Genomic DNA, 57,671 nt, shown 5'->3' on the forward strand with positions numbered 1-57,671 from the left:
GTTCGTGGAGCCCAACGACACCAAGGTGGAGATGGCCCCGATCGTCGGCTTCCTGGTGATGTCGGGCTGGGTCGCCGCGCTGCTGGCGATCGCCGCCGTCGTGTTCACCCGGAGGGACGCGTGATCAGGGCCGAGCTGTCGAAGCTGCTGACGCTCCCGGCGACCTGGGTCACCCTCGGGTGGACGCTGGTGCTGAACACGCTGCTCACCCTCGTGATCGCCGTCGGCGACGCGCCGATCGCCTACTCGCAGGCGGGGTTCGTGGTGTTCGGGGCGCTGGCGGCCTGCTCCGAATACACCGGAGGCCAGATCAGGACGACCCTGACGGCGATGCCGCGCCGGGTGCCCCAGCTGGCGGCCAAGCACGCCGCGCTGGCGGTCGTCACGATCCCGGCGGCCCTGGTCGTGGTCCTGTCAGGGCGGGTGATCACGATGGCGGCGCTCGGATCGTGGGCCGTGCCGTGGGAGGCGGCGGAGGCGACGGCGTATGTGACGCTGGTGACCGCGCTGAGCGCGGCGGTGGGCGTGCTGGTCCGCCACACCCTGGCGGCGGTGGCGCTGCTGCTCGGCTACCTGCTCGTGGTGGCGCCGCTGATCCGGGCCGCCGACCTGGCCACCCTGGCGATCGGGACGCCGGTGGTCCTCGCCGCGGCCCTGCTGGCGCATCGCCGCCGGGACGCGTGATCAGGCCCGCTTGAGCAGGGCCACGACCGCGCGTTCGGCCGCGCCGTGGGTGGCCGGGCCGTCGCCGTCGCCCAGGTCGGTGAGGGCGCGTTCGATGGTTCGGCCCTTCTCGTAGGCGCTGATCACCCGGGGGTCCACGTAGGAGGCGCGGGCGACGGCCGGGGTGTTGCCCAGGTAGTCGGCGACCTCGCGCATCACCCGGGTGACGGCCTTGCGGCGGGCGGTGCGGGTGCGGACGCGCTTGGAGACGGCCAGGCCGACGGCGGCGTAGACGGTGGCGTGCCAGGTGCGGAAGTCCTTGGCGCTGACGTCGGTCTCGAAGCGCTCGCGCAGGTAGGCGTTGATGTCGTCGCTCTTGACGTCGACCCACGTGCCGTCGTTCTCGTAGCGCAGGAGTTCGCCGTCGTCGCCGGTCTTGCGGAGCTCGGTGACGACCTTGCAGACGTCGGGGTCGGTGATCTCGATCTCGCGCGGCTTGCCGCCCTTGGCCGGGTAGGAGCAGCTCACCCGGCCCTTGGCGCAGGTGACGTGCTCCATGCGGAGAGTCGCCAGGCCGAAGGACTCGTAGGCCTCGCCACCGACGCGGAACAGGCCGACGTCGAGCATGCGGGCGGCGGCGGCCAGCACCCGGTCGCGGGTCAGGCCCCTCTCGTCGAGGTCGGCCTGGACCTTCTTGCGGAACTCGGGGAGGCGCTCGGCCAGCTTGCCGACGCGCTGGAACTTGGCCCGATCTTGCTCCGCGCGCCAGGCGTCGTGGTAGCGGTACTGCCGCCGGCCGGCCGCGTCGGTGCCGGTGGCCTGGATGTGGCCGTCGGGGTCGCGGCATATCCACACGTCGCGCCAGGCGGGCGGGAGGACCAGCTTCTTGATCCGGTCGAGGGTGCGCCGGTCTTTCACGGGACGGCCGCCGGCGTATTCGTACGAGAAGGACCGCCCGCGCCGCCGCCGGGTGATGCCGGGTTCGGCGGGGTCACTGGGACGCAACTCTGGCATCTCCAGCACGTGCCCATGAGATTGATCACCTAACGTCATGGGGGATATCGCTCTGTGTGACGAAATGGCTGATCGTGGTCCTCGCCGCGGGGTGCGCCTCGTCGGCGGAGCCCGCCGTCGTCGACACCGCGGCCAGGTTCTACGCGGCCGTGTCCGCAGGTCAGGGCGGGGAGGCGTGCGCGCTGCTGACCGACGCGGCGGCGCGGAGCCTGCCCGAGCCGTGCGCGACCGCGATCCTCGGCCTGGGGCTGCGCGGAGGCCCGGTCGGCTCGTCGGAGGTCTGGGGGCAGGAGGCGCAGGTACGCCTCTCCGGCGACACCGTCTTCCTGCACCGGTCGCCCGAGGGGTGGCGGATCAGGGGCGCCGGGTGCCGGCCGCAGGGGGAGCGCCCCTACGACTGCGAGGTGTCGGGCTGATGAAGGCGATGTTCGGGGTGACGGTGGCGATCATCGTCGTCGGGCTGGCCTACTTCCTCCTGATCGGGTTCCTGCGCCGATGATCCGCCGCAACGGGCTCAGCCTGTTCTTCCTGGTCGTCTTCCTGCTGGCGCTGATCGGGCAGTCGATCGCGGGCGTCGGCTCCTACAACGACGAGCAGATCGGCTCGGGCGGCACGACCGTGTCGTGGCTGACCTACGTGACCTCGGCCGACTTCGCGGTCGACGTCGCGGAGAACTGGCAGTCGGAGTACCTCCAGTTCCTCCTCTACATCGTGATCACCGTCTGGCTCGTCCAGCGCGGCTCGCCCGAGTCGAAGGAGAAGGAGACCGGCGACGAGATCCAGGCCGGCAGCCCCGAATGGGCCAAGGCCCAAGGACTGCGCAATCTGCTGTTCGCGAACTCGCTCGGCATCGTGATGGGCACGGTCTTCGTCCTGTCCTGGTACGCCCAGTCGGTCGCCGGCACCGCCGCCTACAACCGGCAGCAGCTCTCGCAGTTGCAGGACCCGGTGAGCTGGGGCGGCTACGTCACCTCACCCGATTTCTGGGACCGGACCCTCCAGAACTGGCAGTCGGAGTTCCTGGCGGTGCTGTCGATGGTCGCCCTGGCCATCTACCTGCGGCAACGCGGCTCTCCCGAGTCGAAGCCGGTCGGCGCGCCCCACGAGGAGACGGGCACGGACTCGTGAAAACCAGATGACATCCGGCGTCGGGGGCCGGAATTCTGAGTGGGCGCGACGAGTTTTGTCGGTGGTGCGAGCCATCCTGGTCTTGGCCGCAATTCAGTTCCACTCCCCTGATTTTCGAGGTGCCGTGCCCAGCCCCCAGCTCGACGAGCTCGAACCGTCCGCCAAGTCCGCGACCGACGCGCCACGTCGCACTCCGCCTGTGATCCGGCTGCTGGTGCTGGCCACCTTCGTGGTCATCCTCAACGAGACCATCATGATCAACGCCATCCCGGCGTTGATGACGGCGCTCCACATCACCGAATCGACCGCCCAGTGGCTGTCGACCGCCTTCATGCTGACCATGGCGGCGGTCATCCCGATCACGGGATGGTTCCTCCAGCGCGTGACCACGCGAACGGCCTACACCGCCGCAATGGGGCTCTTCCTGTTCGGCACGGCCCTCGCGGCGGCGGCGCCGACGTTCGAGGTCCTGCTCGGCGCCCGCATCATCCAGGCGTCCGGCACGGCGATCATGATGCCGCTGCTGATGACCACCCTGATGCAGGTCGTGCCGGAGAACGACCGGGGCCGGGTGATGGGCAACGTCTCCCTCGCCATCTCGGTCGCGCCCGCCATGGGCCCGACCGTCTCCGGCGTGATCCTCCAGTTCGGCTCGTGGCGGCTGCTGTTCGTGGTGGTCTTCCCGATCGCCGCGCTGATCAGCTGGTTCGGCCTGAAGCATCTGAAGAACGTCGGCGAGACCAAGGTCGGCTCCATCGACTGGTTCAGCGTCGTCACCGCCGCCATCGGCTTCGGCGGCCTGGTGTTCGGCCTCAGCCGGTTCGAGGGCGGTGACGCCCGCGTCGCCGGCGGCATCCTGGCCGGTGGCCTGCTGCTCATCGCGGTGTTCGTGTTCCGCCAGCTGCGGCTGCAGAAGCGCGGCATCCCGCTGCTCGACCTGCGCACGCTGACCCACCGCACCTACACCGTCTCGCTGATCCTGCTCGCGGTCGCCTTCCTCGCCATGCTCGGCGCGATGGTGCTGCTGCCTCTCTACCTGCAGAACCTCCGCGGCCTCAGCACCCTCCAGACCGGCCTGCTGGTGATGCCGGGCGGCCTCGCGATGGGCCTGCTCGGCCCCGTCGTCGGGCGCCTGTTCGACCGCTTCGGCGGCCGGGTGCTCGTCATCCCCGGCGCGGTCGCCATCGCGCTCTCCCTGGTCGGGTTCAGCCAGATCACGATGACCATGCCCTACTGGCAGATCCTCGGCTTCCACGCCGTCCTGTGCGTCGGCCTGGCCCTGACCTTCACCCCCGTGTTCACCCTCGGCCTGGGCGCCGTCCCGTCGCCGCTCTACTCCCACGCCAGCTCGATCCTGAGCACTCTTCAGCAGGTCGCCGGCGCGATCGGCACCGCGCTCGTGATCACCGTCATGAGCTCCCGGGCGGAGACCCTCCGGGCCGAGGGCGCGACCGCGTCCGTCGCCCTCCTTGAGGGCATGCGCCTGTCCTTCATGGTCGGCGCGGGCCTGGCGGTGGCGGTCATCATCACCGCCCTGCTCCTCCCGTCGAGGGCCGCCGAACACGGCGACGGCCCCCGGGCCGCCCACCACTGAGTTCACATATGGGTCCTCGAGGCGCTACGGCGCTTCGAGGAACGGTAGACCGCTTGGAGCCGCCGTCACGGTGATGCCAGGCGTTTGTCTCTCATACTCGAATGCCGGGCCTCGAACCAGTCGGCGGCCATGTCGGTATCGGTGATCCGGCCGATGAGAGTCAGCGTTGAGCTGAGCATTTCGTCGGTTTCCACCCATGTCTGCGCATCATCCTCGACATTGATCTCGAAGCGCAGCCCGGCCATCAGATGGTCGAGGGCACGAGGATCCTCGCCATGGGCGTCGGACGGAAATGCGGGATCGAAGGCGGTGATCAAGCGGCTGTCTTCTGCGTACTTGAAGTACTCCCGATTACTCACGTCCATGCCCAGGCTGACGGCCTTCCGGCCTCCGGTGGTCACGGCTCTCATGAACTCGTCTCCCTCATAGGGCGCGGGTACGACGCAGATCCAGCCGCCCACCTGCGCCACCCAGCGAGAACCGTCGTCGAGGTGGCGATCGAGGATCTGGCTCAGGTAGCAGGGCTCGCGGGTGGTCGGGTCGAGCTCGAATTCCGATGACAGGGTGGCGATGTCGGTGCCGTGGACCCAAACGGCGTCGAAACCCAGCATCCCCAGGTCCACGTCGTCGGTGCCCTCGACGAAGATCGTGGACACTAGCAGGTCGTAGAGATATGTCGGTGACCGCCGATTCATGGGGAGATGTTGTCAGGCCGTACCGATGAATCGGAAGTATGACGATCTCTCTGCGGCTAGGGCCGTGACATGTTTCGATGGCTTGGCCGCCCCTTTGGTGGCGCAAAGCTGAGTGGGCAGTGTCGGCGGGACGACTTCTATGGGGTGGCGCGGGTGGATAGTTCACGGCAGAACCGAGGTCCTGCGGCTTGGCTCGTTCGCGCGGGAGAGAACGGCGAAGCGGAAACGCGTGCGTGTACCGAGAAGCTGGCGCTCATCGGCTGGCACGAACTCGGTGACCTCGGAACATACAAGAGCAAAGAAGACCTTCGTGCGGCGGTTGCAAGCATTTATCCCGATTCGCCCGCAGGAAATGCGACAAGCCAGCTGTGGGGTTTCGTGCACGAGATGGAACCGGAAGACCTAGTGGTCATGCCTTTACGTAGCCAGGCGGGCATGATCGCGATCGGCCGGGTCGTGGGTCCGTACGAATACCAACCGGAGGGACTGCAGGACTTCCCGAACACAAGAGCTGTCGAGTGGTTCGGTGACCTACGCCCACGGGACATCGTTAAGACGGATCTTCGAGCAAGCATGGGTTCGCTTCTCACAGTGTCCCGGTTGCGACGGCATGAGGCACCGCGGCGAATCCTCCATCTCGCAGAACAGGGCACCGACCCAGGTGTCGACGGCGAACCCGAGGTCACGGACGTCAGTGGCCTGCTGGAAGACGCTGTGGAGCGCGCCGCGTCCAACCCTCGGAAGCTGACTGTTCGGCATCTTTTGGCCCACTGGGGAGTCTGGCGGCGGACTGCTGCTGTGATCGAGACGATCACTACGGATCTTGCGGAAGTCGGCCTGACGACACGTCCGCCCTTTACGCAGGGCTCTGTGGACAACGAAGTGGTTTTGGTGCCCAGCGCGGCAGAGCCGGCTCAGGCCGATGTCGTGTCTGAGGAGGGCGCGCAGATCAGCAGAGAGACCAAATCGGGCAAGCTGCGGTTAGGGAGTCTGCCGTCTCCTTTGGTGTTCGTCGCACCAGATGCCTCCCTTGACACGGTCCGAACCAAAATGTTGCAGAAAGGCTTCTCTCAACTTGCCGTCATCTCGGCTGACGGGACACTTCAGGGTGGGGTGACGTGGGAATCGATTGGCAAGGCATACGTCTCCTCTAGCACTCCGACGCTCAGAGACGCATTGGTCCTGTCTGTTGTCGTTGTCGACCATGACGCGCTCCTACTCGATCAGATCGAGGACATCAGCCGTCGCGGATTCATTTTCGTCAGAAGCAGCGATCGTAAGAGCGTGACGGGTATCGTCACGGCTGCGGATCTCTCAGCCCAGTTTGGGCTACACGCAAAGCCGTTCCTGCTGATCGAGGACGCGGAGAACCGCCTTCGCCGGGCCGCCAAAGTGTTCACCACTGAGGAACTTCGAGCCGCGGTTCCAAAATCCCGGCGGGCCAAGGTGCACGCGCCGGAGGATCTCACGTTCGGAAACTACAAGTATCTTCTTGACGATCCGGATCGTTGGAAGACTCTCGGTTGGAAGATCGATCACTCGATGCTGCTCGAGTTGCTGGTTGAGGTCAGAGACGTGCGCAACGAGATCATGCACTTTGCCCTGGACGCGTTGTCGGATCGGCAGCATGAGGCCATCGAAGAGCTGCTGATTCTCCTGGACGCTGCAGCACCCGAGAGATAGTGCTTCTCCTGAACAGGGCGATGAGGGCCATTCGAAGGTGGCCTAGCCACGGTGGAAGGTGGTCGATCAGGCCAGTCTGGCCGGGAAGCCGCCGGTGGCCACGGGGCCCCAGCGGGTCGGGGTGATCCGCAGCAGGGACTTGCCCTGGCGGATCATGGCGGCGCGGTATTCGTCCCAGTCGGGGTGCTCGCCCGAGATGCAGCGGAAGTACTCCACCAGGGGTTCGAGCGCCTCCGGCAGGTCGAGGACCTCCGCGTCGCCGTCGACCTGCACCCACGGGCCGTTCCAGTCGTCTGACAGGACGACCACGCTGACCTGCGCGTTGCGGCGGGCGTTGGCGGTCTTGGCCCGTTCGGGATAGGTGGAGATCACGATGCGGCCCTCGGCGTCGACGCCGCAGGCGACCGGGGAGGCCTGCGGGCGGCCGTCGCGGCGGGCCGTCACGACGATCGCGCGGTGGCGCGGCCGGAGGAATTCGAGCAGCTCTTCGCGGCTGACGGCGTCGTTCGTCGCGATCTTCATGGAATCACTCTAGGCGCAGGGGTCGCTAGTCCATATCATTCGAAACCCGGCAAGTCCCCTCGTGTCTTGGAGCGTTCCACATGCGTGTGCTCGTCGCCCCGCTCGCCGTGCTGTTAGGCGTCGCGGCCCTGTCCGCACCGGCCCAGGCGCAGGCTCCGGCCGTACGGATCACCAAGATCTTCTATGACTCGCCCGGCTCGCCCGACAACGGCGCGAACAGCAGCGTGAACGGGGAGTACATCCAGATCAAGAACGTCTCCAGGAAGGCGGTCAGCCTCAACGGCTGGACCGTCCAGGACGAGACCAAGCGGTCCGACCACGTCTACACGTTCACCGCTTTCACCCTCAAGCCCGGCAAGACGGTCACGCTCCGGAGCGGCAAGGGCAAGAACACCGCGACGACCCGTTACTGGCAGCGCAGCGGCCAGGGGACCTTCACCTACATCTGGAACCAGACCTCCGACACCGGCTACCTGCGCAACGCCGCCGGGAAGCTGGTCGACTCCTGCTCCTACAACTCCTCGCGGGATGACTACGTCGTCTGCTGAACTCGGGTCATGAAGAACCTGGGGGCCCTGCTGCGGCACATCCACCTCAACGGTCCGACGTCGCGCGCCGCGCTGACCGAGGAGTTCGGGCTGAACCGCAGCACGACCATGGCACTGACCGCCGAGCTCGCCGCCCTCGGGCTCGTCCGGGAGGAGCTGCCCGACGACGTGCAGAAGGCCGGGCGGCCGTCCCTGGTGGTGAGCCCGGAGACCGAGAAGGTGTTCGTGCTGGCCTTCGACGTGGCGGTCGACTGGCTGGTGGCCGCGCGGGTCGGGCTCGGCGGGGTCATCCTCGACCGGCGGGCGGCCGTGCGGCGGCGTCGCCACCCCGACCTCGACGACGTGGTCGGGACGCTGGCCGAGTTCGCCCGCCAGTTGCTTCGTGACGTCCCCGACGACGCCGTGTGCGTGGGGGTCGGGGCCTCTTACTGCGGCATGATCCGGCCCGGTGACGGGACGGTCCGCTACGGCCCCAAAACGGGCTGGGTCGACCAGGCCTTCGGCCCCGAGCTGGAACGCCGGCTGCCGCTGAACCTGCCCGTACGGGTCGGCAACGAGGCCCACCTCGGCGCGGTCGCGGAGAACCAGCGGGGGGCCGGGATCGGCTTCAGCAACCTCATCTACCTGCACGGCGACGTCGGGGTCGGCGGCGGGGTGATCATCGACGGCAAGCGTCTCGACGGGAACGACGGCTACGCCGCCGAGGCCGGTCACATGGTCGTCAACCCCTACGACGGGCGGCCGTGCCTGTGCGGGTCGCGCGGCTGCCTGGAGGCGGAGGTCGGCGAGAGCGCCCTGCTCGACCTGGCCGGATGGCCTCACGGCAGCGTCGGCCGCGACGCGGTCGCCTCGGTCGTCCACGCCGCCGAACGCGGTGACCGGACCGCCCGCGAGGCGCTCAACCGGGTCGGCGACTGGCTCGGGGTGGGCGTGGCCAACCTGATCAACCTGTTCAACCCCGGCGTGGTGGTCTTCGGCGGGATGCTCCGCGACGTCTACCGGGGCTCGGCCGGCCAGGTGCGGGCCCGTATCGAGGCCAACGTCCTGCCAGTGTCGCGCGAGCGCGTGGAGTTGCGCATCGCCGCCCTCGGCGACGACACCACGCTGGTCGGCGGGGCGGAACTCGGCTTCGCCGGGCTGTTCGCCGACCCGGCCGCCGCCGTCACGAACGCTGCCAGCCCTCCAGCTTGTCGGGGTTGAGCACGATCCAGACCGCCGTCACCTGATCGGCGGCGACGCTGACGCTGACCACCGCCACCGCCCGCGCGGCCTGGCGGAGCACCAGGCCGGTCCGCCCGTTCACCGGCGCGACGTGGACGTCGATCCCGCCGAGCAGCCGGGCCAGGAAGAGGGCCGCCGCGTCCGCGCCGTGGGTCGGGCGCAGTGGCGCGCGGACCTTGCCGCCGCCGTCACTGACCACCACGACGTCTGGTGACAGCACCGCGAGAAGCCCGGCCGGGTCGGCCGTGGCGCAGGCGGCGGCGAAACGGTGGGTGGTGTGGTCGTGGCGGGCCGGGGCCGGGTGGCCGAGCCGGGGAGGCGGGGGCCGCCGGGGCGCGGGCGCGGGCAGGGGACGCGGGGCGGGGCCGGCCAGGAGTTCCCGGATCAGCCAGGCCCGGGGCGCTGTGATCGAGGCGCGGTCGGCTTCGGGGAGGGCGTACCAGCGGCGGTAGGTCTCCTGGACGATCCGGTCGGCCGCCGTCTCGGAGCCGGACAGCCGGGTCGCGACGTCGAGCAGGTGCCGCCGCTCGTCGAGCAGCTCGGCGAGGGAGTCGGTCATGCGGGTCTTCTGGAGCGTTCGTACCCGGCGAGTTTGTCCGGGCTCATCACCCACAGCAGGCGGTGGATGCCTTCAGGGGAGGCGTCGAGGAGGAGCAGCGCCACATCGGCCCGGCGCTTCCTGACGAGGGCGGCGGGGCGGCCGTTCGCCTCGACGTAGGTGATCGTGACGCCGGGCCAGAACCGGGGGGCGAACGCCGCGACGAACTTGATCACCCTCGGCACGCCTTCCAGGACGATCCTCGCCGCGCCCACGACGCCGTTGCCGTCGGTGACGCTCACGACGTCCTGCGCCAGCAGGTCCTCCAGCGCGTGGACGTCGCCCGACTGGGCCGCGTTCAGGAAGGTCTCCAGCAGCCGCCGGTGGGCGGTCCTGTCGACGGGCTCGTGGCGCTCGGTCGACAGCCGCTTGCGGGCCCGGCTCACGAGCTGGCGCGCGTTGGCCGCGCCGACCTGGAGGATCTCCGCGATCTGCTCGTACGGATAGACGAACGCCTCCCGCAGCACATAGGCCGCCCGCTCGGTCGGCGACAGGCGTTCGAGCAGCAGCAGGAAGGCGATCTCCAGCGCCTCCCCGCGCTCGGCCCCCAGCGTGGGATCCGCGCTGGTGTCGACCGGCTCGGGCAGCCACGGCCCGATGTAGGACTCCCGCCGCGCCCGCGCCGACCCCGCCACGTTGATCGACAACCGGGTGGCGACCGTGGCCAGGAAGGCCGGCGGGCTCTGCACGGCGTCCCGGTCGGTCCCCTGCCAGCGCAGCCAGACCTCCTGGACGACGTCCTCGGCCTCGGCCGCGCTGCCCAGCATCCGGTAGGCGATGCCGAACAGGCGCGGCCGAAGCTCGGTGAAGACCGACGCGGCGTGCTCCAGTGAGTCCACGTGGGCTACTTCATCTCACGTGCTCGACGGCGTCGAGGATGGTCCGGGTCACCGTGTCGGGCCAGGAGACGGCGAGGGCGTGCGAGGCGCCGGGGATCTCCCTGGACCCCTTCGCCCTGGCCCTTTCGGCCATGTGACGCATCGCCTCGACCGGGATGACGCGGTCGTCCTCGCCGTGGACGAACCACGACGGCGTGTCCCGCCAGGCCGCCTCGGTGGCCATGTCGCCCAGCGCCCGCTCGGTGACCGGCCGCTGCAGCACCGCCATCACGGCGGCCGACTCGGGGTCGACGTCGTGGCAGTACTGCTCGTGGAACCGGGCCGGGTCGATCCGGAACTCGTTGCCGCCGGTGGCGACCGGATAGGCGATCAGGGTGTCGGCCAGGGTGTCGGCCAGGGTGGCGCCCTCGAACTTCTGCGCCAGCGCCTGGGCGCTCTCCCCGACTTCGGGGGCGAACGCGGACACGTACACCAGAGCCCTGACCGACGGATGGACGGCCTGGGTGATCACCATCCCCCCCGTACGAGTGGCCCACCAGCACGACCGGACCGCCGATCCCGTCGACCACGTCACGCACGTACGCCGCGTCGCCCTCCACCTCGCGCAGCGGGTTGGCCGCCGCGACGACGGGGAGCCCCTGGGCGTGCAGCCGGCGGATGACGCGCTTCCAGCTGCCCGACCCGGTGAACGCGCCGTGGACCAGGACGACGGTGGGGTTCACGGGCCCGCCTCGCCGACGTACTCGAAGGTCGGCAGGGCGCCCTTCTCGATCAGCGCCATGGCCTGGGCCTTCACCGCGAACATGGCCCCGACGGCCGACCCGAGCAGGCCCGGGCTTCCGTCGAACGCCTCTTCCAGGGAGCGCAGCAGGTCGCGGTACGTCCGGTTGAACTCCTCGGACGAGGCGGTTCCCGTGATCGGATGAACGCCTTCGGGGTCGACCCGGATGGGGTCGCCCGTCGGGCCCGATCCCGGGGTGTCGCCCCGCTGGTAGCGGCGGCCCGTCTTGAGCTCCATGAACCGGTAGTAGTGGGCGACCTCGTCGCGCTCCGGGTGGAAGACGTCCTTGTCGCCGTCCCAGACCTCGTCGCGGGCCATGCCCTCGCCCTGCTCCACGATCTCCGCCATCGCGGCCATCGCCGACTTGAGGTCGGTGACGGTGACGAGCTGCCCGGCGGTGTGGCGGAAGTGGCTCTCGCCGATCTGCCGGGACGGGTCGCCGGTGAAGACCGCCTCCTCGCCCAGCCGGTCGCAGAGCGTCCGCAGGCCGTTCTCGATCGCGGCGTAGAACTGGCCGATCGTGTCGTAGCCCTCGGTCCGCGCCTTCTCGCCGGGCGGCGTGGGCGCTTCCAGGCGCAGGAAGTTCTCCAGCGCCCGCGGGCCGAACGGCTCCAGCGACAACTCCAGGTTGCCGTGGGGCAGGGTCCGCGGGAACGGCTTCATGTTGCCGGGCGTGTCGAGCCGGGGCCGCCCGCCCACCGCGTTGAGCAGGTTGGCGGCCAGCGTCAGGTGCAGCATCTCCTCCGCGAACACGCTCCCCACCACTTGGACCGCCTCCGGGTTGCGCTCCGGGTCGAGCGTGTAGAGCGCGCACAGGTAGGGCGGGAGGGTGGCGTGTTCGAGCTCGACCGCCCACTGCAGGTGTTCTCGCAGGTCGTCGAGTGTCTCAGGCATCTTCTACGAGCACCTCGCTCATCGGGACCACCCCAGGCGGTCGAGTTCGTCCTGTTCGACGAAGGTGAGCATCGGCGTGCCCGGCGCGCAGAGCATCGTGACGGTGAATCTCACCGGCACGTCGTCGCGGGCGTTGCCGTCCTGGAAGTGGATGACGTCGCCGCCCGGCTCCCAGAAGACCTCCCCGGCCTTGACCACCCGGACCGGCTGCCCCTGCAGCTCGAACCGCATCTCCCCCTCCAGGACGTAGCCGAAGGCCGGTCCGGAGTGGCGGTGCGGCGGGGTGCCCGGGTCGCCCGGCGGATATTCGATGACGATGGTCATCGCGTGGGCCCCGTCGGGGATGAAGGGAGGCTCGACCTCCTGGAGCAGAGTCAGCGCGTTCTTCCATGCCTCGGACATGCGATCACTTCCCCTGGTCGTTCTTGAGCCATTCGAGGTAGCCGATCCGCCCCAGCACGGCCCCGTCGCCGGGGACGAGGGTGCGCTCCTCCAGCTCGCTGCCGAAGTAGCGGGCGTGGACGTCGGCCACGACCGTCCTTGAGTCGCCGAGGGCCTGGAGGGCCTCGCGGATGAACTCGTCCATCTGCCGCTGCTCGGGCCCGGCGATCTCCAGCCGCCCGTTCAGGGGTTCTCCGACGGCGACCTTGGCGACGTTCTCGGAGACCTCCGCCCCCGCGATGGGCTGGAACCGGACCGGTGCGATGTGCACCTCGCCGTCCCGGGTCGCCTCGTCGGCGATGCCCTTGACGAACTCGAAGAACTGGGTGGCGTGGACGAGCGAGTAGGGCACCCCCGACCGCTCGATGATCTCCTCCTGGGCGATCTTGGCCCGGAAGTAGTCGTTCTTGGGCAGCCGCTCGCTGCCGACGATCGACAGCGCGACGTGGTGCCCGACCCCGGCCTCCTTCTCGGCGGCCAGGATGTTGGCGGTCGAGGTGGTGAAGAAGTTCCACACCGCGTCCCGCTCCCAGGAGGGCGAGTTGGAGACGTCCACGACCACCTGAGCGCCGGTCAGCGCCTCGGCCAGCCCTTCCCCGGTGAGGGTGTTCACCCCGGTGCTGGGCGCGGCGGCCACCGCCTCGTGCCCCTGCTCGGTCAGCTTCTCGATCAGCCGCGACCCGATCAGGCCGGTGCCCCCGATGACGACGATCTTCATTGACTACCCCTTGTGGTCGGTTCGCCGGGCGTTTTCCCGGCCGCCAGCTAAGACAGGGCAGCCTCCGAAGTTGTGACAAACGCCGCGAACTTCTTTTCAGATACCCACTGACCTGGGGTTATACGACATGGCCCGACGCCTCCCACAGGGCGCCGACCGGGACGGCGAGCATGCCGTCGCCGAAGGAGAACGTCTGCGTGCCGGTGTGCAGGACGATCCCGGCCACGAAGTCGCTCCCGACCCGGACGGCCAGATGGCGGAGCCCGGCGAAATCGTCCGGCCGTACGGTCGAGGCGGCTTTGACCTCGATGCCGACCACCTGCCCCCGGCGGCTCTCCAGGACGGCGTCCACCTCCACCTTGTCCTTGGTCCGGTAGTGGTGGAGATCGACGCGGGTCTCCGACCAGGTCGCCTGGCGGGCGAGCTCCATCAGGACGAAGCCCTCCAGCAGCGCCCCGAACGGCCCACCGGGCCGCAGGAGGCTGTGGGCGTCGACGCCGAGGAGATTGGCCGCCACGCCCGAGTCGACGAAGGCGACCTTCGGGGTGTGCATGCCACCTCGTGGTGAGATGGTCGCTGTGGTGGTGGTGAGTTGGTCGCTGGACTGACGGTGAGATCGTCGGGGTCAGCGGCGGGAGAGGATGACCGCGGTCGCCTGCTCGGCGGAGGGCGCCAGGTCCACCGTCTCGCCCGACATGATCTGGTAGGTCGCCGGGGGGTGGCCGACCGTGACGGTCGCCAGGTGGCGTCTGCCCTGGTCGGCGATCCACAGTTCGGCGGCCGGGCGGGAAGGGGCCGCCGGGAGCAGGGGCCAGCCGGTGGCGCGCAGGTCGAGGGTGACGCGGTCGACGCGGCACACCCGCAGGCCCGCCTTGAGGAGGAGCCGGCGGATGGCGCCGAGGGCCTGTTCGTGGCCGGTCTCCAGGCCGGTCAGGGGATGCGGCTGCGCGGAGGGCATGTGATCACGCTAGGCAGCGCTTTTCCCCGCGAACCAGTATTTTGCAGCAGTTTGCACGATCACTCGGCCCGTGCCCCGGCGGCGGCGATCAGGCGGCGGGCCGGGTCGCCGTAGACCGCCGAGGCCGCCAGCCGGTCGAAGGCCCGCTCGTAGAGGGCCACCTCGTGGGGCTGGGTGAGGGCCAGGCTCGCGGCGAGGGTCTCGATCTGGACCGTCCGCCGGTCGAGGATCCAGAAGCCGGTCAGCGGGAGCGACCCGTGGTCGGCCGAGGTCGGGATGACACCGAGGCGGACGTTCTTCAGCGCCATGTCGCCCAGCAACTGGTCGAGCTGGGCGGGCAGGACCCCGGCCGGCACCACGCCGGCCGTCAGCGCCACCTCGCACAGAACGGCGTGGAACCGGTGTCTGCCCCGGTGGAGGATGTGGCGGCGCTCCATGCGGGCCTGGACCGCCTCGGCGACGTCGTTCGGGACCTGGAGCAGGTCGACGACCGCGCCCAGGACGGCGGCGGCGTAGTCGGGGGTCTGGAACAGGCCGGGGATGTAGAAGGTCTCGAACATGCGGAACAGCCGCGTCCCGGACTCGATCGCGACCCGGTCGCGCTGGCGGCCGCGCAGGCCCGGCTGGAGCTGGCGGCGCCACTCGACGTACATCGTCTCGATGCCGCGCAGGCTGGCCAGCAGGTCGGAGAACTGGTCGTCGGCGGCGCAGTGCAGGCACCAGGCGCGCAGGTCCTCTTCGGACGGCGTCTGCTTGCCGAACTCGATGCGGGACACCTTGGAGGAGTGCCAGCCCGCGAGCGCGGCCAGGGCGACGCCCGACAGCCGGGCGTCACGGCGGAGGTCGCGGAGGCGGATGCCGAGCGCCTGGCGGGCTTTGAGGGTGGGCGTGGACATCAGACTCGGTATCGGTCGTGCGGGATGGCGCGGAACCAGATCTCGTCGCGGGCGGAGCGGCACTGGTCGAGGTCGCGCCGGTCGGTGGCGAGGCGGAACCCCGCCGAGGTGCCGTCGGGGTTGAACAGGCTGAAGACGAGAAGGTCGTCGTCGAAGAGCCAGTAGTCGTCCGGCGGGAGGGAGATCCCCGCCGCCTCATGGCGGGGGAGGTAGCGGATCTCCTCGCCCACCCTGATGTTCTGCCGGTCGATCGTCATCGCCCAGCGGATGTAGTCGGACCACGGTTCGGAGACGACGCGGGCGCGGTGGATGGTCGTCCCCCTGGCGATCGCCGCGCTGGCGTGGGTGAGCCAGGAGTCGTGCCAGACGTGGTCGTCGGGCTGGCCGAGGAGCCACGACGTGAAGGGCGCGCTCTCCTCGGCGGTGCCGTAGATGTCCTTCAGTTCCAGATGGAACGCCCTCCGGCGACCGGGCCACAGCGCTCGGAACTGCTCACCGGTGAGCGGCTGTGCGGTCTCCATCGACGGGCTCTTTCGGTAGGTGCTGCATCAGGGCGGCGGGGATCTCGACGTACGTCTCATGGTCCGGTACGTCTTTCAGGGCCTCCAGGGCCTCCGGATCCGTGATCTTCCAGCCCTGGACGACGTAGGTGTCCCGGTCGGTCGCGAAGAGGGTGGGTGACTGATCCCCCGTGGTCTCCTTGCCGAGGAACGTGAGCTTCACGGCCGATCCCTTCGCTGGCGTTCGCAGGCCCCTTGCTGCACCGGAGATGGTGCGGGTTGCCCTTCGGCCTCGTCAACGGCCATCGAGAGAAGGGACCCCCACTAATCTATTTCGTCCGGCTGCGGTGCAAGGAAAAAGCCCACCGCGACGGGCGCGATGGGCCTTTCCCGGTGAGCGCTAGCTGCCGTACACCTCGAACTGGAACAGCGAGTAGCCCCAGGCGGTGCCTCTGGCCGTTCCGTAGATGCGGACGTACCTGGCCGCGTTGTTGAGGCCGGTGTTGTCGTCCTCGCCGCCGTTGCCGCCGGTCACGGTCCGGACGGTGGCCCAGGTCGTGCCGTTGGCGGAGGTCTGGATCTGGTAGGCCGAGCCGTAGGCGGCCTCCCAGAGCAGTCGCACGCGGTTGATCGTGTAGGTCTGGCCCAGGTCGACCTGGATCCACTGCGGGTCGGCGAAGGCGCTGGCCCATCGCGTCGTGGCCGAGGAGTCGACCGCGGCGGAGGCCGGGTACTGGGCCGCCTCCACGCTCGACGCCGTGGCCGTCTTGTTCAGGGCCAGGTTGGTGACGGTGGGCGTACAGGACCTGAGGAAGGTGAAGTCGTCCACGTCGAACAGGCCGGTGCCCGTGCCGGTGAAGGTGAGGAAGATGTTGGCGCTGCCCGACGGGACGCCGGACAGGGCCGCGGTCACGTCGGCGTAGGTGTCCCAGCTCCCGGTGTTCGGGACGGTGATTGTGCCCAGGATCGGGCCGGTCTGGGAGCCGGTGCGGACCTGGATCTGGCCGCCGTTGCCGCCGGAGACGACGCGGGCCCGGATCGCGGTCGCGCCGCCGACGGTGATGTTGTTGTAGCCCGCCCAGTCGCCCGGCTCGATGTAGCCGAGGGTCTGGCCGTTGTTGGCGCCGGCCTTGGTGAAGGCCTGGGCGCCGCTCACCGAGGTGAACGACTCGGCGTGGACGCGCACGTCGCAGATCGGGGCGCCGCCCAGTTCCTTGATCCGCACGTTCCGGAACGCGGCCTGGTCGCCCGAGCCGTGGTTCTGGAGGCCGATGTAGCCGTCGAGGTTGCGGGCCGCGTCGGTGTTGGTGAAGTCGTTCACCTGGACGCCGTTGAGGTAGACGCGGACGCGCTGGCCCTCGACGAGCAGTTCGTAGGTGTTCCACTCACCCGGCGGGTTGAGGTTGGCGTCGCGGGCGGCGATGTCGGCCGACTTGAAGCCGTAGATCGAACCGGTGGTCCGGTCGGCGGTGTCGGTGGCGTCGATCTGGATCTCGTAGCCCTGGTTGACGGCGATGTTCGGGTCGCCACCGGGGTTCGGGAACCCGATGAAGACGCCGGAGTTGCTGTCACCCGTGAGACGCCAGTCGGCCTTCAGCGAGTAGGACGTGTACTGCTTGGCGTTGTACCAGAACAGGCCCATCCCGCCGACGGACGACAGGGTCGCGTCGGAGTTGGAGAAGCTGCCCGGCCCCGACTGCGACCAGCCGGTGGTCGAGCCGTTGTAGAGCGTCGTGTAGCCCGTCTCCGGGCGGCAGTCGGCGTCGGCGCGCTTGGCGGCGTACCGGATGCCGCCGAGGAGCTGGCTGCGGAAGCCCGCCTCGGCGTAGGTCGACTGGGTGTGGCCGAAGCCCGTGTAGAACGAGCGGCCGCTGTCGATGCCCTTGCACCAGGTGATCGGGTGGTCGCCGCCCATCGAGCCGCCCGAGTAGGTCGACTCGTCGAGCGTGGCCAGGACCCGGGCGGTGGAGCGCGGGTTGGTCTGGTAGTTGTACAGCTCGTCGGTGCGGGTCCAGGCCTGCGGCAGGTGGCTGGTCGCCGGGTGGGCCCGGTTCTCGGTCCTGGACGTGACCTGCTGGATCGCCGGGTGGCTGGCGAAGTAGGCCCCGGCGAGGGTGTTGTAGAACGACCAGCCGTATTCGGTGTCGGCCGCCGCGTGGACGCCGACGTAGCCGCCGCCCCCGCGGATGTAGCTCTCGAACGCCGTCTGCTGGGAGGCGTTCAGCACGTCGCCGGTCGTGTTGAGGAACACCACGGCCTCGTACTGGGCGAGGTTGCCGGTGGTGAAGGCGGCGGCGTCCTCGGTCGCGGTCACGGTGAAGCTGTTGGCCGCGCCCAGGTCACGGATGGCCTGGGTGCCGACCGCGATCGAGTCGTGCCGGAAGCCCGCCGTCTTGGAGAAGACGAGCACGTCGTAGGGGGCGTCGGCGGCCTGGGCCGGGGACGCGGTCAGGGCGGTGGCGGCGAGGGCGATGGCCCCGGCGCCGATGAGGAGTTTCCGCATCAGGAGAAGGTCCACTTCTGGTTCGCGGCCGCGGTGCAGGTCTGTTGCTGGACGGTGGTGCTGTCAGCGGTGCTGCTGCCCGTGACGCCGACGCACTTCGCCGATCCCACGTTGCGGATCGTGCCGTCGGCCGGGGTCGTCCAGTTCTGGGCGTTGGTGCCGTTGCACGTGTAGAGCTGGATCTTCGCGCCGTCGGCGGTGCTGGCGCCAGACACGTCGAGGCACTTGCCGAAGGCCCGGATGGTCTGCCCGGTGCGGGTCCAGGTCTGCGATGCCGAGCTGTTGCACGTGTAGATCTGGATCTGGGTGCCGTCGGCGGTGGCCCCGCTGCGGACGTCCAGGCACTTGCCGCCCAGGCCGGTGATCCGGCCGTTGGCAGTCGGGGTGCCGGTCGTGAAGGTGAAGGTGTCGAGGTCGAACAGGGCTCCGGTGCCGGTGCCCGCGAAGGTCAGGTAGAGCGAGGTGGCGGTCGACGGAGCCCCGGAGATCGTGCCGGTGACGGTGGCGAAGGTCTCCCAGCCGCCGGTCGGGGCGACGGTGGCCTGACCGATGATCGTGCCGGTGGGCGATCCGGTGCGGAACTGGAGGGTGCCGCCGATGCCGGCCGAGGAGACCCGGGCCGAGAACGACGTCGCGTTGTTCAGCTTGTACGGGTCGAACTGGATCCAGTCGCCGTTGTGGATGTCACCGACGGTCCGGCCGCCGTCGGCGGTGGCCTTCGTCATCAGCGTCACGCCCTGCGCCGTCTTGTAGTGCTCGGCCTGGCGCTTGCGCGGCTGCAGGATGTTCTGCGCGTGGACGTTCAGGCCGCCGTTGTCGGTGTAGGACGCGTCGAAGATCGGGAAGATGTTGGCCGCGTCGTCGTGCTCGCCGTCGACCGGGATGGTGATCGTGCCGGAGCACCCGGTCTGCGAGGTGATCTGGTGGGCGTGCTGGTCGTGGCCCAGCGCGTAGGCCATGGTCACCCGGGAGCAGTTGACCGCGCCGTCCTCGGGGTCGGTGACGGTGACGCTCCACGGCACGGCGTCGCCGAAGGAGACGAGCTGGCCGGAGGCGGGCAGGTTGATCGTCACGGTCGGGGCGGTGTTGCCGACGCTGATGACGACGCTGGAGGTCCCGGTCGCGCCCTGCGGGTCGCGCACGGTCAGCGTGGCGGTGTAGGTGCCGTTCGCCGAGTAGGTCTTGGTCGGGTTGGCCGCCGTCGACGTGGTGCCGTCGCCGAAGGCCCACGAGTAGGTGAGCGTGCCGCCCTCGGGGTCACTGCTGCCCGCAGAGGAGAACGTCACCGACAGCGGGGCCGCGCCCGAGGTGCGGTTCGAGCCGGCCACGGCGGTCGGGGCGCGGTTGCCGCCGCCGACGTAGTCGTAGCGGTAGAGGGCGCTGTTGGCGTCGCCGTTGAAGTAGCCGGTGCCGTAGTCGAGGACGTAGTAGGCGCCGTCGGGGCCGAACGCCGAGTCCATGACCTGCTTGCCGTTCCACGGGAAGGTGTCGATCGTGCCCACCGACCCGTCGCTGTTCACGTGGATGGGCTTGACCCAGCCGCGGCCGAACTCGGTGGCGAAGAACTGGCCGTCGAAGGACTGCGGGAACTTCGTGGCCGAGGTGTTCGCGGCGTCGTAGCGGTAGACCGGGCCGCCCATGGGCGACTCGCTGCCGCCGCCGAACGCCGACGGGGTGCCGGCGTCGCCGCCGTAGCGGATCCAGGCCGCGCGCGGCTGCGGCAGCGTCTGGAGGCCGGTGTTGCGGAAGGAGTTGTTCGTCGGCTGCCCGGCGCAGTTGTACTTCGCCCCGGTCGCGTTGGTGGCGAAGTTCCACTCGTTGTACGTCTCGGTCGTGGTGTTCGTGCCGGTGCAGTAGGGCCAGCCGTAGTTGCCGGGACTCGTGACGCGGTTGAACTCGACCTGGCCGGAGGGGCCCCGGGTCGAGCTGGTGGCACCCGCGTCGGGGCCGTAGTCGCCGACGTAGACGACGCCCGTGGCCTTGTCGACGCTGATCCGGAACGGGTTCCGGAAGCCCATCGCGTAGATCTCGGGACGGGTGTTCGCCGTCCCCGGCGCGAACAGGTTGCCCGACGGGATCGAGTAGGTCCCGTTGGCGTTCACCTTGATGCGCAGGATCTTGCCGCGCAGGTCGTTGGTGTTGCCCGCGCTGCGCTGCGCGTCGTAGGCCGGGTTGCGCTCGGTCCGCTCGTCGAGCGGCGAGTAGCCGGACGACTCGAACGGGTTGGTGTCGTCACCCGTCGACAGGTAGAGGTTGCCGGCCGCGTCGAAGTCCATGTCGCCGCCGACGTGGCAGCAGATGCCCCGGCTGGCGGGCACGTCCAGGACGGTGACCTGGCTGCCGGTGTTGAGGGTGAAGTCGGCGTTGAGCGTGAACCGGGACAGGCGGTTCACGCCGGTCCAGGTGGTCCAGGTGGCGGCGGTTCCGGTGGCGGGGGCGTCGCCGGAGGGGGTGCTCAGCGGCGGGGCGTAGTAGAGGTAGATCTGCCGGTTGGAGGCGAAACCAGGGTCGACGGCGACGCCCTGGAGGCCCTCCTCGTCGTGCGTGTAGACCGGCAGCGTGCCGATCACGGTGGTGTTCCCGGCGGCGTCGGTCCGCCGGAGGGTGCCGTTGCGGGCGGTGTGCAGGACCGAGCGGTCGGGCAGCACCGCGAGCGACATCGGTTCGCCCGTCTCGGCCACCCCCTTGGCCAGGGTGACCTGCTGGAAGTCGGTCGCGTTGATGGTGTGGGCCTGGGCGGGGACGGCGGTGACGCCTGTCAGGAGCAGTGATAAGGCGGCGATGAGCGGCCAGCGGCGGTGTTTCATGCACTTCCTTAAGGCGAGCTTGACTCTTTCGCAGCGTAAATTGTTTCGGGAAGATGGTCTAGAAGTTACGTACGGTCCAACGCATCTTTTGTTTTTTTGTGCGAAAGTAGGTCGTGGGATAGTTTCCTCCGTGAAGACCAACCGCCCGGAGAACACGCACCAGGCCGCGCTGCTGCGCCTCCTGCGCGACGGCGCCCGGTCGCGAGCCGAGCTCAACGACCTCTCTTCTGACGCCGCCGGCTGGCGGATGTCCCGCTCGAAACTCAACACCGAGCTCGACCGCCTCATCGAGCTCGGCCTGGCCGAGCCCGACGGCTTCGCCGAGTCCCGGGGCGGACGGCGGTCCGGGCTGGTCAGGCTGGCGAGCGCCACCCGGTTCGCGGGCATCGACATCGGCGCCACCTCGGTCGACGTGGCCGTCACCGACGGTGAGCTCAACGTGCTCGGCCACGTGAGCGAGCCGATCGACATCAGAAGCGGCCCCGGGCCGGTCCTCGACCGGGCCCTCGACCTCGTCGGCAAGCTCAAGGAGCAGGGCCTCTACACGCAGCTCAACGGGGCCGGCGTCGGGGTCCCCGGGCCGGTGAGCTTCGCCGAGGGGGTGCCGGTCGCGCCGCCGATCATGCCCGGCTGGAACCGCTACCCGCTGCGCGAGACGATCAGCCAGGAACTCGGCTGCGCCGCGATGGTCGACAACGACGTGAACCTCATGGCGCTCGGCGAACTGCACGCCGGGGTCGCCCGCCAGGTCAACGACTTCCTGCTGGTCAAGATCGGCACCGGCGTCGGCTGCGGCATCGTGGTCGACGGCAAGATCTACCGAGGGGTGTCGGGCAGCGCGGGCGACATCGGCCACATGCGCATCGACGAGAACGGTCCGCTGTGCCCGTGCGGCAACACCGGCTGCCTGGAGGCCTATTTCGGCGGGTCGGCCCTGGCCGCCCAGGCCGAGGCGGCGGCCCGCAGCGGCTCCTCGCCCTACCTGGCGCAGCGGCTGGCCGAGGGTGGGCCGCTGACCGCCGAGGACGTCGCCGTCGCCGCCATGCAGGGCGACCCGGTGGCCATCAAGCTGATAAGGGACGGCGGCCGCCGCGTCGGCCAGGTGCTGGCCGGGCTGGTCAGCTTCTTCAACCCCGGCCTGGTGATCATCGCGGGCGGGGTGGCCCGGCTCGGCCACATCCTGCTCGCCGAGATCCGCAGCGTCGTCTACCGGCGGTCACTGCCGCTGGCGACGGGGAACCTGCCGATCGTGCTGTCGGAACTGGAGGACGTCGCGGGAGTGGTGGGCGCCGCCCGGCTCATCAGCGATCACGTCTACTCGGCGTGAAGTCGGTGTGAAGAAGGTGCCGGGCTTCCGTCGGAAAGCCCGGCACCTCTCCGTTTCTAGCTGCTGTACCGCTGGATCAGCGCCTCGGCGTCCCTCAGCAGGACCGCCTTCACCTCGGCGTTGTTGACGATCTTGGGATCGTTCACCGCCTCGACGAACCGCTCCAGCTTCTTCAGGATCTTCGGCTTGTCGCGGTCGCGACCCTTGTCCTCAGAGGCCATGACCTTGGCGATGTCGTCCTGGAGCTTGGCGGCTCCGGTCTCCGAGATCTTCCCGGCCGCCTGGAACCGCTCGATCAGGAGCGAGACGTCGTCGGTCGAGGTCGTGGTCGTGAACCTGACCTCCTTGGTGTACATCCCGCCCGCGTCGGTCGTGACGGTCACCAGGAGGACGTGCTCGCCCAGGGCGAGCTTGTGGAGGGGCAGGATCGAGCCCGACACGACCGGCTGGCCGTCGAGCGTGCCGGTCACCGTCTTGACGCCGGCGCCCGTCACCGCCCAGGCGATCGTCAGGTCGGCGCCGTCACCGTAGGAGCCGCCGTCCTCGATGCCGGTGATCACGATCGTCGGCTCGGTGTCCTCGATCGTGATCGTCGCGGCCTTGGTCTCCTCGACGTTGCCGGCCTTGTCGACCGCCCGGTAGCGGAGCTCGTGGTCGCCCGCACCGGTCACGGCGACCGCGGCGGTGTAGGTCGTCCAGTCGCCGCCGTCGAGGCTGTACTCGATCTTCTCCACGCCCGACGTCGCGTCGGTCGCGGACAGCGCCACCTGGTTCCCCGGCTGGAACTCGGCCGTGGTCAGGGGGGTGGTCGCGTCGACCTTCAGCGCCAGAGACTTGGCCTGCTCGACGTTGCCGGCCTTGTCGGCCGAGCGGTAGTTCAGCGTGTGCGGGCCGTCGCCGGTCACCACGACCGGTTCGACGTACGTCGTCCACGCTCCGCCGTCGAGCTGGAACTCGGTCTTCTCGACACCGCTGCCACCGGTGTCGTCGGTGGCGGCCAGCGCCACCTGGACCAGGCTGGTGAACCAGCCGCCGGCCGGGAGCGCCGGGTTCGGCGTCGCGGTCGTGGCCGGGGCGGTGGTGTCGCTGGTCGGCTGGGTCACCTTGAAGTAGTCGAACTTGGCCGGCTTGGCCGCCGTCTGGTTGGCGCCCAGGGCGAACAGGCCGATCCGGCCCGCGCCGACCGCCGTGTTGGTCACGGCCTCGGCGATGTTCGTCCAGGTGGTGCCGTCGGCCGAGTAGGAACCGCGGAAGGTGGTGCCGGTCTTCTGGAGGCGCAGGTGCCAGACGCCCTGGGTGAGGTTGTTCGCCCCGGGCTGCGGATTCTGCACCGAACCGCCGACCTCGCTGCGCAGCTCGATGCGGCGGGTGACCGCCGAGCCGGCCGTGTTGTCGGTGAGGAAGTCGAACTTCACGTAGTTGTCGTCGTCGACGTACACGATCAGACCACCCTGGTGGTACTGCTCGTTGAACGCCGAGCCGTCGAGCTTGGTCTCCAGGGTCCAGTCGCCCGAGGGCGCGGTCTGGAGGATGAAGTTCTTGGGCGCGGTGTTGGCCGTGCCGTAGATGTCACCCTGCGCGGTGTCGATCTCCAGGTTGCCGCCGACGACCCGGTGGGTGGCGGCGTCCGGGCGGACGACCGCGTTCCAGCGGCAGACGTCGAGCGCGGTGCCGTCGAACTCGTCGTTCGGGCCCGGCTTGACGGCCTTGTCGTCGGGGGTGATGTGGAACCAGTCGAACGCGGCGTCGACGATCGGGCGGGTGCCCGAACCGGCCAGCGAGACCAGGCCGATGCGCGGGTTGGTGATCCCGGCCAGCGACTTGGTCTGCGTCATCGCGGTGAAGGTCGCGCCGTCCTGCGAGTAGTGCGCGGTGATGTTGGCGCCGTCGCTGACGAACCGCACGTAGACGGTGTCGGCGTAGGCGTCGCCGAGGTTCGGCGAGTTGCTGGCGGCGACCTCGTTCGGCACGCCGTTCTCCTCGCGGATGAACTGGAACACGCGGTTGGCGTGGTCGTTCGTGCCGCGCGCCTGGAGAACCATCTTGGCGTAGTTGTCGTCGTCGCCGTAGATGAGCAGGCCCGCCTGCTGGTACTGGTTGCGGGCGTCCATGGTGAACTTCGCGGTGGCCGTCCACGCGCCGGAGGGCGCGGGCTGGAGCACGATGTTCGGGGTGCCCGTGTTGTTGGTGCCGTAGATGTCGGTCAGCGAGGTCGGCAGGATGACCTTGCCGTCCTGGACCCGGAGGTTCTGGTCCTCGCGGATGACCGACCAGCGGTCGCGGTCGAGCGACGTGCCGAGGAAGTCGTCGGAACGACCCGAGAAGCACGTGCTGGTGACCGCGTCCACCCGGATGGCGACCGAGGCGGTGGTGGCCGCGCCGCGGGCGTCGGTCACGGTCACCGAAGCGGTGTGCGTGCCGGGCGCCGCGTAGGTGTTGCTCGCCGTCGCGGTCGTCGGCCCGAAGTTCCACTTGTACGTCAGCGGCGTGTCCCCATCGGGGTCGGTCGCCGTGGCGGTGAAGTCGACCTTCAGCGGGGCCGTGCCCGACAGCGGGCTGGCCGTGACCGTCACGGCCGGGCGCTGGTTCTCGGTGACGCCCTTGCCGATGAAGTCGATCCAGTTGAAGTTGAGCAGCGAGTCGCCCGCCGCCGCGCTCGCGGGCTTGCGCAGCACGAAGAACAGCGGCCCGGTCGTCGCCGGAGCGCTGGCCAGGTTCAGCGTGACGTCCTTGTACGTCTGCCACGCCCCCGTCGGGGTGATGTCGATCTGGCCGACCACCGGGCCGTTGTCCGGGTTGCCGGTCTTCACGAGCACCGTGCCGCCCACGCCGGCCGAGGCCGTGCGGAAGCGGATCTGGGAGATGCCGCCCAGGTTGACCGGGGTGAAGGAGAACCAGTCGCCGTCCTGGGTGAACCCGATGTTCTGGTTGCCGCCCTGAGCGTCACCGGTCGCCTCGATCTGCACGCCCGCCGGGTCGGTGCCGACGCCGTCGGCGACGCGGCCGGTGCCGGAGAAGTGCTCGGCCTGCTTGCGCTTGGGCTGGAGGATGACCTCGGCCCGGCCGGTCAGCGACTGCGAACCGCCCTGGCCGCCCTTGTCGGCGTAAGTCGCCTCAAGGATGTAGAAGAGGTTGTCGTCGATCCCGTGACCGCTGTCGGTCAGGGTCTGGATCGTCCCCTCACACCCCTCGTGCTGGTCGAGCGGGTGGCCGTGGCTGTCGTGACCCAGGTAGGCCTGGATCTGCACCCTGGCGCAGTCGATCGTGCCGTCCTCGGGGTCGGTGACGGTGATCTTGTAGTTCACCTGGTCGCCGAACTCGAAGAAGCCGCCGTTCGGGGGCAGGTCGAGGGTGACGGTCGGGCGGGTGTTGCCGGCGTTGATCGGCAGGTTGGCGGTGCCGGTCAGGCCGTCGGGGTTGGTCACCTTGAGCACCGCGCTGAACTGGCCGGCCTGGGTGTAGGTGTGGCTGGGGTGCTGCGCGGTCGAGTCGGTCGTTCCGTCGCCGTCGAAGTCCCAGGCGTACGTGAGCGGCTTGCCGTCGGGGTCACTGGAGCCCTGGCTGGAGAACTGCACCGTGAGCGGGGCCGGGCCGTCGGTCTTGTCGGCCGTGATCCGGGCGATCGGCGGGCGGGTGCCCTTCACGTAGTCGACGCGATAGATGCCGGAGTCGGCGTTGTCGCCGCCGAAGCCGGAGCCCCACTCGATGAGGTACAGGGCGCCGTCAGGACCGAACTTGATGTCCATGGGACGCTTGAAGCTCATCCCGGTCAGGATCTGGTTGATCTTGACCTGGGCGTCGCCGGCCTCGTTGAGCAGGAACGAGAACATCTTGTTCGTGTTCCACTCGCCCATGATGGCCTTGCCGTCCCAGTAGGCCGGCCACTTGCGGTCCGACTCGATCGCCGGGTCGAAGCGGTAGACCGGGCCCGCCATCGGCGCGCCGCCGTTGAGCTCGGGGAACCGGTTCGGGTTGACGCTGCTGACGTAGTCGATCGTGGCCGGGATGGCCGGCGGGAGCTGCGTCAGGCCGGTGTTGTTCGGCGATTCGTTGACCGGGTTGGCGCAGTTGAAGGGCTGCCCCGGCGTCTTGGTCGCGAAGTTCCAATCGATGTACGGCGTGTTGTTGCCCACGCAGTACGGCCATCCGTAGAAGCCGGTCTTGCTGACCAGGTTCCACTCGACGGTGCCCTGCGGGCCGCGCTGGGGGTTGCTCGCGCCGGCGTCGGGGCCGTAGTCGGCGACCATCACGTGGCCGGTCTTGGCGTCCAGGCCCATGCGGAACGGGTTGCGGAAGCCCATCGCGTAGATCTCGGGACGGGTCTTGGCGGTGCCCGGCGGGAACATGTTGCCCGGCGGGATCGTGTAGGTGCCGTCCGGCTGGACCCGGATGCGCAGCAGCTTGCCGCTCAGGTCGTTGGTGTTGGCGGAGGTGCGCTGCGCGTCCCAGGTGGCACGGCCGGCCTGCTCGTCGATCGGGGCGTAACCGTCCGAGGCGAACGGGTTGGTGTTGTCACCCGTCGAGAGCCACAGGTCGCCGGTCTTGTGGTCGAGCAGGATCTGGCTGCCATGGTGGCAGCACTCCGCGCGCTGCACCGGGATGTTCAGGACCTGCTTCTCGCTGGCCATGTCGAGGGTGTCGCCGACGACCGTGAAACGGCTCAGCCGGTCGACGTTGACCCCAGCGGGCGAGTAGTACACGAACACCTGGTTGTTGGTGTCGAAGTTCGTGTCCAGCGCGATGCCCATGAGGCCGGCCTCGTTGGCCGTGTGCACGTTGAACTTCGCCGCCGTGACCGTGGCGCCGCTCGGCTTGATGATCTTGAAGTCGCCGAGACGGTCGACGAAGAAGACGCGGCCGTCCTTGGCGACGTCCATCATCATCGGGTTCGACGTGTTGTCGTCGAGGGTGATCTTCTCGTAGCTGCCGGACTGGGAGGCCGCGCAGTCGGCCTTCTCGACGCCCGCCGCCGTGCGGATGCCGCCGAGCAGCATCTTGGTGAAGTTGGCCTCGACGAAGCTCTCCTTGGTGTGGCCGAGGCCGGTGTACCAGGAGCGCCCGCCGTCGTAGTCCTGGCACCAGGAGATGGGGTGGTCGATCCCCATCGTGCCGCCGGTGTAGGTCCGCTCGTCGAGCGACTGCAGCACGTGCACGGTGCTACGTGGGTTGGTCTGGTAGTCGTACCACTCGTCGACCCGGGTCCAGGTCGTCGGCAGGTGCGCCGTCGAGGGGTGCGCGGGGTCCTCGGTCCGGAGGGTGGCCTGCTGGGTGGCCGGGTGGCTCTTGAAGTAGCCGCCGACCAGCTTGCCGTACCACTCCCAGTTGTAGTGGGTGTCGGAGGCCGAGTGGATGCCCGCGAAACCGCCGCCGTTCTGGATGTACGTCTCCAGCGCCTCCCGCTCGGAGGCGTTGCTCAGCGGGTCGCCGGTGGTCGACAGGAAGACGACGGCGGCGTACTGCGCGAGGTTGGCGTCGGTGAAGGCCGCGCTGTTCTCCGTCGCGTCGACGGCGAAGTTGTTCTCCGTGCCGAGCTTCTGGATCGCGGCGATGCCGTCGGGGATCGAGTCGTGCCGGAAACCGGTCGTCTTGGAGAAGACGAGGACCTTGAACTCGGGATCGGCGGCTATCTGGGCCGCGGCGGCCGGGGAGGCCAGCACGGGCGTGAGGGGCAGCACAAGCGCGGCGGCTAACAGGATGACCCTGGCCAGCCTTCCAAAACGCATGAAGGGACCTTTCCTGACAGTGGACGTACGTCAGGCGAAGCGCGCGCGCCGATCACGCTGCCACCGATATTCAGTTGGGCCGGAGATGCCACTCCCCGGATGACTCCCGTGATTTGTAACACGGAAGTTTCCGGGGAGCCCAGAGGTGATCAGGTAACGAGTTGACCTTGTTTTTAGTCGAGAGGCTTGGGCAGCCTGATGGTCACGATGCGGCTCTTCACGCCGGAGTCGATCAGCCGCCCGTCGGCGCCGAACTCGCCCAGCCCGAAGTCGTTGTCGTTGGCCACGGCGATCGTCCGCGGGTCGAGGATCGCCAGGCCCTCGACCTTGCCCGGCAGCGTCGGGGCCACCTTCGACAGGTCGGCGATCAGCGTCTTCGGGGCGGGACGCACCTGCGTCAGGTCGGTCAGGGCCTCCAGCGACGGGGTGGTGGACGCGTCGTCGTACCGGCCGCCGAGGAGGTTCTTCGCCTTGGCCAGGTTGATCTCGTAGATGTGCGCGACCCGGTCGGTGCGCTCGTCGACCAGGATGCGGTCGCCGGCGACGTGGGCCAGGCCGGAGATCTTCATCTGGCTCTGGTCGCCGTCGTACGACGGGTCGAAGACGTTGACGTCCTCGAACTGGTAGGCGTACTCGCCGGTGATCCGGCCGCGCCGGATGTCGAAGGTGAGGATGCGGGCGACGCGGGACTTGTCGCCGACGGCCTTGGCCGGGTTCTGCAGCGGACTCTGCACGGCCAGGTAGAGCGTGCCGCCGTTGATCGCCAGGCCCTCGAAGCCCCGGTTCTGCGGGCGGGTGGCCAGGATCGCCGGGAGGACGTCCTTCACCGGGTAGTCCGCGCCGGTCAGGTTGAGGCCCTGGGGGACGTACCGGGCGATGACCCGGCCCTTCGGCGACACGTGGATCAGCGACGGGCTGTACTCGTCGACCAGCCAGAAGTCGCCGTGCCGGTCAACGACGACGTCCTCGGTGTCGACGCCGCTCGGGTTGTAGGCCAGCTTGGTGAGCCCGTCCCAGGTGTAGGGCAGTTCGTCGTGGCCCGCCTGGTTCGACATGCCCGTGATCGGCTTACCCGACCGCCCGGTGAGCGGGATCCACTTCTTGACCTCGACGCCGTGGCGGGTCGAGACCTTGGCGATGGCCGGGGCGAACTCGGGGATCGGGAAGGTCCGCCGCTTTTCGCCCCCGACGGTCGGCTGCCCGTTGGGCCCCCGGTCGGTGACCATCCAGAACTCGCCGTCCCGCCCGGCCGGGAAGAGGCCGCTGCCGACGCCGCCGAGCTTCACGCCGCGGTCGTCCTGGATCGACGGCTGAAGGTCCTTGAGGGGGACCGCCGCGAGGGTGACGTCCGCGACGACGACCGGGGCGGGAGCGGGCTTCGCCGTGGCCGTGCCGGGGATGACGAGCGTCGCGGCGGCCAGGGCCAGACCGGCGAGGGCGGGACGGAGCATCGGCTTACCTTCCGTTTTGTCACAGGATTGCCAGCCGATCACCGTAATGACCGTTCTTGAACGGCAGGCTTCATCCGGATGAAGGGAAACCGGCGGGCCTCCGCCCCGCCCGGCGCCGCTCGGTGCGTCAGGTCAAGGTGAAGCGGATGGGTCCCGCCAGCACCGTGTAGCCGTCGTCGTGCAGGTAGTACGCCGCGTACGCGCCCGGGCCGTGGAGTCTGTCGGTCGGCATCACGAGCGTGCCGTCCGCGCCGGGGGTGTAGCGCCAGTCGATGGACGCGCCGTCCTTGGGGGCCATGGTGGCGGGGTAGAGGCCGATCCAGTTCTTGGCGCTGACCGTCGCGGGCAGCGTGGAGTAGGCGAAGGTCAGGCTCGTGCCCCTGGGGACCGACGTCGCGCCCAGGGTGAGCTTGGCGTCGGGGGCCGCCGCCGCGGCGGGCAGCGCGGGGGTGAGCGGGGCGTCGTCCGGTTGCAGGTTGTAGTAGGCCGCCAGGCGGCCCACGATCGTGTCGGCGTAGGGGGCCAGGCGGGCGAAGTTGCCGGCCAGCGCGGCCCTGGCCGCCTTGTTGAGCGCGGCGAAGTCCTTGGTCGCGCCGGTCAGGTGCGGTTGGAGCCTGGTGATGAGCGCGTAGTCGCTGGCGATGCCGAGCGAGCCCATCGCCTGGGCCAGCGACGGGGTGCTCACCCCGGTGTCCAGCACCCGGCTGACGAACGTGACCCGGTGCATGATCCGCCAGCACGGCGGCTTGGTCTCGGTCTGCCGGGCGCGCTTGAGCGCCAGCGCGTTCGGGTCGGTGCCCCGGTCGAGCCACTCGGGGTCGATCACCTTGCCGTAGAAGTCCTCGAAGTTGTCGGTGGTGGTGTCGAGGTAGAGCGTCATGAACCGGTAGGCGTCGACCCGGCCGGGCACCAGGATCGGCTTGCCCTCGGCGTCGAACTGCGGCTTGTCGCTGACGAACTTCTGCAGCTCGGCGCCGGGGCCGCAGCTCACGTCGAGACTGAACGTGCGGGTGGCCTGCTTGGACTTCTTGCGGGTGACGCTGTACCCGGCGCCCATGGACGCCTCCAGGCCGAACTTGTTGCCGTGGATCATGACGTCGAAGCTGATGCCGTAGTGGCCGCCGAAGGTGGACTTGAAGGAGAACGCCCCCGAGGTGGTCTCGGTGACCTGGTCGGTGGTGGCCGTCGTCTCGGCGAAGAAGCCGCCGGCGGCGGTCCACACGTAGGTGTTGACGATGTTGCGGCGCGAGGCCGACCGGGTGGCCGCTCGTTTCGCCTCCGGGTCGCCGCCGGAACCGGTCTCGGTGGTGGCGCCGGTGCCGCCCGTCATCCCGTTGAGCACCTTGGCCGCCTGGCCGTGGGTGGGGTCCCAGGTGTGGGTCTGGACCGACACCGAGTCGTAGAAACCCTGCAACTGCTGCTGCTCGCGCTGGATGCGCTTCTTGATCCGGTAGGCCTCGGCGGGGCGGTAGTAGCTGTACTCGCCGCTCACCCCGTCGGCGGCGTTGGGGAAGTGCGGGTCGGGGAACGGACGCAGGCCGGGGACCTGGCCGTACTCGTGGTAGCCGACGACCCCGTCCAGCGTGCCCTGCTTGGTGTAGCGGGGGTTGATCGGGAACGGGATCAGGTTCCAGTCACGGGGGATGTCGGGGCTGGGCAGCATCCGGTAGGCGACGACGGCGCCGGTGTGCGCCAGGCGCAGCGCGTACATGTCGGCGGTCTCGGACTGGACGACGGCGAAACCGGTGTTGGCGGGCACCCAGCGGCGGCCCGCGGACGGGTTGACCTGCTTGGTGGCGTCGGCGTCCTCCCAGCCGCCGGCGAGGGTGACCTTGCTGGCGCGGGTGGTGTTGGCGCCCTGGGACACCTCCGTGGTGTCGCTCCAGCTGTTGGAGAAGTCGAGGGACAGATAGAAACCCCACTCGTGCTTGACCGCGCTGATCGGCTTGGCGGTGCCGGCGCCCAGCGGCGCGGCGACGGCCCAGACCTCGTCGCCCATCGACTGGTCGAAGGAGATCTTCATCGCGGAGTCGACGCTGACGTCCCGCTGCGACGACATGGTGTTGACGACGTTGTCGGCCTGCACGAAGGAGACCGACGAGGCGCCCGCGTAGTCCTTCTTCTCGTCGGTCATGTTCTCCGACGGGACCGGCGGCGCGCCCTCGATGTAGCCGATGAGCTGGGGATCGAACTGCACCTGGCCGACCCAGGTAGTGGCCAGTTCGCCGACCTTGAAACCGGTGCTCAGCGCCCACGACTTGTCGTCCTGGAGGTAGCCGTAGGCCCGTTTGAGCACCCCGATGATCGAGTCGTCCGGGAGCCGCTGCACGTCGCCGTACTCGGTGGCGGCCGGGGTGGTCGCGATCGTGCCGTGGAAGGGGGTCTTGACGCCGGTCAGCGCCGAGCGGATCCGGGCGGCGTCGGTGGAGATCGGCGCGGTGGACAGCACGATCTTCGGGCCGGGGGCCGACTGGGTCAGGTGCTGGCCGCTCAGCCCGGCGTCCTTGACCAGCGCCCCGGCCGTCGTGTCGTCGGCCTCGAACGGGTAGTAGGCGAGCAGGTGCTGCCGGTCGCCCTTGACCCGGCCGAACATGTTGTCCAGGACCTGCTCCTGCGTGCGTATGGTCCGCCAGACCCGGATCTCGTCGAGGTCGCCGGTGAACCCCTCGCCCACCACCGAGCGCGGCGCGGCCGACCGGGCGACGGCCGGCCGCGTCATCGGCTCCGTCGCCACCGGGCTGCCGTTGCGATAGAGGGTGAACCTGTTGCCCGCCGGGTCGGGGGTGCGCACCCGCGTCACCGCGCGCAGCGTGGCGGGATAGGAGCCGCACATGTCCTGCGTGGTGGAGCCCTTCGACTCCGGGAACCTCCACCAGGCGACCAGCCCCTGCGCCTTGGGACTGATGGGCACGCCGATCTGGTCGGCGTCCCTGGCCACGTTCCAGATCCGCACCTCCGACAGGACGCCCTTCAGGCCGGACACGGTCTTGCCCTCGACCATGCGGCCCAGCTCGGCGGGCGCGTCGTTGCCCACGGGCTTGGCGCCCTTGTAGCGGTGCGACCCGGCGTCGGCGCCGTCGACGTAGAAGCGGATCTCCACGCCCGTCTCGATGCCCGTCGGGTTCCTGCGCACGACGGCGACCTTGTGGAACCTGCCGGTCGTCAGGGCCGTGGTGGATTTGTGCACGACGGGCGCGGTCGTACCGGATCCGGCCTCGAAGGCGAAGGCGAGACGGTTGTCGTGGTCGACATACAGGCAGTAGGGCACGGCCGTCTGGCCGCCGTCGCCGAGCACGCCCTTGCCGACGAGCCCGTGCCGGCCGCCGGACTCGATCTGCACGAACGCCTCGATGGTCAGGTTCTCCACGATGTCCAGGCCGCCGGGGCCGCCGGCGTCCAGGTACCCGCCGCCGTCCATCCGCATCGCCCAGTCCTGGGTGAAGGCGACGGCCAGGTGGGCCCATTCGCCCGGCGGGAACAGGTCGGCGCTCTGCACGCTCTGCTCGTTGACCGTCGCGGCGATCCGGTAGGCGAAGGAGCCGTCGCCCTTCATGAGCTGCTCCAGGCTCAGCGCGTACCGGGTGGGGCCGGTGTCGGTGGCCAGGATCAGGTCTCCGTTGTTGACCACGGTCGGCCGGATCCACGCCTCCAGCGTCAGGTCGCCGGAGGCGGCCAGGGCCGCGATGTTGGCGGTGTTCGCCAGGTGCAGCCGGTTCTTGGCGTCGCGGTCGAAGGAGAACGCCCGGCCGGGGGCGTCGCCGTGCCAGCGCGGGCCGAGCGGCTGGCTGACGTCGGCGGCGGTCCCTGCGGGCACCGGCCCGGTGGCGCTCTGGGCGTTCGCGCTGACGATCAGCGAACCGGAGGCCACCGACACACCGGGGGCGCTGCAGGTGGCCTTGGTGTAGTCGTAGGCGGGGGTGCGCACCTTGGCGCCCGTACCTGCGGTCAGGCCGCCGCCGGTCAGCGTGATCTGCGTCGAACCGGCCGGGGCCGCCTCGGCCGTGCGGGCGTCGGCGCCGACCGTCACGGCCGAGCCCGCGGTCAGCGCGGTCGCCAGCGGCTCTATCAGAGTCACCACCGTGTCCTGCACCGACAGCACCGTGCCCAGCTCGGTTCCTTTGGCGGTGCCGTTCAGCACCGAGGCCAGCCGGTCGGCCTGGTCGGGCACCGCGGGGAAGGTCTCCCTGGTCGTGCCGCGGCTCACCTCGACCGTGCACAGGCCCGCTCCGGCGGCGGTCACCTTGACCGCGAAGTCGGCCGACTTCACCGCCATGTCGCGGGCCGACAACCGCAGCGTGCCGTCGGCGACGGTGAACTGCTTGACGGCGGGGGCGATCGTGGCGGCGTAGTAGGCGGCGAAATACTGGCCCGAGCCGCCGCGGAAGTACAGCGCCACCTCGCCGGTCGAGCTGTCCAGCAGGGCGGGGGCGTTGGCCGTCCAGGCGAAGGACAGCAGCGCCCCGAGGGTGGTCAGGCCGGAGCGGTCGGTGTGCAGGGTCGGCATGGGCAGCACCGCCTCGGCCGCGCCCGCCTGCGCGCCGGTCAGCGTGGCCAGGGTGTTGAGCGCGGCGTCGAGGGCCGCCTTGTCGGCGCCGAGCCGGCGGGAGGCCTCCTGCTGCTGGATCAGCCGCTGAACCAGCGGCATCACCTCGGCCATGATCTCGCCCTCCCGCTGCCGCCCCGAGTTCCTGGCCGGGCCGACGATGGTCCGGTTGAGGGTGTACATGCTGAAGATGCCGCCGTTGTGCAGTTCCTCCCCGAGCTGGTTCAGCCGGGACTGGGTGGCCGGCATCCAGTCGGTGAGCTGCTGGTCGGTGTAGAGCTTGGCGCGCGCCGCGGTCACCGCGTCCTCCGCCTGGCGGACTCTCTCGGCGTCCTTGGTCGGGTCGGGGGTGCCGATCCAGGCCAGGTCGACGACGCCGGGCACCCGGGCCAGGCGGCCGTCCTTGGAGACGGCGAAGTCGAGAGTGGCGACGTAGGAGCGGTCGGCCGGTTCGCCCTGGGGCGGCGGCCCGGAGGTGGCGAAGGCCAGCAGCACGCGCGCCTGCCTGCGTTCGGGCACCGGCGCCTGGCCGTAGCCCGTCACCGAGGACTGCTGCTGGTAGTACAGCGTCGCGGTCAGGCCGGCGACGGCTTTCCGGCCGGTGACGGTGAACGACTGACGGGTGATGCCGGGGCCGTCGTAGACGGGGGCGTCGGAGTCGGCCCACACGGGGCCGGGGTCGAAGCGGCCGGAGAACCTGTTGGGGCCGCGGTCGCGGACGTTCACTCCCGCGCCCTCGTCGAGGGGGAAGTAGGCGTACAGGCCGGTCTCGCCGCCCGACAGGCGCCGGCCCCGGGTGGCGAAGTCGGTGCGCGCGATCGTCCAGATCCGCACTTCGTCGATCAGGCCGGCGAACCCGTCGGCGGGGGTCTGACCGGGGCCGCGCCCGCCGATCGCGATCCGGGCGCTGACGTCGACCGTCTCGGACGTCGTGAGCGTGCCCGCCGCCGCGCCGTTCAGGTACAGCCGCAGCGCCGCTCCGTCGAAGACGGCCGCCACGTGCGCCCAGACACCCGTCGGCGCCGCCGTCGTCGAGGTCAGGGTCTGGGAGCCGTGGCCGAACCTCAGCCTGCCGTCGGCCTGGAGGCTCACGTGCACCGGGCTGTCCATGCCGGTGCGCCGGGTGCGCCCGATGATCAGCCCGGTCCCGGTGGCGGCGGCGGGCTTGATCCAGGCCTCCAGCGTGTACGGCCCCGCCGGCGCGGCCGTGACGTCCAGGCCCGCGATCAGCGGTGCGCCCGTGCCGTCGAAGCGGAGCGCCGTCCCGGCCCGGTCCTGCGGCGGCTTGACCGGAACCAGCAGCTTGCGGGTGTGCGAGTCGATGCCGGGGGACCGTTCCAAAACCGAGGCGGCGTACTTGGGGTCGGGGCTGGTCCACAGTTCGGTTCCGGCGGGGTTGAACAGCCCTTCGGGGGTCTGCTCCAGGTTGTGGCCGTGGACGGTGCCCGACGTGTCGGCGGTGAAGATCTGCCAGCGGGTGTGCCCGGTGACGGCCGTGGGCAGCGTCAGCGCGGTGAACAGGCCGCCGGTGAGCCGTCCGGCGAACGACAGTTTCATGGTCGGCTCGAAGAACTGCTTGCCCTCCATGTCCCGGGTGCCGAGCGTGTCACCGCCGGAGGCGGGCAGGATCCGGCTGCGGCTGCGCTGGTAGCGCACGTCCACCACCGGCTTGAGCTCGGCGCCCACCAGGACGAAGCGGTCGCACAGCAGCGCGGCGTCGGCCTTGGCCGGCTTTCCCCCGGTGGCGTCGCCGGTCAGCCGCCCGGCGGTCGTCTCGTAGACCGACCCGGTCGCGCCCGCCGCCACCGACTGGCGGAACACCAGCAGGTAGCGGCCGTCGGAGACCACCTGGATGGGGAACTCGGAGGTCAGCCGGGCGGTCGTGGACAGGAACGGGTCCTCCTCGCCGGGCAGCAGCTTCTCCGAGGGCGGCACCTCGGCCGAGCCCAGCTTCTTGACGACCGGCATGACGGCCACCTGGGGCGACTCGGCGCCCACGTCGACGATCTCGGCCGGGAACACCAGCACGGCCGGGTCGGCGTTCCAGTAGGCCGCGTCGAGTGCGCCGCGCGCCCGGTCGGCCTGGTCGAGGCTGAGCACGCTGTAGTAGACCCGCCGGTCGGCGCCGAGGGCGAAGCCGACCACGGTGCCGTTGTGCCGGACCATTGTCGTGGAGATGTACTCGCGGTCCTTGTAGACCTTGGTCAGGGTTTTGTCGTACACGAAATTGAACTCCTCGCCGATTGCGTCCGACTCGCCGACCCGAAACCCGTGTCAGGGATTCGATTCGCCCTCTCACCTGGGCGAACAAGTCCTGGTAATTAAGTGCGTCACGTGCGGTGGACCGATCCATCCACCAACTCATCACGGGGCGTTGACGATGACAATCAAGAAATTGGCTGTCTTGTCAGAGTGCGGTGCCGGTGATAATTCGCATTGTTCGCGCCTTCGGTGACGAGGGATCCCCGGGCCCGTGCGGATGCCGGCGTCCTCCTGGACGTCGCCGATTTCCCGCCGTTCTGGTGTGATTAGCCCGTGCTTGCGCTCCTTGGGCGGGATGACGAACGGCGGCGGCTGGATCTGCTGCTCGGCAACGCGCGTAACGGTCATGGCGGGTCGCTTCTGGTCACCGGGGAACCGGGGATCGGCAAGACGGCGCTGCTGGAGGCGACGACCACCGGCGCGGCCGGGCTGAAGACGGTCCGGCTCGACGGGTTCGAGTCGGAGATGACCCTTCCCTTCGCCGCGATCCAGCGGCTGACGATCCCGCTGACCGGCCACCTCCGGGCCCTGCCCGAACGGCAGCGCGAAGCGATCAAGGTCGCCTCGGGGCTGGCCGACGGGCCGCCGCCCGACCGGTTCCTCGTCGGTCTCGGCGTGCTGGGGCTGTTCGCGGCGGCGGCCGCCGACGAACCCGTGCTCTGCGCGGTGGACGACGCCCACCTGCTCGACCAGGAGAGCCTCGACGTCATGGCGTTCGTGGCCCGCCGGATCGCGGTCGAGCCGGTCGCGCTGCTGTTCGCGGCCCGGGACGAGCAGGACATCGCCTCGCGTCTCGCGGGAGTCCCCGAGCTGCTGCTCGAAGGGCTGAGCCAGGAGTCGGCGACCGCGCTGCTGATCCGGTCGCTGGCCACCCCGATCGACCCGGCGTCGGCGGCGGCCATCGCCCGCGCGACCGGCGGCAACCCGCTCGCGCTGATCGACCTGGCCGAGGAGGCCAGGGACATGGCCGGGCTCGGGTTCGGCGGCGACCCGATCCCGGTCGGCCGCCGTCTGGAGGCCCACTACGCCCGGCGCGTGGAGCAGACCGATCCGCAGGTCCGCCTCTGGGTGCTGCTGGCCGCCGCCGACACCACCGACAACGCCGAGCTGATCACCTCGGCCGCCCGCGAGCTGGGCCTCGACGACGACGTCGTCGACCGGGCCGAGGCGGTCGGGCTGGTGGAACTGCACGACACGATCAGGTTCCGCCACCCGCTGGTCAGGTCGGCCGTCTACAACGCCTCCGCCGGGGCCGACCGCAGACGCGCCCACCGGGCCCTCGCGAAGGCCGCCGCCGACCTCGGGATGGTCGAGCTCGAAGCCTGGCACGCCGCCAAGGCCACCTTCGGCACCGACGCGGCGGTGGCCGACCGGCTGGAGCACGCCGCCGACCTGGCCGCCCGCCGAGGCGGTCTGGCCTCCCGGGCCAGCATCCTCACCCGCGCCGCCGAGCTCACCCCGACCGGGCCGGTGAAGAACTCCCGACTGGCCGGGGCGGCGGAGGCGGCGGTCGCCGTGGGCGCGGTGCAGGTCGCGCAGGACCTGATGGCCCGGATCGACGAGGTGACGGCCGACCGCGTCGACCACGGCCGGGTCATCGTCGTGCGCTGCGCCCTCGCGCTGTTCTCCGGCGACGCGCGGATCCTGCCCTTCTCGGCGGCCCGCCTGGTCGAGGCGGCCGACGCGTTCCGCGGGCGCGACTTCGAACGCGAACAGCGCGCCCTGCTGAAGGCCTACGAGTTCTGCAACGTCATCGACCGGCTCATGGCCGGCATCACCCAGCGGGAACTGGGCGAACGGATCACCGAGGCGGCGTCGGCCGGCGGCCCGCTGTCGGAGATCCTCGACGGCATCGGCGCGCTCATCCTGCTGCCCTACGCCGAGGCGGTGCCGCGCGCCCGGGTGGCCTTCGACGCGCTGATGGCGCTGCCCGACCACGAGGTCATGCACATGTCCTCGGCGATGGCGGCGCTCGGCATGTTCCTGTGGGACGAGGCGGCGCGCGGGGCCGGGCTGGCCCGCGCCATCGCGGCGGCCCGGGAGGCGGGCGCGCTCCAGGCGCTCGACTCGCTGCTGTGGGTCAACTCCCTCGCCGAGATCTGCGGCGGCACGGTCCGCGCGGCCGAGGAGTCGATGGCGCAGGTCCGCGAGGTCCGGCTGGCGATGGGCTACGACGCCGAGAACGTGATCAACGCGGCGCTGATGGCGTGGACGGGCGCGCCCAAGCACGTGGTGGTCGCCATCGCCGAAGGGGCCAACGCGGTCGGGTTCGGCGGGGTCGGCGCGACGGCGTTCGCCTCCGTCGCCCAGCGCGACCTGGCGGAGGGCGACTACCGGGCCGCGTACGACCGGCTCAAGCCGCTGATCGACGAACCGTATCTGCAGGTCACGCCGCTGCACTTCCCCGACTACGTGGAGGCGGCGGCGCGCAGCGGCCGGGCCGCCGAGGCGCGCGTGTACGCCGACCGGCTGGTGGAGATGGCCGAGGTCAACGGCTCGACGTGGTGCCGGGGGGTGGCCCTGCGCTCGAAGGCGCTCGTCGGCGACGAGCCGGAGGCCGACTACGCGGCGGCCGTCGAGGCGCTCGAAGGGACCGGCGCGGTGGTCGACCTGGCCAGGGCGCACCTGCTCTACGGCGAGTGGCTGCGCCGGGCCCGCCGTCGTCGTGAGGCGGGTGAGCGGCTCCAAGCGGCGGCCGGCCTGTTCGAGCAGACGGGCGCGCACATCTTCGTACCGAGAACGAAGGCGGAGCTTGAGGCGGCAGGCCTGAAGCTGGCCCCGGTCACCCGCCGGACGGGCGGGGCGAGCGGCTGGAACCTGCCCAACGGACAGACGGTCCCCCTGGCCAGCGCCGACATGCCCGACCTCACCCCGCAGGAGCTCACCATCGCCCGCCAGGCGGCCGAGGGCCGGACCAACGCCGAGATCGCCGGCACGCTGTTCATCAGCGTCAACACCGTCGACTACCACCTGCGGAAGGTGTTCCAGAAGCTCGGTATCTCCTCACGCCGCCAGCTCGCCGACAAACTACGCGAATCACGTGGTTCGTAACCAAAGGCCCCCGCGCGACGCTCGAATCACCACATTCGAGCCCAGGAGGCCCCAATGCCTTTTGTCACCGCTGACGACGGTGCGCGGATCTTCTACAAAGACTGGGGGACCGAAGGGTCCCCGGTCCTGTTCAGCCACGGCTGGCCGCTGAACGCCGACGCCTGGGAGGCCTCGGCCCTGTTCGTGGCCAACCACGGCCACCGCGCCATCGCGCACGACCGGCGAGGCCACGGCCGCTCCTCGCAGACCTGGCACGGCAACGAGATGGACACCTACGCCGACGACCTGGCCTGCCTGATCGAGCACCTCGACCTGCGCGATCTCACCCTCGTCGGTCACTCGACCGGCGGCGGCGAGATCGTCCACTACATCGGGCGCCACGGCACCGCCCGCGTCTCCAGGGTCATCCTGGTCGGCGCGGTGCCGCCGCTCATGCTGAGGACCGACGACAACCCCGAGGGGCTGCCGATCGAGGTGTTCGACGGCATCCGCGCGGGGGAGGCGGCGAACCGTTCGCAGCTCTACCGCGACCTCGCCGACGGCCCGTTCTTCGGCCACAACCGCAAGGGCGACGTGGCGCAGGGCTTCCGGGACGCCTTCTGGCTCCAGAGCATGGCCTGCGGGCACCGGGCGGCCTATGAGTGCATCGCCGCCTTCTCGGCCACCGACTTCCGGCCCGACCTGGCCAAGATCGATGTCCCGACGCTGGTCATCCACGGGGACGACGACCAGATCGTGCCGTTCGAGGTCGGTGGCAAGCGGTCGGCCGAGCTGATCGACGGCGCCGTCCTGAAGGTCTACGAGGGCAGCGGCCACGCCCTCCCCGACACCGACCGTGACCGCCTCCACGCCGACATTTTGGAGTTCATCTCATGACGACCGTCGTTCTCGTCCACGGCCTGTGGGTCACGCCGCGCAGCTGGGAAGAGTGGGTTCCCCACCTGGAGGCCAAGGGCCTGAAGGTGCTCACCCCGGCCTATCCGGGCTTCGAGATCGAGGTGGAGGCGCTGCGGGAGAACCCCGACGTCATCGCCGACCTCACCGTCAATGACACCGTCGCCCACCTGGCCTCGGTGATCCAGGCCGAGCCCGAGCCGCCGATCATCATCGGCCACTCGTTCGGCGGCACGCTGACCCAGCTGCTGCTGGCCAAGGGCCTCGGCTCGGCCGGTGTGGTGATCGACTCGGCGCCGACCGAGGGGGTGCGGGTCAACCCGATCTCGCAGGCCAGGTCGCTGTTCCCGGCGCTGAAGAACCCGGCCAACCGGCACCGCGCCGTCGGCTTCACGCCGGAGGAGTTCCACTACGCCTTCACCAACACGCTGTCGGAGGAGGAGTCGCTCAAGGTCTGGGAGCGCTACGCGATCGCCGCGCCCGGCTACTGGGTCTGGGAGTACGGCCTGTTCGCCAACTTCAAGCCCGGCCACCAGGACACGTGGGTCGACTACGACGCCGACCGCGCGCCCCTGCTGTTCATCGGCGGCGAGAAGGACCACATCATGCCGCCGTCGGTGAACAAGTCGAACGCCAAGCACTACCGGAACTCGCCCGTGCTGACGGACTACTACGAGTTCGCGGGCCGCGACCACTGGACCTGCGGCGCGCCCGGCTGGCAGGCCGTCGCCGACCACGCCGTGGAGTGGGCCCTGAAGCACAGGCGCTGACGTTCCGCGCGAGAGCCCGTTCCCTCGTCAGGGGGGAGCGGGCTTTCGCTTCTCATCCGAAAGTTTCTTCTCCCCTGCTGGGCCGGACCGTGGCATTCATCTGGTTACATCGAGCGACATCCGTCCGAGAGGGGGCTCTGAGCTGGTGATTCGCAGCTGAGCTGCGGGTTCAGGTTTCGGCGATGTTTCTGAAAGTTGTTGACAGCCCGGGGGTCCCCGCTGACACTACCCGGGATACCGATTCGCTCCCGTCGGTCGTTTCGCGCCCCTTTGGCAGGGAGGAAGCACGTCCATGAAAAAAGGCTTAGCGGCCGCGGGCATCTGGGCCACGGTGATCGCCATGGTCCTGATGTCGCCCGGCGTCGCGCAGGCTGCCGTGACCACCAACCAGACCGGCACCAACAACGGCTACTGGTTCTCCTTCTGGACCGACAGCCAGGGCACGGTCTCGATGGAGCTGGGCTCCGGCGGCAACTACAGCACCTCGTGGCGCAACACCGGCAACTTCGTCGCCGGTAAGGGCTGGCAGACGGGCGGCCGCAGATCGGTGTCGTACTCGGGCAGCTTCAACCCGTCGGGAAACGCGTACCTGACCCTCTACGGGTGGACCCGTAACCCGCTGATCGAGTACTACATCGTCGACAACTGGGGCACCTACCGTCCGACCGGCTCCTACAAGGGCACGGTGACCAGCGACGGCGGCACCTACGACATCTACGAGACGACCCGCACCAACGCGCCCTCGATCGAGGGGACCCGGACGTTCAAGCAGTTCTGGAGCGTGCGGCAGCAGAAGAAGACCGGTGGCACCATCACCTCCGGCAACCACTTCGACGCGTGGTCGCGGGCCGGCATGCAGCTCGGCAACCACGACTACATGATCCTGGCGACCGAGGGCTACCAGAGCAGCGGCAGCTCCAACATCACGATCGGCGGCGGCAACCCCAACCCGCAGCCGACCCCCACCCCCACCAACGGTGGCGGCGGAGGCGGCGGCTGCACGGCGTCGCTGTCGGCGGGCCAGTCGTGGAGTGACCGCTACAACCTGAACGTGTCGGTGAGCGGATCGAGCAACTGGACGGTCACGATGAACGTCCCGTCGCCCGCGAAGATCAGCTCGACGTGGAACATCTCCGCGTCCTACCCGAACGCGCAGACCCTCACGGCACGGCCCAACGGCAGTGGCAACAACTGGGGCGTGACCATCATGCGCAACGGCAACAGCACGTGGCCGACGGTGTCCTGCCAGGCCGGCTGACGCCTTCGACCCACGGAAAGCCCACGGAAAGCCCACGGAAAGCCCAGGTGATCGGCGCCTGGGCTTTCCGCTCGCCGTCCTACTGGGGGCAGGCCTGGCCGGGCAGGGTCAGCGACGCCCGCGCGTGGCTGACGACCACGTCGACCCCGGCGATCGTCGTGACGTGGATGGCGTTGACCTTGATGCCGGCGCCGTTCCCGTAGGGGATCCGCTCGTTCAGCACGATCTTGGCCACCAGCGGGATGGTGATCGTGTGGTTCAGCGGCGGGTTGGTGACGGTCGAGCCGTTGACCTTGAGCGTGGTGAACGTGGTCGTCCCCGCCGTGGTCACCGTCCCGCTCTCGGTGGCGGTCGCGGTCGCCTGCGCGGTGATCTCCTCGGCCGTGATCAGGCCGTTGAGCAGGTTCAGGTTCGCGGTGGTGGCCTTCGCCTTCGCCGTACGCAGCCCGTCAGGCCCCACCGTGCCGGAGGCCTCCGTGGTGAGCACGCCGAGCGAGGCGACGGCCGGGAGCACCGCCGTCAGGAGCGTGTCGCTGTCGGAGCCGGGTGTGGCCGTGCAGGAGATGTCCGAGGGAACCAGCGGCGCGCCACCGATCAGCGGCGCGGTCACCTTCGCGGCGTGGGCGTGGGCGTCGAACTTGTGCTGCGGCGCGACGAAGTTCACCGTCGCACACGCGGCCGGCGGGTTGATGCCGATCCGGGTGGACACGTCGGCGGGGCAGGTCGTGTACGTCCCGATGGTCGCGGCCTTCACGGGCACGGTGATCGTGCAGGTCGCCTCGCCGTCGGCGATGCCGCCCCCGGCGGAGACCACGCCGCCGGCCACCGAGACCGACGGGCTCACACAGTCGCTCGTCGGCGTCCCGGCCGGGGTCAGCCCGTCGGGCAGGTCGACCTTGAACGACCAGCCGATCTTCTCGCGCAGCTCCGAGGTGTTCGTCACGGTCAGCGTGAGGTTGGCGGTCTGCCCGACCGCCGGGCTCGCCGGCGAGTAGGAGAGGCCGAGCTGCGGGGTCACGTCGAGCACCCGCACGTTGTCGATCGCCCCGTCGTTGCCGTTGGTCCCGGCCTGCGTGTTCACCATGCGGATGCCGAGCTGCGACCCGGCGAACAGCACCGGCGCGTCGCTCGTGTACGTCCCCACCGAGATCCCGTTGATCACGGCTCCCGGGGCGGCGCAGGTGTCGATGGGCTGGCTGAACGTCGGGATCGCGTTGGCCCCGTCGAGCAGGTAGAACGCGATGAGCGGATGGGCCACGTTGCAGTTGACCGCCGCCGCGTCGACCGAGAACGTGACGAAGCGGCTGCCGCCGCCTCCGATCGGCACCGGATGCTCGGTCTCGAGCTGCACCTTGGGCGCGCCCGGTGGTGTGTGCGTGAACGCCGTCACGGCGTGGTTCTCCACCGCGTTCTCCCCGGCCCACTGCCCGAGCGCGCCGGCGAGCTGGAGCACGGTCGGCCACCAGCCGCCGCACTGCACGCCGAGCGGGGGCGGCGGGTTGGGGTTGAGCCGGCTGGCGATGATGCCGTTGCACGACGTCAGCCAGGCCGGGTCGGCGGTGTAGGTCATGGCGTGGGGCGCGGGCCCGGTGTAGTCGGTGACCATGATGGGCGCCGCGCCCTGGCCGTTCTCGAACCTCTCACTGAACACGACCTGCGGATCGGCGGGCGCCGCCGTGGCCGCTCGCGGGGACAGGACGACGCTCAGAGGGATGAGGGTGAGAACGACCGCGGGAACGATTCGTCGCAAGGGTGCTTTCCCTTCGTGGCGAACTGGCGGTCCTCAGTCCTCACACAAAGTCCCCGACGAATCACTTACTGTCAAGAAAGGGTGACGTTTGTCAGGAGTTATGCCATTCGTCATCAGTGGCTGAATCGCTGGCCGAGGGCTCCTGGATATGGGTCTTCGCCCCCCAGCCCCTGAGGAGGGAATCGGTGACCCTGGTGAAGACCCAGGTCTCCCGGTCCTCGCTCGTGGAGGTCCACACGCGACGGACGAGCCCGTCCTTCCCGATCCACAACCGCCAAACGATCTTCTCCTTGGCCGTCTTCGCATCGGGGCGGTCGCCACCCCAGGAGTGCCGGACCCCGGGAGAGAGCCGAAAGAGGTCCCCGTAGGTGATGACGCCGCGGTGGATGGTCGTGCGGGTGCCGTCGTAGACGCCGCCCTGGCCCTTGCCGGAGGCCCTGGCCAGCAGCGCTTTCAGGGTCGCGGGTTCGTCGAGGGGGATCTCGCCCGATGACAACCTCGGGATGTCGCCGGGGAAGTCGTATCTGACCCAGGACTTCGTCGGCGGGGTCGGGCAGATCCAGCCCTGACAGTAGGAGCGGCCCTTGAAGGTGAGCCAGCGCGGCGGCGGAGACGGGTACTCCGCGTGGGGCCGGTCGCGCTTGTCGACTGCCACGACTCCGCCGGGCCCGAATTCGACCCGGTAGTTCTCGCCGAAGCTGGACCCGTCGTGCGCATCGGTGTAGGTCGTCGTCATGGTGACGCCGCGACCTGCCACGAACTGGGCCCGGAGCGCGTCGGGCGGGGTGGTGAACGCCGTCGTGGACACCATGACGGTCACCGCGACGGCGGTGGATAAGAGGCGTTTCATGGAATCTGCCTTTCGCCGTCCAGATCCGACGAAATTGACTTTGGCAGTGGTCAGTCACGAATGGATGACTTGAGGTTATCGATCGCCTCCGTGAGGCCTATCTCCAAATAGCGGATGTCGTCGGTCGCGACCAGCATCGTCGCGCCGCCCGCTATCGCGCCGATGATCTGCGCCGCCACGCGCTCGGCGTCGGCGTCCGGCCGGACCGCTCGCACGCCGGCCGCGATCGCGCCCTGCCAGCGGGCGTACATGCCCGTGATGATGTCGCCGACCGCCGGGTTGGCCAGGCCGAGCTGCGCGGTCAGCGCCGACAGCGGGCACTTGCGGCGCTGGGCCGCGTAGCGGGCGATGACCCGGTCGCGCCAGGCCTCCCACTGGTCCCACGACGTCAGGTCGCTCAGGTAGGGCTGCTGGTCGTCGAGGACGCGTTCGGCCTCGTGGGCGGCCACGGCGAGCAGCATGTCGGATTTGCCGTCGGGGAAGTAGTGGAAGAGCTGGCTCTTGCTCGTCGTGGTCGCGGCGCGGATGTCGTCGAGGCCGACGTTGGCGGGGCCGTGTTCGCGGATCAGCAGGGCGGCGCCCTCGACGATGCGCTGCCGGGTGGCGGCGCCCTTCGGGGTCAGTGCTCTCACCTGGGTAATCTATCAAAAGTGAACTTGACAGTCCATTTTTCCCGTGCCACTTTGGACCGCGTAGTCCAATCACGGAGGAGTTCCACATGGACCTGCAGCTCATGGGCAAGCGCGCCCTGGTGACCGGATCGACCAGCGGTCTCGGCGAGGAGATCGCCAGGACCCTCGCCGCCGAGGGGGTGGCGGTGGTCGTCCACGGAAGGGACCGGGCGCGGGCCGACGCGGTCGCGAAGGAGATCGGCGGGACCGTCGCGCTCGGCGACCTGACCACCGACGAGGGGGCCGACGCCGTCCGCGAGGCGGCCGGGGAGGTCGACATCCTCGTCAACAACCTCGGGGTCTTCGATCCAACTCTGACCTGGGAGAACGTGACGGCCGACGACTGGAAGGACATCTACGACGTCAACGTCGTGACCTCGGTGCGGATGATCAAACGGTTCGTGCCGGGCATGAAGGAGCGCGGCTGGGGGCGGGTCATCCAGATCAGCAGCGTCCTCGGGGCCCAGCCGACGGAGACCCAGCCCCACTACTCCGCGACCAACGCCGCCCGCGACAACCTGGCCGCCGCGCTGTCGCGCGAGCTGAAGGACTCGGGGGTCACCTCGAACGCGGTCGCGGCCGGCGGCATCCTCACGCCGTCGTCGAAGGTCCGGCTCCTCGAGATGGGGCGGCAGGCGGGCTGGGGTGAGACCTGGGAGGAGATGGCGGAGACCGCGCAGCGCCGCCTCACCACGATGGTCGACGTCGGGCGGATCGGGCTGCCGGAGGAGTACGCCGACCTGGTGACCTTCCTGGCCAGCCCCAGGTCGGGGTACGTGACGGGGACGACGCTGCGGGTCGACGGCGGGTGGCACTAGTCACTCCGGCGAAGAGCGGGCTTGACCGATAAACCCCTATTTCCTACAGTTAAAGTAGGAAAGCAGAGGTGATCTCCTTGCGCTCGCTCCGTGCCCCCCTTGCCGGTCTACTCCTGGTTCCGCTGCTCGCCGCGTGTGGCGGGACCGCGGCGCCCGCCGGGCAGCCGTCCACCCCCTCCCAGGGCGGTTCGCTCGTCTTCGGAGTCGACACCGAACCCCTCAACCTCGACCCCCACGCCAGCCCGCAGATCGTGACCAGCCTGTTCACCCGGCCGGTGCTCGACTCGCTGGTCACCCTCGACGACAAGGGCGGCATCGGCCCCTGGCTGGCGACCTCGTGGGACATCTCGGCCGACGGCCTGACCTACACGTTCAAGCTCCGCCCTGACGTGAAGTTCACCGACGGCACCCCCTTCGACGCCGAAGCGGTCAAGGTCAACCTCGACCACATCGTCGACCCGAAGACGAAGTCGCAGCTCGCGGCGTCGGCGTTCGGGCCTTACGAGAAGACGACCGTCGTCGACCCGCAGACGGTGGAGGTGAAATTCAAGCGGCCCTACTCCCCGTTCCTCGCGGCGCTGTCGACGGCGTTCTTCGGGATCCAGTCGCCCAAGCAGCTCGCCCTCGGGCCCGAGACGCTGGCCAAGAAGGTCGTCGGGACCGGGCCGTTCGTCATCGACGCGTTCGTGCCGCACCAGGGCATCACCTACCACCGCAACCCCGACTACAAGTGGCCCCCGGCGTGGGCGGGCCACACCGGGCCCGCGCTGCTCGAACGGCTGGAGTACAAGGTCCTCATCGAGGACTCGGTGAGGCTCGGGGCGCTGACCAGCGGGCAGATCGACGCCATCGCGAGCGTGCCGCCGGTCAGCGTCAAGCAGGTCGAGGGCGACTCGCGGCTGACGATCGTGCGGCGGCAGGCGCCGGGCGGGAACTACAACTACTACCCGAACACCGCCAAGGGCGTCTTCACCGACCCGAAGGTGCGGCAGGCGTTCCGCGACGGCATCGACTTCGGCACCGTCGTGAACAAGCTCTACTTCGGGGCCTTCGAGCCCGCCAAGGGGCCGATCTCCCCGGTGACCGCCGGGTTCGACCCGGCCGTGCAGCGGACCTACGACGTCGCCAAGGCCAACCAGCTGCTCGACGAGGCCGGGTGGACCGGCCGCGACGCCGAGGGCTTCCGCACCAAGAACTTCGAGCGGCTGACCGTCCACTGGCCGTTCCAGAAGGCGACCGCCCGCGAACAGCGGGGCACGCTGTCGGAACAGGTGCAGGCCGAGGCCAAGAAGCTCGGGTTCGACGTGGTGTTCGACGACGTCACGCCGACCGACTTCCCGCCGAAGGCGATGGCCGGCGACTACGACCTCATCGACTTCAGCTGGCAGCGGGCCGAGGGCGACACGCTCCGCACCCTGTTCGGGATCTCCAACATCCCCAGCGAGAAGCTGTGGGGCCAGAACCTGGCCCGCTACGACGACGCCGAGGTCGACGCCTGGCTCGAAGAGGCCCTGGCCACCACCGACCTGGCCGCGCGGGCCGCCCTCTACGCCAAGGTCCAGCAGCGGGTCACCGCCGACGCGGCCGTCATCCCGGTCTACTCGTTCACCTATCTGCTGGGCGCGTCGAAGAGCGTCCGCGACATCACGTGGGAGCCGCAGGGCCACCCCACCTTCTACGACGCGTGGGTGTCGAAGGCATGATCCGCCGCCTGCTGACCCGGCTCGGCGCCTCGGCGCTGGTGCTGTGGGGGGCGGTGACCGTCTCGTTCACCGCCCTGCACCTCACCCCCGGCAACGTCGTCGACGTGCTGATCGGCAGTTCGATCGTCACGCCGGAGGTCCGGGCGCAGATCATCGCCGACTACGGGCTCGACCGGCCGCTACCGGTCCAGTACGTCACCTACCTGGGCCGGGTGGTCCGCGGCGACCTCGGGCAGTCCTACCAGCTCCACGAGCCGGTGGTCACCGCGATCGGCGCGCAGCTCGGGCCCTCGCTCCAGCTCGCGGGGTCGGCGCTGCTGGTCGCGGTGACCGTCTCGGTGACGCTGGCCGTGCTGACCGCCCGGCGGTCGCGGTGGATCCAGGTGGTCGAGCTCGTCGGGGTGTCGATCCCGACGTTCTGGACGGCGATCCTGCTGCTCACCGTGTTCTCCTTCCAGCTCGGCTGGTTCCCGGCCGTCGGCGCCGACGGGTTCGCCGGGCTGGTGCTGCCGGTGATCGCGGTGTCGATCCCGATCACGACGCTGCTCACCCAGATGATGCGCGAGAACCTGGAGCTCGTCCTGGAGGAGCCGTTCGTGCTGACCGCGCGGTCGCGCGGCCTCTCCGACCTGGGGGTACGGCTCCGCCACGCGCTCCGGCACGTCCTCGTCCCCGCCGTCACGCTGCTCGGCTGGGTGATCGGGCTGCTGGTCGGCGCGATGGTCGCGGTCGAGCAGATCTTCTCCCGGCAGGGTCTCGGGCAGCTCACGCTGTCGGCCGTGACGGGCAAGGACCTGCCGGTCGTGATGGGCGTGGTGCTGTTCACGGCGGTCCTGTACGTCGTGGTCAACATCGTCGTCGACCTGCTCTACCTGGTCATCGACCCGCGCCTGCGGAGCGCCGCGTGAGACGGCACGCCGGCTTCACCCTCGCCACGGTCGTGCTGGCCCTGATGACCCTGGCCGCCCTCGCCCCCGGCCTGCTGACCGGCGGCGACCCCGGCGGCGCCGACGCGCTCAAGGCCCTGGAGGGGCCGAGCGCCGACCACTGGTTCGGCACCGACGCCAACGGCCGCGACGTCTTCACCCGCATCGTGTACGGCGCCGGGCCCTCCCTGCTGGCCGGTCTCGGCGCCACCGCCCTGGCCGTGGTCGCCGGCACCGCGCTCGGGCTGCTGGCCGCGCTCGGCGGGCGGGTGCTCGACGAACTGGTGATGCGGCTGGTCGAGGTCGTGCTGGCGCTGCCGACGCTGCTGCTGGCGCTGCTGGTCATCACGGTCACCGGGCCGGGCACGGTCAACGTGATCCTCGCCATCGCCCTCTACACCGCGCCCGGCTACGCCCGGCTGGTCCGGGCCCAGACCATGGTGATCAAGCGGGCCGGGTTCGTCGAGGCGGCCGTCTCGCTCGGGCTGAGCCGGGGCCGGATCATCTGGCGGCACGTGCTGCCCAACGCGTTCGAGCCGCTGCTGGTGCTGGCCACCATCGAGGTCGGCACCGCCCTCGTGGCCGCCGCCTCGCTCAGCTACCTCGGGCTCGGGCCGCAGCCGCCGGCGCCCGAATGGGGGGCGATGCTCTCGGCCGGGCGCGACTACTTCTCCGTCGCCTGGTGGATCGCCGTCTTCCCCGGCGTCGCGATCACCCTGACCGTCCTGTCCATCACCGTCGCCGGACGGCGTCTCCAGCGGAGGGTCGCATGAGCGTCCCGGTGGTCGAGGTCACCGACCTGCGTGTCTCCTTCCCCGCGGTGGACGCCGTCCGGGGCGTGTCGTTCGCCGTCCACCCCGGGGAGTGCGTGGCCATCGTCGGGGAGTCGGGGTCGGGCAAGAGCGTGACCGCGCGCACCCTGCTCGGGCTGACCGGCGAGGAGGCCACAGTCACCGCCGGGCGGCTGGCCGTCGACGGCGTGGACGCCTCGACGTTCAACGAACGGCAGTGGCGGTCCATCCGGGGCAGGCGCATCGGTTACGTGCTGCAGGACGCCCTGGTCTCGCTCGACGCGCTCCGCCCGGTGGGCAAGGAGATCGCCGAGGCGCTGCGGCTGCCCTGGCGCAGGGCCAGGCGGCGGGTGGTCGAACTCCTCGACGAGGTGGGCGTGCCCGAGCCGGAGGTCCGGGCGAGGCAGTATCCGCACGAACTGTCCGGCGGCCTGCGGCAGCGGGCCCTGATCGCCTCGGCCATCGCCTGCGGGCCGAAGCTGCTGATCGCCGACGAGCCGACCACCGCGCTCGACGTCACCGTGCAGGCGCAGATCCTGCGGCTGCTGGCCGAGCGCAAACGCGGCGGTCAGGCGCTGCTGCTGATCAGCCACGACCTCGCGGTGGTGGCGGAACTGGCCGACCGGATCCTGGTCATGAAGGACGGCGTCGTCGTGGAGGACGGCCCGGCCGGACAGGTGCTCGGGGCGCCGGAGCATCCGTACACGAAGACCCTGCTCGCCGCCATCCCGGGACCGGGCTCCCGGAGCACCCGCCCGGGTGAGGTGGTGATCCGGGCGACCGACCTGGTCAAGACGTTCGGGAGAAGGACCGCCGTCGACGGGGTCTCCTTCGAGCTGCGGGCCGGGCAGACGCTCGGCGTCGTGGGGGAGTCGGGGTCGGGCAAGACCACCACGGCCCGGCTGGTGCTCGGCCTGCTCAAGCCCGACCGGGGCTCGGTCGAGGTGGACCGGCGGCAGGTGCAGGTGGTCTACCAGGACCCGCTCAGCTCCTTCGACCCCCGGTTCACGGTGCGCCGCATCCTCGACGAGGCACTGGAGGTCGGCGGGACGCCCCGGCGTGAACGCGGCCGACGCTCGGTCGAGCTGCTCGCCCAGGTCGGCCTCGACGCCGGGGTGCTCGACCGGCGGCCGCTGAAGCTGTCCGGCGGGCAGCGGCAGCGGGTGGCGATCGCCCGCGCGCTGGCCCCGCGTCCCCGCGTGATCGTCTGCGACGAGCCGGTGTCGGCGCTCGACGTGTCGATCCAGGCCCAGGTGCTCGACCTGCTCACCGGGCTGCAGGCCGAACTCGGGGTCGCCTATCTGTTCATCTCGCACCACCTCGGGGTGGTGCACCACGTCAGCGACCACGTGCTGGTGCTGAAGGACGGCCGGGCCGTCGAGTCGGGCGACGCGCACCGGATCTTCACGGCGCCGTCCGATCCGTACACCCGAGAACTGCTCGCAGCCGTGCCAGGAGGGCACTATGACCAAGCAGATCCATCTCGCCGCGCACTTCCCGGGCGTGAACAACACGACCGTCTGGTCCGACCCCCGGTCGGGTAGCCAGATCGACTTCGACTCCTTCAAACACTTGGCGCAGACGGCGGAACGCGGCAAGTTCGACTTCTTCTTCCTGGCCGAGGGCCTGCGGCTGCGCGAGATGAAGGGCCGCATCCACGACCTCGACGTCGTGGGCCGGCCCGAGTCGCTGACCGTGCTGTCGGCCCTGTCGGCGGTGACCACCCACCTGGGGCTCGCCGCGACGGTCAACTCCACCTTCAACGAGCCCTACGAGGTGGCCCGGCGGCTGGCCTCCCTCGACCACCTGTCGGGCGGCCGGGCCGCCTGGAACGTCGTGACGAGCTGGGACGCCTTCACCGGCGAGAACTTCCGGCGCGGCGGCTACCTGGCCGAGGCCGACCGCTACACCCGCGCCAAGGAGTTCCTCCAGACCGCCCGCGAACTGTGGGACTCGTGGGCGCCCGACGCGCTGACCAGGTCGGGCGGCGAGTTCGTCCGGCCGGACGGCATCGGCTTCTTCGAGCACCGGGGGCAGCACTTCGACATCCGGGGACGGTTCGACGTGCCCCGGCCGCCACAGGGAAACCCGGTGATCATCCAGGCCGGCGACTCCGAGGAGGGCCGCGAGTTCGCCGCCTCCTCCTCCGACGTCATCTTCAGCCGGCACAGCAAGCTGGAGGAGGGGCGCATCTTCTACCGCGACGTCAAGAGCCGCCTCGCCAAGTACGGCCGCGCCCCGGAGGACCTCAAGATCCTCCCGGCCGTCACCTACGTCCTGGGCGACACCCAGGAGGAGGCCGAGGAGCGGGCGGCCGAGATCCGCCGCGCCCAGGTCGGGCCGCAGACCGCGATCCTGTTCCTGGAGGCGATCTGGGGCCGCGACCTGTCCGGCTACGACCCCGACGGCCCCCTGCCCGACATCGAGCCCGACCTGTCGACCGACGTCTCCAAGGGCCGGGCCCAGTTCCGCCGCGACCGGGCCGAGACGGCGGCCAAGTGGCGGGCGCTGGCCGAGGAGAAGAACCTGTCGATCCGCGAGCTGGTCATCGAGACCGCCGCGCCGCAGACCTTCGTCGGCACCGCCGCCTCGGTCGCGGCGGAGATCGACACCTTCGTGCAGACCGACGCCGCCGACGGCTTCATCTTCGTGCCCCACATCACCCCGGGCGGCCTCGACGACCTGGTCGACAAGGTCGTGCCGCTGCTCCAGGAGAAGGGCGTCTTCCGCGCCGACTACACCGGCCCGACCCTGCGCCACCACCTCGGACTGAAGGAGCTCTCATGACTCTCCACCTCGCGGTCGCCCTCGACGGCGCCGGATGGCACCCGGCCGCCTGGCGGGCCGAGGGCGCCCAGCCCGACCGGCTGTTCACCGCCGGATACTGGGCCGACCTGGTCGTCGAGGCCGAACGCGGCCTGCTCGACTGGGTCACCTTCGAAGACTCCCTCAGCCTCCAGTCGTCCCGGTACGACGGCCCCGACGGCCGCCACGACCAGGTGCGCGGCAAACTCGACGCGGTGCTGCTGGCCGCCGCCGTGGCCCCGCTGACCTCGAAGATCGGCCTGATCCCGACGACCAGCGTGACCCACACCGAGCCGTTCCACGTGGCGATCGGCATCGCCTCGCTCGACCACGCCAGCAAGGGCCGGGCGGGCTGGCGTCCGCGCGTCTCCGGGCGGCCCGACGAGGCGGCCCACTTCGGCCGCCGCGAGTTCCCGCCGTTCGACCTGGCCAACCAGGGCTTCATCGACGACCTCTTCGAGGAGGCCGCCGACGCCGTCGAGGTGGTCCGCCGCCTGTGGGACAGCTGGGAGGACGACGCCGAGATCCGCGACGCCGCCACCGGGCGCTTCATCGACCGCGACCGGCTCCACTACATCGACTTCGAAGGCCGCTTCTTCTCGGTCAAGGGCCCGTCGATCACCCCGCGCCCGCCGCAGGGCCAGCCGCTCGTGACCTCTCTCGGGCACGGCCCCGGCCCGTACGCGTTCGCCGCCAGGAACGCCGACGTGCTCTACGTGACCCCGACCGACCGGGACGACGCGCGCCGGATCGCCGGGGAGGTCCGGGAGCTCAACCCCGGCCTGAAGGTCTTCGCCGACCTGGTCGTCTTCTTCGGTGACCACAAGGCCCGCCTCGACGAGCTCGACGGCGCGCCGCTGGAGTCGGACGCCCACGTCTTCGAGGGCACCCCCGCCCAACTCGCCGACCTGCTGCTCGACTGGGGTTTCGAGGGCTACCGGCTCCGCCCGGGGGTGCTGCCGCACGACCTGACCGCCATCACCCGGGGCCTGGTGCCCGAGCTCCAGGCGCGGGGGGCGTTCCGGACCGTGTACGAGACCCCGGACCTGCGCGGGCGACTGGGGCTGGCCCGCCCGGCCAGCCGGTACGCGAGGGTGTCGTGAAGTTCCTCGCCCTCACCCTCGGCTTCCACCACGACCAGGGCAAGCCGGTCAACCAGCGCTTCCGCGAGATCGTCGAGAGCGCCGTGCGGGCCGAGGAGCTCGGCTTCGACGGCTTCGCCTTCGGGGAACGCCACGAACGGCCGTTCCTGTCGTCGTCGCCCACCGTGGTGCTCAGCCACATCGCGGCGAAGACGTCCACGATCCGGCTCTTCACCGCCGTCACCACGCTCGCGCTGCTCGACCCGGTCAGGGCGTTCGAGGACTACTCGACCCTCGACCACCTGTCGGGCGGCCGTCTGGAACTGATCATCGGCAAGGGCAACGGCACCGCGCAGGCCGAGCTGTTCCACGTCACCGAGGCCGACCAGTGGGACCGCAACCGGGAGAGCTACGAGCTGTTCCGCCGCCTCTGGCGGGAGGACAAGGTGACCTGGGAGGGCAGGTTCCGCCCGGCGCTCGTCGACGCCGAGGTGCTGCCCCGCCCGTTCCAGCAGCCCGTCCGCGTCTGGCACGGCAGCGCCACCAGCCGTGAGTCGGTCGACCTGGCCGCCTTCTACGGCGACCCGCTGTTCTCCGCCAACGTCTCCAACCCGGTCGAGCCCTACGCCGAACTCGTCGCCCACTACCGGGAACGCTGGGAGCACCACGGCCACGACCCGAAGGACGTCGTGGTCGGCGCGGGGACCGCCGGCTACTACAGCGCGCCCAAGTCGCAGGACGCGATCGAGACGTACCGGCCGGTCTTCGACGCGCGGCTGAGGTTCTTCGCCTCGCGCGGCCTCGACCCGGTCTTCCACAGCCTGGAGGACGCCATCGAGCGCAGCTCCATCCTGGTCGGCAGCCCCCAGCAGATCATCGACAAGGTCCACCGCTACCACGACCTGCTCGGCCACGAGGTGATGCACCTCTCGGCCGAGGCCGAGGGTCTCACCGAGGCGCAGCACCGCGACTCGCTCGAACTGTTCCAGGCCGAGATCGCGCCCGTACTCCGCACCGACATCCCCAGCAGACCCCTGGGAGGGCTCGCATGACCCGGCTGTCCATCCTCGACCTGGCCCCCATCGTCTCCGGCGGCACCGCGAGCCAGGCCCTCGCCAACACCCTCGACCTGGCACGCAAGGCGGAGGCGGCCGGCTACCACCGCTACTGGTTGGCCGAACACCACTTCACGCCGGGCGTGGCCAGCGCGGCCCCGGCCGTGCTGATCGGCGCGGTCGCCGCCGCGACCAGCACGATCCGGGTGGGGTCCGGCGCGGTCCAGCTCGGCCACCAGACCGCACTCGGCGTCGTCGAGCAGTTCGGCACCCTCGACGCCCTCCATCCCGGCCGCATCGACCTCGGTCTGGGCCGGTCGGGACAGCGGGCCAAGGAATTCCGCGCCGCGGCCGACGCGCCCCCGCCCCCGCCGCAGGAGGCGCGGGTGGTCGACGGCCTGCTGATCCCCAAGCCGTTCTCGTTCGCCTCGATCGCCGACAAGTCGATCTTCACGCTCTGGGCGCAGCTCCTCCAGCAGCCCGGCGCGGAGTCACCCGACTTCGCCGAGCAGGTCGACGACATCAGGTCGTTCATCGCCGGGACCTACCGGTCGGCCGACGGCGTCGAGGCGCACGTCACCCCAGGTGAGGGAGCCGAGCTGGAGCTGTGGATCCTCGGCAGCAGCGGCGGCCAGAGCGCCCAGGCAGCGGCCGAACGCGGCCTGCCGTTCGCCGCCAACTACCACGTCAGCCCGTCGGCGGTGCTGGAGGCGGTGGAGGCCTACCGGGACGCCTTCAAGCCCTCGGAGCTGCACGCCAAGCCCCACGTCATGGTCTCCGCCGACGTCGTCGTCGCGGAGACCGAGGCTGAGGCGCGCCGGATCGCCGAGCCCTACGGCCTGTGGGTCCGCAGCATCCGCAGCGGCCGGGGCGCCATCCCCTTCCCCACCCCCGAGGAGGCGCTCGCCCACGAATGGTCGCCCGAGGACCGCGAGCTGATCGCCGACCGCCTCGACACCCAGTTCGTCGGCACGCCGGAGCAGGTCGTCGAGAAGCTGCGGACCCTCCGCGACGTGACCGGAGCCGACGAACTGCTGGTCACCACCATCACCCACGACCACGCCGACCGCGTCCGCTCGACCGAGCTCCTCGGCCGGGCCTGGAAGGAGCTCTCATGACCACACGTGAGGACGAAGTGCGCGAACTGCTCACCCTCACCGGCACGACCTGGATCGACGGCGACACCGTCGTCCCCCACGTGCCGGGGGTGTGGACCCCGGCCGGCGGCGGCGTGGAACTGAAGGCAGGCCAGGACGACGGCCTGACCATCGACGGCGAACCGGTCACCGCCCCCGTCGTCATCACCCCCGACGTGTCCGGCCTTCGCTACGGCCGCGTCAAGATCCAGGCCCTCATCCGCGACGGCCTCCCGGTGATCCGCACCTGGGACCCCGACGCCGCGACCCTGCGCGCCTTCCAGGGCATCGACTCCTACCCCCACGACCCGGCGTGGATCCGCCCGGCCGTCTTCCGCCCCTACGGCGAGACCCGCCCCGAGACCGTACCCACCGCCGACGGCCGCGAACGCGACCTCCTGCTGGTCGGCGACGTCATCGTCGACCTCCCCGGCGGCACCCGCACCCTGGCCGTCACCGAGACCCCCAGCGGCCTGTCCGCCCAGTTCGGCGACCTGACCAACGGCGAGGAGACCTTCCGCTTCCGCACCCTGCCCCTGCCCGCCCCCGACCCGGAGGGACGCCTGGAGGCCGACTTCAACGCGGCCCACCTCCCCCCGTGCGCCCTGACCGACCACTTCCTCTGCTTCCTGCCCCCACCGGGCAACCGCCTGGACGTGAGGGTGACAGCGGGCGAGAGACGACTCATCTGAATCGGCCGCGCGAAGGCGTGGGCGGTCCCGTCGTGAAGAACTTCCTTTACGGCTCCGCCCACTCTCAGGCCAGGGCGACCTCTGCCAAGCCGGGCAGTGAACGGGATGGCGGCAAGGTGCCGACATGAGATGCCCTTGATTCGCGATGAATCAGAAGAGAGTTTCTTCCTCGCCGGTCGGCGGCTTCGCTTTTAGAGTCGTTTTCGCCCGGATCTTTTTCGTGGGAAAGGCGGGTCCCGGGCCATAACGAACAGCGGTTCCTCGTTTCTGCTCGGAAGTGCGCGTGATGATCTCCCGGCCAACCAGGTCTCGCAGAATGTCGCGAGCAGCGTAGACATCCAGATCGAAGAGCCGCTGGATTGTCCTGCTGTTCACCTCCCCGTAGTCCTGCACGTGTTCGATGACTTTACGGTCGATCTCATCTATTGCTCTGCTGTGATAGGAGACGGCCGAGCCGAGCCGAGAGACGACCTCCCCGCGTAGGCGATAGGAAGGGAAGGTCCGGCGCATCGTGCCGCGGGTAGGTTCCAGCATGTTGACAGGGCTCGTCGAAAGACGAAGGAGACTGGCTTGCGCCTCCTCTGCCGAGCGTTGAATGATTGGGGCGATCTCATTGGCGTCGATCGTTCGCTTGCGGCAGAGCGCTCGGATTATCAGCAGCGCATCGGTGTCCTCGCGTTCCTCGATGGGAAGCGTGGCCAGAAAACGCGCGATCTTCGTGTTGGGTGGTTGCCCACGGAACGCGACGGTGACCTGATCCTGGTCTTCTGTGATGATGGGGGCGTCTCGGCCAGACTTGATCATCTCCCGGAACATGCGGTCAACGCCCTGTCCCACCTCTTCTGCAAGCCCGAGAAGCCGAAATGCCGCAGCCAGCGTGGGATATCTCGCCCGGGATCCGATGGTCAGAATGTTGTTGACCGTGATTCCGTTCACCAGTGGCCCTGGTGACGTTATGCGGAGATACTCGGCCGAGTGATCGACGTTGATCGATGACCGCAATCGCCAGTCGCCGTGTATGAAAGCGTTGGCGATGGCCTCTCGAATTGCCGCCGAAGGATAGTCCTCAATCTGGATCTGCTGGCCATCGGCCAAGGTGACAGGGGTGAT

At 69.9% G+C, this 57,671-nt stretch carries 46 protein-coding genes (2 of these 46 only partly in view); 23 read left to right on the forward strand and 23 right to left on the reverse strand.

All coding sequences use genetic code 11. The features are described 5' to 3' along the window. On the forward strand, window positions 1–124 hold the 3' portion of the coding sequence (locus AW270_RS19910) for an ABC transporter permease (RefSeq protein ID WP_061296511.1). The gene continues 566 nt to the left of window position 1, outside the view; 124 of the gene's 690 nt are visible here — the last part of the coding sequence; its start codon lies beyond the left edge, outside the window; its stop codon occupies window positions 122–124. After that, entirely contained in the window at window positions 121–684 is a 564-nt protein-coding gene (locus AW270_RS19915) for an ABC transporter permease (protein ID WP_061296514.1), read from the forward strand. Before AW270_RS19910 ends, AW270_RS19915 begins: the two co-directional genes overlap by 4 nt. Here AW270_RS19915 and AW270_RS19920 read toward each other — a convergent pair whose 3' ends face one another. Next, window positions 685–1,677 carry a DNA topoisomerase IB gene (locus AW270_RS19920; RefSeq protein ID WP_061296811.1) on the reverse strand — a complete coding sequence of 331 codons (993 nt, stop codon included), beginning with the start codon at window positions 1,675–1,677 and terminating at the stop codon, window positions 685–687. Window positions 1,678–1,733: 56 nt separating this feature from the next. Here AW270_RS19920 and AW270_RS19925 point away from each other — a divergent pair, with 56 nt between their 5' ends. The 3 genes from AW270_RS19925 (at window position 1,734) to AW270_RS19935 (ending at window position 4,399) form a co-directional block, all read left to right on the forward strand. Beyond that, window positions 1,734–2,093: a hypothetical protein gene (locus AW270_RS19925; protein WP_061296517.1), complete on the forward strand. Its 360-nt coding sequence runs from the start codon at window positions 1,734–1,736 to the stop codon at window positions 2,091–2,093. 79 nt (window positions 2,094–2,172) lie between these two features. Further along, window positions 2,173–2,805, forward strand: a complete 633-nt coding sequence (locus tag AW270_RS19930; protein ID WP_061296520.1) for a DUF6766 family protein — start codon at window positions 2,173–2,175, stop codon at window positions 2,803–2,805. A gap of 124 nt (window positions 2,806–2,929) precedes the next feature. After that, window positions 2,930–4,399, forward strand: coding sequence for an MDR family MFS transporter (locus AW270_RS19935; protein WP_245674780.1), 1,470 nt, complete (start codon window positions 2,930–2,932; stop codon window positions 4,397–4,399). Between the two features lie 65 nt (window positions 4,400–4,464). Here AW270_RS19935 and AW270_RS19940 read toward each other — a convergent pair whose 3' ends face one another. Continuing rightward, entirely contained in the window at window positions 4,465–5,055 is a 591-nt protein-coding gene (locus tag AW270_RS19940) for a DUF6461 domain-containing protein (protein ID WP_061296522.1), read from the reverse strand. 108 nt (window positions 5,056–5,163) lie between these two features. On the opposite strand from AW270_RS19940, the gene AW270_RS19945 reads away from it, so the two are divergent. Continuing rightward, complete coding sequence (locus AW270_RS19945; protein WP_157522279.1) at window positions 5,164–6,777, forward strand: CBS domain-containing anti-phage protein; 1,614 nt, start codon at window positions 5,164–5,166, stop codon at window positions 6,775–6,777. A gap of 66 nt (window positions 6,778–6,843) precedes the next feature. Here the strand turns inward: AW270_RS19945 and AW270_RS19950 are convergent, their stop codons facing one another. Then, window positions 6,844–7,299: a PPOX class F420-dependent oxidoreductase gene (locus AW270_RS19950; protein WP_061296528.1), complete on the reverse strand. Its 456-nt coding sequence runs from the start codon at window positions 7,297–7,299 to the stop codon at window positions 6,844–6,846. An 80-nt stretch (window positions 7,300–7,379) separates the two neighbouring features. Here AW270_RS19950 and AW270_RS19955 point away from each other — a divergent pair, with 80 nt between their 5' ends. Together AW270_RS19955 and AW270_RS19960 are read left to right on the forward strand one after the other, a co-directional pair. Continuing rightward, window positions 7,380–7,847, forward strand: coding sequence for a lamin tail domain-containing protein (locus AW270_RS19955; protein WP_061296530.1), 468 nt, complete (start codon window positions 7,380–7,382; stop codon window positions 7,845–7,847). A 9-nt stretch (window positions 7,848–7,856) separates the two neighbouring features. Continuing rightward, the gene (locus AW270_RS19960) at window positions 7,857–9,047 is read left to right on the forward strand and encodes an ROK family protein (RefSeq protein ID WP_061296532.1); all 1,191 of its coding nucleotides are present in this window, start codon (window positions 7,857–7,859) and stop codon (window positions 9,045–9,047) included. Here AW270_RS19960 and AW270_RS39885 read toward each other — a convergent pair. From AW270_RS39885 to AW270_RS20025, 13 genes are all read right to left on the reverse strand, one after another. Then, entirely contained in the window at window positions 9,010–9,627 is a 618-nt protein-coding gene (locus AW270_RS39885; protein WP_157522282.1) for a sigma-70 family RNA polymerase sigma factor family protein, read from the reverse strand. The genes AW270_RS19960 and AW270_RS39885 overlap by 38 nt on opposite strands. Continuing rightward, window positions 9,624–10,505 (reverse strand): RNA polymerase sigma-70 factor, encoded by an 882-nt coding sequence (locus AW270_RS19970; protein WP_061296533.1) that lies wholly within the window; start codon window positions 10,503–10,505, stop codon window positions 9,624–9,626. The genes AW270_RS39885 and AW270_RS19970 overlap by 4 nt, the downstream gene beginning before the upstream one ends. A 10-nt stretch (window positions 10,506–10,515) precedes the next feature. Next, window positions 10,516–11,019 carry an alpha/beta fold hydrolase gene (locus AW270_RS19975; protein WP_218009289.1) on the reverse strand — a complete coding sequence of 168 codons (504 nt, stop codon included), beginning with the start codon at window positions 11,017–11,019 and terminating at the stop codon, window positions 10,516–10,518. A 204-nt stretch (window positions 11,020–11,223) separates the two neighbouring features. Next, window positions 11,224–12,180, reverse strand: coding sequence for a ferritin-like domain-containing protein (locus AW270_RS19980; RefSeq protein WP_061296537.1), 957 nt, complete (start codon window positions 12,178–12,180; stop codon window positions 11,224–11,226). A gap of 18 nt (window positions 12,181–12,198) precedes the next feature. Then, window positions 12,199–12,582 carry a cupin domain-containing protein gene (locus AW270_RS19985; protein ID WP_061296540.1) on the reverse strand — a complete coding sequence of 128 codons (384 nt, stop codon included), beginning with the start codon at window positions 12,580–12,582 and terminating at the stop codon, window positions 12,199–12,201. Window positions 12,583–12,586: 4 nt separating this feature from the next. Further along, a complete protein-coding gene (locus AW270_RS19990) occupies window positions 12,587–13,339 on the reverse strand; it encodes an SDR family oxidoreductase (protein WP_061296542.1) in 753 nt (250 codons plus the stop codon). A 118-nt stretch (window positions 13,340–13,457) separates the two neighbouring features. Further along, a complete protein-coding gene (locus AW270_RS19995) occupies window positions 13,458–13,892 on the reverse strand; it encodes a DUF4143 domain-containing protein (protein WP_061296544.1) in 435 nt (144 codons plus the stop codon). A 72-nt stretch (window positions 13,893–13,964) separates the two neighbouring features. Next, entirely contained in the window at window positions 13,965–14,297 is a 333-nt protein-coding gene (locus tag AW270_RS20000) for a hypothetical protein (protein ID WP_061296546.1), read from the reverse strand. A gap of 59 nt (window positions 14,298–14,356) precedes the next feature. Further along, window positions 14,357–15,193: a helix-turn-helix domain-containing protein gene (locus AW270_RS20005; RefSeq protein ID WP_061296548.1), complete on the reverse strand. Its 837-nt coding sequence runs from the start codon at window positions 15,191–15,193 to the stop codon at window positions 14,357–14,359. Then, entirely contained in the window at window positions 15,193–15,714 is a 522-nt protein-coding gene (locus AW270_RS20010) for a DUF6879 family protein (protein WP_061296550.1), read from the reverse strand. The genes AW270_RS20005 and AW270_RS20010 overlap by 1 nt, the downstream gene beginning before the upstream one ends. Next, window positions 15,686–15,916 carry a hypothetical protein gene (locus tag AW270_RS20015; protein WP_061296553.1) on the reverse strand — a complete coding sequence of 77 codons (231 nt, stop codon included), beginning with the start codon at window positions 15,914–15,916 and terminating at the stop codon, window positions 15,686–15,688. Before AW270_RS20015 ends, AW270_RS20010 begins: the two co-directional genes overlap by 29 nt. Window positions 15,917–16,093: 177 nt before the next feature. Further along, a complete protein-coding gene (locus tag AW270_RS37875; protein WP_157522285.1) occupies window positions 16,094–18,196 on the reverse strand; it encodes a ThuA domain-containing protein in 2,103 nt (700 codons plus the stop codon). Further along, window positions 18,196–21,003 carry a PQQ-dependent sugar dehydrogenase gene (locus AW270_RS20025; protein ID WP_061296555.1) on the reverse strand — a complete coding sequence of 936 codons (2,808 nt, stop codon included), beginning with the start codon at window positions 21,001–21,003 and terminating at the stop codon, window positions 18,196–18,198. The genes AW270_RS37875 and AW270_RS20025 overlap by 1 nt, the downstream gene beginning before the upstream one ends. Window positions 21,004–21,133: 130 nt before the next feature. Between AW270_RS20025 and AW270_RS20030 the strand changes: the two genes are divergently transcribed. Next, window positions 21,134–22,330 carry an ROK family protein gene (locus AW270_RS20030; RefSeq protein WP_061296557.1) on the forward strand — a complete coding sequence of 399 codons (1,197 nt, stop codon included), beginning with the start codon at window positions 21,134–21,136 and terminating at the stop codon, window positions 22,328–22,330. A 56-nt stretch (window positions 22,331–22,386) separates the two neighbouring features. On the opposite strand, the gene AW270_RS37070 is transcribed toward AW270_RS20030, so the two are convergent. From AW270_RS37070 to AW270_RS41825, 3 genes are all read right to left on the reverse strand, one after another. Beyond that, complete coding sequence (locus AW270_RS37070) at window positions 22,387–28,053, reverse strand: ThuA domain-containing protein (protein WP_082801688.1); 5,667 nt, start codon at window positions 28,051–28,053, stop codon at window positions 22,387–22,389. Between the two features lie 173 nt (window positions 28,054–28,226). Next, window positions 28,227–29,504 carry an esterase-like activity of phytase family protein gene (locus tag AW270_RS20040; RefSeq protein WP_061296559.1) on the reverse strand — a complete coding sequence of 426 codons (1,278 nt, stop codon included), beginning with the start codon at window positions 29,502–29,504 and terminating at the stop codon, window positions 28,227–28,229. Window positions 29,505–29,631: 127 nt separating this feature from the next. Next, window positions 29,632–36,270, reverse strand: a complete 6,639-nt coding sequence (locus AW270_RS41825) for a laminin G domain-containing protein (RefSeq protein ID WP_061296561.1) — start codon at window positions 36,268–36,270, stop codon at window positions 29,632–29,634. Window positions 36,271–36,582: 312 nt separating this feature from the next. On the opposite strand from AW270_RS41825, the gene AW270_RS20050 reads away from it, so the two are divergent. The 4 genes from AW270_RS20050 to xynA all read left to right on the forward strand — a co-directional run bounded on the left by AW270_RS20050 (window position 36,583) and on the right by xynA (window position 42,282). Continuing rightward, entirely contained in the window at window positions 36,583–39,360 is a 2,778-nt protein-coding gene (locus tag AW270_RS20050) for a helix-turn-helix transcriptional regulator (RefSeq protein WP_061296563.1), read from the forward strand. 54 nt (window positions 39,361–39,414) lie between these two features. Then, window positions 39,415–40,236 carry an alpha/beta fold hydrolase gene (locus AW270_RS20055; RefSeq protein WP_061296566.1) on the forward strand — a complete coding sequence of 274 codons (822 nt, stop codon included), beginning with the start codon at window positions 39,415–39,417 and terminating at the stop codon, window positions 40,234–40,236. Beyond that, window positions 40,233–41,024: an alpha/beta hydrolase gene (locus tag AW270_RS20060; protein ID WP_061296568.1), complete on the forward strand. Its 792-nt coding sequence runs from the start codon at window positions 40,233–40,235 to the stop codon at window positions 41,022–41,024. The genes AW270_RS20055 and AW270_RS20060 overlap by 4 nt, the downstream gene beginning before the upstream one ends. A gap of 340 nt (window positions 41,025–41,364) precedes the next feature. Continuing rightward, entirely contained in the window at window positions 41,365–42,282 is a 918-nt protein-coding gene (xynA, locus tag AW270_RS20065) for an endo-1,4-beta-xylanase XynA (protein ID WP_174549877.1), read from the forward strand. A gap of 79 nt (window positions 42,283–42,361) precedes the next feature. Here the strand turns inward: xynA and AW270_RS20070 are convergent, their stop codons facing one another. From AW270_RS20070 to AW270_RS20080, 3 genes are all read right to left on the reverse strand, one after another. Continuing rightward, window positions 42,362–44,032, reverse strand: a complete 1,671-nt coding sequence (locus AW270_RS20070; protein WP_061296572.1) for a choice-of-anchor P family protein — start codon at window positions 44,030–44,032, stop codon at window positions 42,362–42,364. A gap of 91 nt (window positions 44,033–44,123) precedes the next feature. Further along, window positions 44,124–44,882, reverse strand: a complete 759-nt coding sequence (locus AW270_RS20075) for a hypothetical protein (protein ID WP_157522288.1) — start codon at window positions 44,880–44,882, stop codon at window positions 44,124–44,126. Window positions 44,883–44,932: 50 nt separating this feature from the next. Next, window positions 44,933–45,514 carry a TetR/AcrR family transcriptional regulator gene (locus AW270_RS20080; protein WP_218009290.1) on the reverse strand — a complete coding sequence of 194 codons (582 nt, stop codon included), beginning with the start codon at window positions 45,512–45,514 and terminating at the stop codon, window positions 44,933–44,935. 86 nt (window positions 45,515–45,600) lie between these two features. Here AW270_RS20080 and AW270_RS20085 point away from each other — a divergent pair, with 86 nt between their 5' ends. The 10 genes from AW270_RS20085 to AW270_RS20130 all read left to right on the forward strand — a co-directional run bounded on the left by AW270_RS20085 (window position 45,601) and on the right by AW270_RS20130 (window position 56,561). Beyond that, window positions 45,601–46,371, forward strand: coding sequence for an SDR family NAD(P)-dependent oxidoreductase (locus AW270_RS20085; RefSeq protein ID WP_061296579.1), 771 nt, complete (start codon window positions 45,601–45,603; stop codon window positions 46,369–46,371). A 68-nt stretch (window positions 46,372–46,439) separates the two neighbouring features. Continuing rightward, window positions 46,440–48,074 carry an ABC transporter substrate-binding protein gene (locus AW270_RS20090; protein ID WP_439649064.1) on the forward strand — a complete coding sequence of 545 codons (1,635 nt, stop codon included), beginning with the start codon at window positions 46,440–46,442 and terminating at the stop codon, window positions 48,072–48,074. Beyond that, complete coding sequence (locus tag AW270_RS20095) at window positions 48,071–48,982, forward strand: ABC transporter permease (protein ID WP_061296581.1); 912 nt, start codon at window positions 48,071–48,073, stop codon at window positions 48,980–48,982. The genes AW270_RS20090 and AW270_RS20095 overlap by 4 nt, the downstream gene beginning before the upstream one ends. Beyond that, a complete protein-coding gene (locus AW270_RS20100; RefSeq protein ID WP_061296584.1) occupies window positions 48,979–49,773 on the forward strand; it encodes an ABC transporter permease in 795 nt (264 codons plus the stop codon). Before AW270_RS20095 ends, AW270_RS20100 begins: the two co-directional genes overlap by 4 nt. After that, window positions 49,770–51,335, forward strand: coding sequence for a dipeptide ABC transporter ATP-binding protein (locus AW270_RS20105; RefSeq protein WP_061296587.1), 1,566 nt, complete (start codon window positions 49,770–49,772; stop codon window positions 51,333–51,335). The genes AW270_RS20100 and AW270_RS20105 overlap by 4 nt, the downstream gene beginning before the upstream one ends. Beyond that, window positions 51,256–52,578 (forward strand): NtaA/DmoA family FMN-dependent monooxygenase, encoded by a 1,323-nt coding sequence (locus AW270_RS20110; RefSeq protein ID WP_061296589.1) that lies wholly within the window; start codon window positions 51,256–51,258, stop codon window positions 52,576–52,578. The genes AW270_RS20105 and AW270_RS20110 overlap by 80 nt, the downstream gene beginning before the upstream one ends. After that, entirely contained in the window at window positions 52,575–53,699 is a 1,125-nt protein-coding gene (locus AW270_RS20115; RefSeq protein ID WP_061296592.1) for an LLM class flavin-dependent oxidoreductase, read from the forward strand. Before AW270_RS20110 ends, AW270_RS20115 begins: the two co-directional genes overlap by 4 nt. After that, complete coding sequence (locus tag AW270_RS20120; protein WP_061296595.1) at window positions 53,696–54,730, forward strand: LLM class flavin-dependent oxidoreductase; 1,035 nt, start codon at window positions 53,696–53,698, stop codon at window positions 54,728–54,730. The genes AW270_RS20115 and AW270_RS20120 overlap by 4 nt, the downstream gene beginning before the upstream one ends. Next, window positions 54,727–55,851, forward strand: a complete 1,125-nt coding sequence (locus AW270_RS20125; RefSeq protein ID WP_061296598.1) for an LLM class flavin-dependent oxidoreductase — start codon at window positions 54,727–54,729, stop codon at window positions 55,849–55,851. Before AW270_RS20120 ends, AW270_RS20125 begins: the two co-directional genes overlap by 4 nt. Then, window positions 55,848–56,561 (forward strand): DUF1684 domain-containing protein, encoded by a 714-nt coding sequence (locus AW270_RS20130; protein WP_061296600.1) that lies wholly within the window; start codon window positions 55,848–55,850, stop codon window positions 56,559–56,561. The genes AW270_RS20125 and AW270_RS20130 overlap by 4 nt, the downstream gene beginning before the upstream one ends. 150 nt (window positions 56,562–56,711) lie before the next feature. On the opposite strand, the gene AW270_RS20135 is transcribed toward AW270_RS20130, so the two are convergent. Then, window positions 56,712–57,671: the 3' portion of an RNA-binding domain-containing protein gene (locus tag AW270_RS20135; protein WP_061296603.1), read on the reverse strand. It continues 801 nt past the right edge of the window; only the last 960 of its 1,761 coding nucleotides appear in the window; its start codon lies beyond the right edge, outside the window; it ends in the stop codon at window positions 56,712–56,714.

The sequence above is a fragment of the Herbidospora cretacea genome (assembly GCF_001570605.1).
Taxonomy (GTDB): Bacteria; Actinomycetota; Actinomycetes; order Streptosporangiales; family Streptosporangiaceae; genus Herbidospora; species Herbidospora cretacea.

Bases quoted from the DNA above. Each gene is read 5' to 3' on its own strand.
- AW270_RS19920 (WP_061296811.1), bottom strand. From the start codon at position 1,677: ATGCCAGAGTTGCGTCCCAGTGACCCCGCCGAACCCGGCATCACCCGG.
- AW270_RS19930 (WP_061296520.1), top strand. From the start codon at position 2,173: ATGATCCGCCGCAACGGGCTCAGCCTGTTCTTCCTGGTCGTCTTCCTG.
- AW270_RS19945 (WP_157522279.1), top strand. From the start codon at position 5,164: ATGTTTCGATGGCTTGGCCGCCCCTTTGGTGGCGCAAAGCTGAGTGGG.
- AW270_RS19950 (WP_061296528.1), bottom strand. From the start codon at position 7,299: ATGAAGATCGCGACGAACGACGCCGTCAGCCGCGAAGAGCTGCTCGAA.
- AW270_RS19955 (WP_061296530.1), top strand. From the start codon at position 7,380: ATGCGTGTGCTCGTCGCCCCGCTCGCCGTGCTGTTAGGCGTCGCGGCC.
- AW270_RS19960 (WP_061296532.1), top strand. From the start codon at position 7,857: ATGAAGAACCTGGGGGCCCTGCTGCGGCACATCCACCTCAACGGTCCG.
- AW270_RS39885 (WP_157522282.1), bottom strand. From the start codon at position 9,627: ATGACCGACTCCCTCGCCGAGCTGCTCGACGAGCGGCGGCACCTGCTC.
- AW270_RS19975 (WP_218009289.1), bottom strand. From the start codon at position 11,019: ATGGTGATCACCCAGGCCGTCCATCCGTCGGTCAGGGCTCTGGTGTAC.
- AW270_RS19980 (WP_061296537.1), bottom strand. From the start codon at position 12,180: ATGCCTGAGACACTCGACGACCTGCGAGAACACCTGCAGTGGGCGGTC.
- AW270_RS19985 (WP_061296540.1), bottom strand. From the start codon at position 12,582: ATGTCCGAGGCATGGAAGAACGCGCTGACTCTGCTCCAGGAGGTCGAG.
- AW270_RS19990 (WP_061296542.1), bottom strand. From the start codon at position 13,339: ATGAAGATCGTCGTCATCGGGGGCACCGGCCTGATCGGGTCGCGGCTG.
- AW270_RS19995 (WP_061296544.1), bottom strand. From the start codon at position 13,892: ATGCACACCCCGAAGGTCGCCTTCGTCGACTCGGGCGTGGCGGCCAAT.
- AW270_RS20000 (WP_061296546.1), bottom strand. From the start codon at position 14,297: ATGCCCTCCGCGCAGCCGCATCCCCTGACCGGCCTGGAGACCGGCCAC.
- AW270_RS20005 (WP_061296548.1), bottom strand. From the start codon at position 15,193: ATGTCCACGCCCACCCTCAAAGCCCGCCAGGCGCTCGGCATCCGCCTC.
- AW270_RS20010 (WP_061296550.1), bottom strand. From the start codon at position 15,714: ATGGAGACCGCACAGCCGCTCACCGGTGAGCAGTTCCGAGCGCTGTGG.
- AW270_RS37875 (WP_157522285.1), bottom strand. From the start codon at position 18,196: ATGCGGAAACTCCTCATCGGCGCCGGGGCCATCGCCCTCGCCGCCACC.
- AW270_RS20025 (WP_061296555.1), bottom strand. From the start codon at position 21,003: ATGAAACACCGCCGCTGGCCGCTCATCGCCGCCTTATCACTGCTCCTG.
- AW270_RS37070 (WP_082801688.1), bottom strand. From the start codon at position 28,053: ATGCGTTTTGGAAGGCTGGCCAGGGTCATCCTGTTAGCCGCCGCGCTT.
- AW270_RS20040 (WP_061296559.1), bottom strand. From the start codon at position 29,504: ATGCTCCGTCCCGCCCTCGCCGGTCTGGCCCTGGCCGCCGCGACGCTC.
- AW270_RS20055 (WP_061296566.1), top strand. From the start codon at position 39,415: ATGCCTTTTGTCACCGCTGACGACGGTGCGCGGATCTTCTACAAAGAC.
- AW270_RS20060 (WP_061296568.1), top strand. From the start codon at position 40,233: ATGACGACCGTCGTTCTCGTCCACGGCCTGTGGGTCACGCCGCGCAGC.
- xynA (WP_174549877.1), top strand. From the start codon at position 41,365: ATGGTCCTGATGTCGCCCGGCGTCGCGCAGGCTGCCGTGACCACCAAC.
- AW270_RS20075 (WP_157522288.1), bottom strand. From the start codon at position 44,882: ATGAAACGCCTCTTATCCACCGCCGTCGCGGTGACCGTCATGGTGTCC.
- AW270_RS20085 (WP_061296579.1), top strand. From the start codon at position 45,601: ATGGACCTGCAGCTCATGGGCAAGCGCGCCCTGGTGACCGGATCGACC.
- AW270_RS20095 (WP_061296581.1), top strand. From the start codon at position 48,071: ATGATCCGCCGCCTGCTGACCCGGCTCGGCGCCTCGGCGCTGGTGCTG.
- AW270_RS20105 (WP_061296587.1), top strand. From the start codon at position 49,770: ATGAGCGTCCCGGTGGTCGAGGTCACCGACCTGCGTGTCTCCTTCCCC.
- AW270_RS20110 (WP_061296589.1), top strand. From the start codon at position 51,256: ATGACCAAGCAGATCCATCTCGCCGCGCACTTCCCGGGCGTGAACAAC.
- AW270_RS20115 (WP_061296592.1), top strand. From the start codon at position 52,575: ATGACTCTCCACCTCGCGGTCGCCCTCGACGGCGCCGGATGGCACCCG.
- AW270_RS20125 (WP_061296598.1), top strand. From the start codon at position 54,727: ATGACCCGGCTGTCCATCCTCGACCTGGCCCCCATCGTCTCCGGCGGC.
- AW270_RS20130 (WP_061296600.1), top strand. From the start codon at position 55,848: ATGACCACACGTGAGGACGAAGTGCGCGAACTGCTCACCCTCACCGGC.